Origin of the sequence: Paraburkholderia denitrificans, assembly GCF_042655705.1 — a bacterium.
Taxonomy (GTDB): Bacteria; Pseudomonadota; Gammaproteobacteria; order Burkholderiales; family Burkholderiaceae; genus Paraburkholderia; species Paraburkholderia denitrificans.
Window position 1 is genome coordinate 1 of sequence record NZ_JBHSMP010000024.1, and the last position, 44,690, is coordinate 44,690.

Sequence of the window (44,690 nt, forward strand, 5' to 3'; positions counted from 1 at the left end):
CGACCGGCCCCTCCCTGACCTCCTGCGTCGGACCGGAGCCCCCTACCGCGCGAGCGGTTTCGTTCTTCGGCCATGAAGCGACATTCCCCAGCACGGTCATTCCGACGCCGGAGCGTCCGCTTCGCCTATCCAAACAGTCCTTCGTGCATTCACTCGTGCCATAAATGCGAGCGCGCAGGTGTTGCCTCCCGACACGTCAAAGGATCATGTTCAGTGGTTCGCGATGCTGGATTAACGGATGACATGGCAAGGCGTGCTGTCCTTTCTATCGGCACGCAAAGTTCCCATGACAGACCACGTCAAGCAAGCCGTATGAAATTCCGAGCCATCCGACACCGCAAACCTGCCCCAGCAGCCAGAGGCCAAGCGCCCGCTTCTCCGCAGTCTTGACAGCGTTGATCGCTTTGGGAAGTCCTCGGACATATATGATCGGATAACAAAAGAGCGCTATCGCCATGTTCCATGTCAGCACATTGCGGCTCGCGTTGGGGGCATCAAACATTAACCATGAAAAGAGCGCCAGCACACCTGCCCCCGCTGCAATGATTCCGAATACCGTGATTCCTCCCACGAAGATCGTGCGAGTGATGGCGCGGTACGTGTGTATTTGAGTCATTTTTTCAAGGTCCCGTCAGGAGGTTCCCGAGAGTGCGCATAGCCGCACCACTGCTTCATACGATACGCTGAGAGTCATTGGACTCACCTCCAATGCGGTCGTGGGCCAGCTGCGATGACTCAGGGCAATCAGCGTGTTTCGATGCCCGAAGCGGTCTGTGATCACACTGTTCCAATGGCAGACGGCGACCCGTGCCGCGAAGTTCGCTCGAGTTTTGGATTGGTCTTCGCGCGTCGTTATTGCGCCGGTGTACCTACCTTGTCCTTCGGCAGCGAGCTGTAGAGATCCCGCCACCTCTTCAAGTTTCCGTTCAATTCCGGGCTCAATTCCATGGCGAATTTCCCTGCGGCCGTACCTGCCGTGGCCGTTGCCTCATAAAGCGCACGCAGTTCGTCAGTTTCCGCGGGTGATTCGACGAAGGCAGCGAAATCGTGCAAGTTGGGAGAATATTCGCGCCGAATTTGATCGAGCATCTCCCCCTGGTTTGCGGCCGTGACGCTCATCAACATGCCAATTGCAGGTCCACCCGTCGCGTCGCCCCCTGCGCGGCGTGCGTCCTGAGTCGCCACGATCAGCATGGCAAATGTGGTGGATAGTCGAAGCATTTGCATCCTCGCCTTCATGGCGTCGGACGATGCGGCTTGAGCGTCTGCACCCGCCTTCCCACTGAAGAGTCGCGCCGCGCCCTTTCCACCCGCTAGCGCTAGCCGCTCCTGAAATACGACGTATCTGTGGCCCGTATCTGATTCGTAAAATTGGATCAGGTTATCTGCCTCTGTGCTGCTCAGGTGGGCTTCATAACTTCGGCGAAGCGCATCGAGGTAAGCTTTCGTAAGCACCGGCGCAACCTTGGCCTTGATGAGATCGGATTGCGCTGCACAGTCCTGGGTGATAACCGATCGCATTGTGTCCCATCGTGGGTCGTTCGGGTTCCAGGCGCGATTGCCAGGGTCTACCTCACGCAAGCTTCGTTCGACACATACGTCGATGTCGTCGCGCGCACCGATGCCTGGAACTTTGGTTGTTTGCGATCGATGGATGGCGAACAGCCGCTCGATCTGTGAAGCAGTCGCTCGCGGACCGGCAGGTCGCGGGCTTCCGGGCTTCAACGATGGCGCGCTAGCCGCATTGTCTGCGCCCCTTTCCGCTTTGAGAATCTGAATGTCGGTGTCGGCTGAGCCGACTTCAGTTACCCGAACTGCTTTTTCCCGAGCCACGCTTTCAGCACGCATGGAAGGTTGGCCATTGACGCGCACGCTGTGCTTTGCGTTCGGGAGCAATTCTTTCTCGATCAACACCTCGTGGACAAGACGAGGTGTATCGGCGTAGCTCGACTGGGAAGCAGCTTGCTGGGCCACCGACAGGCCTGCAATGAAGATCAAGATTGATCGTTCGATCATAGGGTCCCCGACTTCAGAAGGCCCGCGGCGTGCGAATTCATTCCAAGAAATATTTCGATGCGGGCGAAGAGTTGCTGCGGAAATATCACATGAGGATGTGAAACTGGTCAACGATACATGTGCGAAATCGCACATTTCCTCGAACGTCAAAGACAGACTGGGCGGACAAATGCGATTGCCGACCAGGCTGATCGTAGGTCAGCTGTACTTCCATATAACTGACGTTCAGTTTCGGGCGCCTGTATGGCCGAGAAGGGTCGATCTATGTCATTTGCAAAAGACGCGAGCCCGAAATGATCGACGTGCTCAGTCGAGGGACGCTGTGCGGCCGAGGCTGTGTCAAAACGCGCGACTTCGACACCGAGCAAGAAAGTCGACATGCCAGAACACTCTGTATCGGCTTCGCGACGCTTCGGGAAGGGTAAAGCGACACCCGAAAACCGGGTAACTTCGAGTTTTGACACAGCCTCGGCCATGAAGGGACATTCGACGATCTGGCCTACATCGTCGACATTTGTTCACGGGTAACACCATAAATACGCCTGACAAAAAACAGGCTTACCAGTAGGGTGTTCAGAGGTGTTGAATCAACGATGTGAAAATGAGTCATCCATTAGGGGCAAACATGACGCTAGGGGACGCTATTTTCAGGGCTGGGGCATTGGCGGTAGTGCTGTACGCCATGAATCACCTTAGAGAGAGACGGGACTTAATGGACAACACACCCAAGCCGAAGAATGTCACGATGCAACGAGTTGCTGGCGTATTGACGGGCTTAGTTATATTAGGCGTGAGCGTCTATTTCCTAAGGCACCAAATCGCCGCGACTTTTCATATTCCCTGATTCGCCGCTGGGAATTTCGACGGAAATGCGTCGCCTACAGCCCCTGCGGCCTGAACGTCTCTTCTCGGACGCATAAAAGGGCTGTTCAGGGTCGGCCACGAGCCGCCAGTCGAGGTCGATATCCATTTTGAATAGCCAGGGGCTCGTCCGCCCCCGCTCAATGGCCGGTTTCCGGCGAGCAAATTTCCGGTGACACTGCCCCAACCCGGCCAGCAAGAGTCATTAGCCTCCACCGGAGGTCGACGGACTAAACGTCAGTTCCGCATCCAGAATACGGCCGTTCCGAATACAAGCACGCGGCGCACACCCTACCAAGATTTCATGACGAGAATCAAGTAATTTGCGTGGAAAGGACTATTACTGACGTTGCATAAATGCTAGGGATTTTTGGCCGTTAATGATGCTGCGACCTGCACATGCCCTACCCAATTGGCCTGGTGGGCATGCACCGCGTCATCAGCTTCCTGCTCACAGCATCCCTCACCATGGTCAAGAACATAAGCATTCGTGTACGCCTCGCGCTGGCGATGGGTTTTCTCGGAGCACTGCTGGTCATCGGCGGCCTCATGGGTATCGTCGGCCTGTCATTGAGCAACAACGATACGAAGGATATGTATTCCAGCCGGCTAGCCTCTTCAGAGGCTCTTGCGCAGGCAAACGTAGCACTATCGAGGGCCCGTCTTTGGCTGTATCGCATCGCGCTCGATCCGGCTAGCCCAGACGTGCCCCAGGAAGCCCGGACGTCCCGCGATCTACTCACCGCATCAATGAGGGCGTGGGACGCGTATCGCGCGCTGCCGGTCTCAAGCCTCGACGAAGCGCAGCGCGCGGCCGACGCGAATACGAAGTTCGATGCACTCGTCAAGAGCGGCCTTGAACCGATGTTCAGCGCGATTGCCGCTGGTGATACTGCGAAGATTCCTGAAGTTTGGCGGCACACGCCACCGTCGCTGTTCATCGATGTGTCCGACAGCATGGATTCACTTGATCAGATCCAGGTCAATGCTGCCCGAGCGACGTTCGATGCTGCGCAGGTCCGCTTCCACTGGTTCGTTGAAGTAGCCCTCGCCGGTGTTCTGGGCGCGCTCGGTGCGGCGGCGCTCGCATGGTGGTCGCTGCAGCGTGCGATCAGTACGCCGCTTACCCAGGCACTTGGCCATTTCAGGGCGATTGCCGACGGCGACCTGACTACGCGGATTGAGGTCCATTCAGGTGACGAGATGGGGCAGTTGATGACCGGCCTGCAGGCGATGCAAGGCAATCTGGTTCAGACGATTGGTGTGGTGCGCGAGGGCGTGCATTCGATCAACACCGCCACGCATGAAATTTCGGACGGCAACGTGGACTTGTCGCAACGGACCGAAGAACAAGCCGCATCGCTGGAGGAAACCGCTGCCTCAATGGAGGAACTGACTTCGACGGTTCGCCAGAATGCTGACTATGCGAAGCAGGTCAATCAGGTGGTTAGTAGTACGGCTCTTCTGACTGAGCAGGGCAATCAGGCGACGCGGGACGCCGTACAGACGATGCGGAACCTGTCCGAGTCGTCCGGCAAGATGTCCGAAATTATTGGCGTGATCGAAGGAATCGCGTTCCAGACCAATATTCTGTCGCTGAATGCGTCCGTCGAAGCAGCGCGGGCGGGCGAGCAAGGGCGCGGGTTTGCGGTGGTCGCTGGCGAAGTGCGCTCCCTGGCCCAACGCAGCGCTACGGCATCGAGGGAGATCAAGGAACTGATCACGGATTCGCTTAAGCGCGTCGAAACCGGTGCGAGGCAGATCGATCGAGCGACGGAGACGATGACAGAAATTCTGGCTTCGGTGCGAAGCGTCAGCGATCTGATGGGCGAGATCACTGCAGCGTCCCAGGAGCAGTCGAAGGGTATCGAGCAGGTCAATCAGGCGGTGGCACAAATGGATCAGGTGACCCAGCAGAATGCGGCGCTGGTCGAGGAGGCGTCAGCGGCAGCACTATCGCTGAAAGAGCAGGCAGAGCAACTGGAGACGGCTATCTCGGTATTTCGCGTCGGCGCTGCGTAGAATCCCCGGGCTAGATTCGACCCTTGAGTAACACGATGCTGGCAAAGCCGAGCACCGGCCAGGTAGAGTGACGCACTGAATGGCCGTTGTACCCCGGAAGCGAACGTAGCGACTGCACGAGGCCGAGCGACGGCAATGGGTCGGGAGCACGCACTGCCGACTGGCCGCTTCCGGGAAGCAGAATTCCACTGGCCGCTTTCCGGTGATGAATTTGAGGAGTGGACTGACGCAACCCGATCCTGAACTGCCGTTCAAGCACGCCCCCAGCCAATGGCGGCTCCTGAAGACGCAACGGTCATTCGACTGACCGAGCGAAGCCACCCGCTGAATGTCTGGGCGAAGCATCCGGTGAACGTCTCTGCATAGCCATGCTGCGTCTCCCTAAGCGCGCAGCTGAATCAATCGTTTCGTTGCGTCCTGACCCGCCCTGTGGAGAATGCGTCATTGGCGAGACCATCATCGTCAATGAGAGATCTGTTCAGAGGAGGGACCAAATTGGACTGGGTGACCGTGGGTATCGAACGGAATAAACATCCCGACAGAACCAGTCTTGATCAATTCCACCATCCTGTTCAACGGCGCTTCGGCATCCTCAGTTCGCGGCACACACCCGTTTTTACCCGAGAGTGCCGCGACGAAGACGATTGCCCATTCCTGGAGCACCTGCCGTGATTCCGCGAGCAGATCGCTAAACGTACCAAGTTCCTCAGGTGTTTTGTCCACGCACATCAGTGGTGTCAACGCGCCACCCTGACCCGCTTCGAAGCGGGTCAGCTGGTCTGGCGTGCAATCATCGGGCAACTCAACTGAGGTAAATACGAATAGCAGACGCTGTGGCTCCGGTTGTTGCCGTGCGAGGCGAAGAAGTTCATCAAAACTCGAAATACTTATCATCAATCGTCCGTGTGGTGTCGTGAAGGCAAGGCAGTACGTCGGCTGTGGAATCCGACACATAATCCGCTCGTCCTGCCTGGGGGAATTTAGCCGCCCACAAGTGGAGGAGTTTGAACTGCCCATCGGAGAACATGGAGGGAAACTGGCCGGTCTCGTCAATGTGATGGGATTTTCTCTGGCGGCTTATATGTCCACTATACCCTGAGAACTCTAACACCTCCCCGGAGTCGATCCATTCTCCATGACTGCTCCCTTCTACGAAGCCGGCGCGCCTCACCTCCATGGAGGCGTCGGCACCTCATCGCGCCACGACCAGTGGTGAACGGCCGCAAGGGAGGGAGCCGACTGTCCGCGTCGGGTTGCGGATTCAACCGGCGGATGCAAAAGGTTTCTCGAATCGTTCGGCCGCTTCTTGGGGTGGAGCCGACGTCTCAATGTCCGGGCGTCGCCTCGGGCGAATGATACTTCCTGGCCGATTGGGTAAGGTCGCCAACGGCCGCTTAGTGGCACTCCAGTTTGCAAAATCTGGATTTGGCTGACTGACCGGTTTGGAGAACGTTGTCTGACCGGAGTGGGTCGTAGAACGAAACCGTTCGTGCGTTTAGGCGACCCACCGCGTATGCGCTATCCATGAACTTCCGAGTGCGTCCAACTCCCGCCATTACCTCTGCTTTCCCACGAGACGTTCAAACGTCAAATCCGCACCGGATAGCGGACCTTGGTGCGTGAATCCGCGTGGACGGCTTTTGCAGCGGCAAAATCCATCTCATACAAGTGCTGGTTGAGGCCTGTCCTGCTGTCACCAAAGCCATGCTGTTTCGGGCCGCGCGGCGTGCCGAAGTGAAGCCTGTGTCACCAGGACGCAGCCCACAAATATAGAAACAGCGTGTCGTTGGATCTTGCGTTGCGCCCGTTGCCATCGTAGTTGGTGCTCGCCCCAAGGTATTTGGCGAAATGCGTGTACTGCAAGCCAACGCGCAGGTATTGCATCGGGATCCAGAAAATCTCCGGCGTCCAGCCTTGCGTGTTAGGGGAAAAGTTCGCGCTGCTGGCGTAAGCGACGCTGTCGGAACTGCCCGTTGTATTGAAGAAGGAAAGACTGATACCGTATTTGGACTGGTAGACGTACGATGCCTTAATCCGCAGGCTGTTCAGATTCCCCGATGTGCTGTCGCCCAGGACAAAATTGTTCGGGTCGTGGATGTTCTCTTTTACATAGAGTGCCTGTGCGGTGATCGTATGCGGTTCGAGAAGGTACTCATACTGCGCATCCACGCCAATATCCCGATAGCGGGTTACGCCTTGCATGAATATCGGAAAAGCGTTTGCGTCGTTGGGATAGACGTTCACGTTTAAACCGAACGTGCCTACCATGACACTATGTGGACCCCAGTCGTGGGTAAGGGCGATTCGCGCGTACGGGTTGTACCCGCGCAGATAGATCTGCGGGTGGGCCGGGTCGCCCGCGCTGTTGCCATGGCTCAGGAATGACCACATCCCATCGGCCGTGCTGTACGCCGTCAATTCCGCGTAAATCGTCTTGTTCCAGTACAGGTAGGCGCCTGTGCCTACGACCTGTTGGGCCAATGCCCCATCGATGACCGGCAGGTTCGGAATTTTGGCGACCGGGCTAATCGTTGAGGAGATATAGGGATAGCTCCACGCCGGCGCGCTATTCCAGACGTCCTGTACGGTCGGATTGTTGTGCAGGGTCAGGCCGAGTACAAGGTCGCTGGTGTCCCCGATGATACTGTCCACAAAACGGAAGTCGGTGTTGTCCGACCCCCAGCGACCCTGCCACTTGCCGTCACCGTTCTGGTGATCGTAATTCGAGTACGTGAACTGGGCGAATCCACCGATATGATCGGTGATTTTCCCGGCGAGGAAAATGCTGGCCGAATCGAACATCGGAAGACCGTCTTTGGGATTGATGGGCATCGCGTTGGAGTCCAGGTTGTCCCTGGTCTTGCTCATATCGACCGTGGCCATTGCGGCTATAGGAATCGTGCGCTTGCCGAGGGTGTAGCCATTCAACTTGAACCAGCGCCCATAGGGAGTCAGTTCCGGAAATTGCCCGCCGGCGTGGCACGCCACGCAATTTTGCCCCGTCTGTCGTGCGAATATCGGCAAGGCATGGGCTGCAGAGGCGTCGAACAGACAAAGCGCCGCCAATACAGCAATCGAGGCGCGGCGAAGCAGGTCGCAGGATGTCCGGACGCGGGCAAGAGCGGATGTTGTGATCATTTCTTCCTCTGCAGTGTCGCGCCGCGTCGCACTCTTCCGTAAGGGAATAGACAGCGAAGGCGGGTCATCTAACCATGGGTGCATCTCGCTGTGCCGCGGCGGCGGCACATTAGTCAATAATGTATTGATGTACTAAATAGATTATTAAGAGTGCACCGACTTGCCATGCGGGGAATATCTTATTTGGATTGAAGATAGGCCGCCACGGCCCTGGCCTGTTCGTCATTCAAGGTATGCGCCACTGCGCTCATCACAGGCGCATTGCCACGGGTGCCGTTTTTGAAAACCTCGATCTGATGCAACAGATACTCTTTATGTTGCCCGGCTAGTCGCGGAAATGTGCCGGCTCCCTGAGCCTCCGCGCCGTGACATGATGCGCAAGCCGGCACGCCCTTATCCGGTACGCCGCGTTCGAAGATTTCCTGCCCCTTTGCCATCAAGGCGGTATCTCCAGCCGCGCCTCGCGTTGCCGGCTGGTGCGAGAAATAGTCGGCCAGCGATTTGGCGGCGTTGTCGTCCAGTAGTGCGGCCATGCCCCACATGTAATCACGGGCAGTGTTTTCGCCGCGCGCGTGCTCGCGGAATCCTTTCAACTGGGCTTCGATGTACTCGGATGTCTGCGCGTTGAGTTTCGGAAACATCGGTGATTCGCTACGTCCGCCTACACCGTGGCAGCCGGAACAAATCTGCATGGCTATGCGGGCGCCATCCTGGCTTTGTGCAAAAGCTGGCGCCAACGTGAGGCCAGCGGCGGCAAGCAACGCGATCATGGACGTTCGTGGAACGAGTATCATTTTTCTCAGCGTTGTCGTCAGGTCGAGCGAATGGAAGATATCAGCTCACGCGGAAAGTATATGGTTTTTTTGAACTCAACTCTTAAGGAACGCTGAAGACCGACTTGTCGTACCGCAAATGCGACCGGTGCGGGTTTGTTGCCACAAGCAGCGGCGCTTGAGTGGTGAATTTCGAGTGTTTCGACCACGATCGGACGCTTCTGCAAAATCAATCTGCCGCTTCATGAGCGTGGGGCCGTTCCGTGAGCTTCTTTGTACAATGTCCCCCGCTTCGTCTGCGATGACCTCTAAGCGGAATTGATCAGTGTTTCCCTGATGTGAAGGAGCACCTGGCCGTTATTCCTTTGGAACCGGCCGGTGGAACTTCTCCCTCGCGAGGGGCAGTTCAGGGTCGTTTTATGTATTGACATAGTTCGCTATCTGCAGGGTCAAGTAAAGCAGCGACGGACCCAGTTCGGCCGATTCTGTTGAAAAACTTGGCCGCAGCCATCACATCCCCCCCAACCGCCGCAACCCGAAGCAGACCTTCAGATTTTCCAAAATCTGCCGTTCACGTGAAACGAGAGCACTTCCGTTTCGCACGCGGCACTGCAGCCGCGGTGTGGGTGAACAGTCTAGTCAGAATTAGGTTTTCAATGAAAATAGTTGCGAAACACTTGATCGCGGCATTTCTTTCGTGCCTTTCCTGCCTGATTGCGCCTGCTGCGTTGGCCGCCGCGAGCGAAGGGCAGTCCTTCCAGTCCGATCCAGCAATCGAAAAGATGGCGGAAGCCTATGCGCAAGATACTGTCGACATCGCCGCAAAACATTTTGCTATCCAGCTAGATTGGTCGGATGCGAGCATAGCGAATATCGAAAAGGCTTTGGCGCAAATGAACCTTTCGTATACCAACACCAATCCCAAGCCGACTGACGAACAGGTCATGTCGTTTGCGAAGGGTTTTGGAAGTTACGTGGGCGAGGTCTACCGCCGGAATCATGGAGGCGAACGGGGTATTGCCACGCTCGGAGAAAGTCGCTTTCCGGCGCTGCGAAGCGACTCGGGTACGATCTTCTGGCCGTGGGCGCGAGCATTCAAACGCATCACCGAGGGAGCCCAGGATAATGTTTCCGACTACTACAGCGCGCTGCTGAAGAACTAGAACGGCTTGCTGATGGCTTAATGGAGAAGCCCCGTGCCGTTCACCCATTGTGTCCTCGAAATTGTTGAAAATCGGCCCGGGCAGCTGCGGTATACCCATGAAATGTGATTGCCACGATCAGCCTGCGATACGCCGGATTGACGGAACTTTGCCGTCCCTGTTTCCCGCCTTCCAGCATGTGGATGCTGGCTCCTGGAGAGCGCTTCTTCGATGCCCAGTGTGCGGACAGCTATGGGCTGCTGATGAGTGGGAAAAATACCAGATTCAGCTTGCGGTAAAGGTCGCAGATGCTGAGAGCTGGAACGCCTCAGATGAGGCCCAGCGTAAGGAATATCTTGCTCAGTCGCGCGGGGAAAATGCCGCTGCAAAATGCATGTGGAACGGCTGCGACAAAAGGCAGCTGAAAGGCAGCGCATACTGCGTCGACCATCTCTATGCCACTGGGGCAAGAGCCTGACCAACGGCAATCTGGACATGCAGTTCGACTGGCCGCTCCCGGCCGCCCCCAACCGGTATCGCCCATCCTCCACCGAAATCCGCAAATAACCAAAAAAAAGCCCGACTCACGTCGGGCTCCCAAGTGTAACCGCATCCGTTGCCGGATGCGGTACCTGCAAGCTTCTCGCTTACGCTGCCAGCAGCGAGCGCAGCACGAACGGCAGAATGCCGCCGTGCTTGTAGTAGTCGACTTCGATCGGCGTGTCGATGCGCAGCAGCACCTGGATGCGTTGGTCCTTGCCATCCTTGTGGTGGATCACGAGCGTCAGATCCTGTTGCGGCTTGAAGTCGTCGGTCAGACCTTCGACATCGAACGTTTCTTCGCCGGTCAGGCCGAGCGACTGCACGCTGTCCGAACCCTTGAACTGCAGCGGCAGAACGCCCATGCCGACGAGGTTCGAGCGGTGGATACGCTCGAAGCTGCGTGCGACCACGGCCTTCACGCCCAGCAACTGCGTGCCCTTCGCCGCCCAGTCGCGCGACGAACCCGTGCCGTACTCTTCGCCCGCGAACACCATGGTCGGCGTGTCGGCGTCGATGTACTTCATCGCGGCGTCGTAAATCGACATCTGTTCGCCGCTCGGCTGATGGATCGTCAGGCCGCCTTCAACGCGCGTGCCGTCCGCGTTCGCCGGAATCATCAGGTTCTTGATCCGCACGTTCGCGAAGGTGCCGCGCATCATCACGTCGTGGTTGCCGCGGCGCGAGCCGTAGCTGTTGAAGTCGGACTTCTGCACGCCGTTGGCCTTGAGCCACTTGCCTGCGGGCGAGTCTTCCTTGATCGAGCCAGCCGGGCTGATGTGGTCGGTCGTGACCGAGTCGCCGAAGATGCCGAGCGCGCGCGCGCCCTTGACTTCAGCCACCGCCGACGACGGCGTCATCGAGAATTCCTTGCCGAAGAACGGCGGCTCGGCGATGTAGGTTGACTTCGGCCAGTCGTAGACCTGGCCTTCTTCGCCCTCGATCTTGCTCCACAGGTCGCCCTTCTTCGTGAGCTGGCTGTAGTTCTTCTGGAAGGCGTCGGCGTCGAGCGCGAACTTGAGCAGCGCGTTGATTTCGTCGCTGGTCGGCCAGATGTCCCCGAGGTAGATGTCGCGGCCGTTCTTGCCCTTGCCGACCGGCTCGGTCATCAGATCGCGCGTGATATTGCCCGCGATCGCGTAAGCGACGACCAGCGGCGGCGAGGCGAGGAAGTTCGCGCGGATGTTCGGGTGGATGCGCGCTTCGAAGTTACGGTTGCCCGAGAGCACCGCTGCCGCGACGACATCGTGCTTCGTGATGGCGTCGTTCAGTCCCGGCGTCAGGTCGCCCGCGTTGCCGATACAGGTCGTGCAGCCGTAAGCCGCGAGTTCGAAGCCGAGCTTCGAGAGGTACGGCAAGAGGCCCGTCTTCGTCAGGTATTCGGTGACGATGCGCGACCCCGGGGCAAGCGAGGTCTTGATGTGCGGCGCGACCGTGAGGCCCGCTTCCACCGCCTTCTTCGCGAGCAGGCCGGCAGCCAGCAGGACGCTCGGGTTCGACGTGTTCGTGCACGACGTGATCGCGGCGATCAGCACGTCGCCGTTGTGCAGCTTGACGTCGTCGGAGGTCGTGTATTCGGCCTTGAGGTCGGCGGCCTTCTTGGCAAAGCCGTTTTCCGCGACCGGCTTCGAGAACAGGTCGGTGAAGGTCGACTTCACGTTGCCGATTTCGATGCGGTCCTGCGGGCGCTTCGGACCGGCCAGCGACGGCGTGACCGTCGCAAGGTCGAGCGTGAGCGTCTTCGTGTAGTCGATGTCGCCGGCCTTCGGAATGCCGAAAAGCTCCTGCGCCTTGAAGTAGTTTTCGAAGGCCGAGATTTCCGCCTGCGTGCGGCCCGTGCCGCGGAAGTACTCGATCGTCTTTTCGTCGACCGGGAAGAAGCCCATCGTCGCGCCGTATTCCGGCGCCATGTTGCCGATCGTCGCGCGGTCCGGCAGCGACAGCGAAGTCGTGCCTTCGCCGAAGTATTCGACGAACTTGCCGACAACCTTCTCCTTGCGCAGCATTTCGGTGAGGGTCAGCACGAGGTCGGTTGCCGTGCAGCCTTCGCGCAGCTTGCCCTTCAGCTCGACGCCGACGACGTCCGGCGTGAGGAAGTACACCGGCTGGCCGAGCATGCCCGCTTCCGCTTCGATGCCGCCCACGCCCCAGCCCACGACGCCGATACCGTTGATCATCGTCGTGTGGCTGTCGGTGCCGACGAGCGTATCCGGGTAGTAGACGGTGTCAGCGCCTTCCGTCTTCTTGTGCACGCCGCGTGCGAGGTATTCCAGGTTGACCTGGTGCACGATGCCAATGCCCGGCGGCACGACCTTGAACGTGTCGAACGCCTGCATGCCCCACTTCATGAACTGGTAGCGCTCGTTGTTGCGCTCGAATTCCAGCTTCATGTTGAGGTCGAGCGCATCCTTCTGGCGGAAGTAGTCGATCTGGACCGAGTGGTCGACGACGAGATCGACCGGCACGAGCGGCTCGATGACCTTCGGGTTCTTGCCGACCTGCCTCGCGACGCCGCGCATCGCGGCGATGTCGGCGAGCAGCGGCACGCCCGTGAAGTCCTGCAGCACGACGCGCGACACGACAAACGGGATTTCATCGACGCGGGCGCCCGTGGGCTTCCAGTTGGCCAGCTGCTCGATGTGCTCTTCCGCGATCTTCTTGCCGTCGTAGTTACGCAGCACGGATTCGAGCACGACGCGAATCGAGACCGGCAGGCGATCGATCTTCACGCCCAGCTGCTTGCCAAGTTGCGGCAGCGAGTAGAACTTGCCTTTGCCGGAACCGCTGTCGAATTCCTTCAGCGTTTTGTGGAGGTTGTGAGCCATGGTGTTTTCCTTCGTTTAATCGCGGAAATAACGCTTGATTACACGTTTGCTGCTGTAGCCTGAGGTTTTACCTGATAGTTGCTTGACTGCTCAGATCACATACAAGTCGACGTATTCGTTCACCGGCATGGCATCGAGCCGCGCCGGATCAAGCGAGACATCGAGAATCGCCTGCTGCTGCTTCGCGGGGAAGCGGCGCGCGAGGTTGGTCCGGAACTTCTCGATCAGGAGCGGGATGCCTTCGTCGCGGCGCCGCCGGTGACCGATCGGGTACTCCACCACGACTTCGTCGAGCGTCGTGCCGTCGTTCAGTTCGACGGTCAGCGCGTTGGCGATCGAGCGCTTGCCGGGGTCGTGGTAATCCTTCGTGAACTGCGGGTCTTCGACACAGACTGTCATTGCGCGCAACGCGTCGATGCGCGGGTCGCACGCGATGTCGTCCTCGTAGTCGGCCGCCGTGAGGCGCCCGAACAGAAGCGGAACGGCGACCATGTACTGAATGCAGTGGTCGCGATCGGCGGGGTTCGCGAGCGGGCCGGTCTTGTCAATGATGCGGATCGCCGCTTCGTGGGTGCGAATCGTGATCCGCTTGATGTCCGCGGTTGTCCTGCCTTGTTGCGCGAGCACGCCGTGCAGCTTCATCGCGGCTTCGGCGGCGGTCTGCGCGTGGAATTCGGCGGGAAACGAAATCTTGAACAGCACGTTTTCCATTACGTATGTGGAATACGGACGCTGAAATCTGAACGGCTGGCCCTTGAACGAGACGTCGTAGAAGCCCCAGGTCTTCGCCGTGAGCGCCGACGGATAGCCCATCTCGCCGGTCTTCGCGATCAGCGCGAGACGCACGGCGCGCGAGGTCGCGTCGCCCGCGGCCCACGATTTGCGTGAGCCCGTGTTGGGCGCGTGCCGGTAGGTGCGCAGCGACTGGCCGTCCACCATCGCGAGCGAGACTGCATTGATCAGCTCGTCGCGCGTGAGGCCGACAAGCTGGCCGACCACCGCGGTCGAGGCGAGCTTCACGAGCAGCACGTGGTCGAGTCCGACCTTGTTGAACGAGTTCTCCAGCGCGAGGCAGCCCTGGATCTCGTGCGCCTTCACCATGCCGACGAGCACGTCCTTCATGGCGAGCGGCGCTTTGCACGCGGCGACGGCGGTGCGCGAGAGCCAGTCGGCGGTCGCGAGAATGCCGCCCAGGTTGTCGGACGGGTGGCCCCATTCGGCGGCGAGCCAGGTGTCGTTGAAGTCGAGCCAGCGGATCATCGCGCCGATGTTGAACGCGGCCTGAACCGGATCGAGCTGGAATGAGGTGCCCGGCACTTTTGCGCCGTGCGGGACGATCGTGCCGGGCACGACCGGTCCCAGCAGCTTGGTGCAGGCCGGGTAGGCGAGCGCCTCGAGTCCGCAGCCGAGCGTGTCGATCAGGCAATGACGCGCCGTGGCCAGCGCGAGGGCGCTGTCGACCGAATAGCTCAGGACGTAGTCGACGATATCGACGAGGACCTGATCCGGCTCGGGCCGGATATTGGCGATCGATGCGGACATCGAGACGCTCCGTGAGACGCTGATGCTGCGCTTACTGACCGCTTACGGCGCTGGCGCCCGCCGGAGCGCGGTTCGCCGGGTTCAGCGCGGCGGCCTGGGTCGGCGCCATGGCGCCTTGCTGCATTGCAACGGTCTTGCACTCGTCGGCGAGACGCGAGCTGTCGTGGTCCGAGAACAGCATGGCCTTCGTCGGGATCACGACGAGGTCGAGACCCGTGGCGGAGTCGTGGAAGCGGTCAGCACCGGTCGTGGTGACCTGGCGCGGCAGGGCGTAGTTCTTGTTCGCCCAGTGGACGGTGACAACCTGGTCACGCGCCATGTCGCCCTTCATGTCGAATTCCATGCCTTCGGCGCAGGACCAGTGTTCCGAGCCGGCCAGGATCGGGTCGACCTTGGCTTCCTTGGCCGCGCTCTTCTTGCGCTTGATGATGCGGTGCTTCGGGGCCGGCTTCCTGGCGGCGGTCGACGCGGGTTGGGCGGCGACGTCGGTCGCGGCCAGCATCATCGTCGAGGACAGTGCGCCAACAACGGCGGCGATAAGCAGTTTCTTCATGGAGTCAAACCTTTATATCTAAGTCGGTTGATCAGTGCGCGGCCGTGTTTGCGGCCGCTATCTAGCACTACGCGCGCCCCGAAAGCGCGCAGCGGACACTATTTTCACCTATTTACGGATTCTGGCTTGTAATTATCGGTGACACGCGTTCGTTGCTCGTTGCGCCGTGCCGGATCTCCTCGTTGTCCATGCATTATCCGATCTGCCACGCGCGCTTCCACGCGCAATTCTGCGCGCATCGCCGAAGCGCTCATGCAATTCACGTCGCGGCTCCCTGCTGCCACTCGCCCGGTGCGAAGAGCGGTGAGCACTCGGCGGGCACGCTGCGGCCCGTTGCGCGCGCGCGGCGCAGCACGGACCAGTAGTAGCGGTAGCTCGCGCGATCGTGCAGCGTGTCGCCGTGGCGCGTCGGGCCCCACTGCGCGGCCTGGGCGGCCAGCAGGATTTCGGCTGCGAGCGTCACTTCCTCGTCGCGGGGCGCGAAAGCGGCCACGATAGTGGTCACCTGCGCCGGGTGAATGCTCCACACGCGCGTGTAGCCAAATTCATTGCGTGCGCGGGCCGCGTCGGTGGCGACCACGCTCATGTCGCGCACTTCGGTGCTTACGTTGTGCGAGGGTACCTTGCCGAAGGCGTGGCAGGCCGCGGCGATCTCGAGCTTCGCGCGGCGCACGAGCGGGTGGTCGAACTGGCCGGGCGAGCGCATCGCCGAATCGGGAATCGCGCCGTCGTGAGCCGAAACGAAGTCCATGAGGCCGAAGCTGAGCGCCTCGACGCCGCGCAGCGCCGCGAGATCGAATACGCGCGCGAGCGCGCCGTGCGTTTCAACGAGCAGCTGCGCCGGGATCGGCCTGGCGATGCCCAGCTCCACGCGCGTCGCCTCGATGAAGGCGATCATTTCGGCGGCGTCGCCTGCGGCGCGGATTTTCGGCAGCGTGATATAGGCCGGCGCGCGCCTGGCGGCACGCAGGATCAGGCGCACGTCGTCGCGCCAGTGCGGATGATGGAAGTCGTGGATGCGGACCCCGACGCGCCCGAAGCGGTCGTGCTCGCTGCCGATGAGCGAGGCGACGAGTTCGGCATGTTCGGCCTCGCGGCCCACCTGGGCGCCGTCCTCGCAGTCGAGCGTGATGTCGAAGACCGGCCCGAGCTGCTGCTGGAGCGCGAGCGATTTGAGCATCAGCTTTTCGCTGCCGGCGTAGTGATCGCAGGCTGGCAGGAGAGTGGGCGGCGCTTCGCCGTCAAAGAGCACTTCGGCGGGAGTCAGGGCGCGCATCGTCGGCGTCAGGTGTCGAGTGGGGAGTGAAGCCTGATTCGGATGCGCCCTGAGTTTGAGCACTGCGCGAGAGCACTGCGCGAGCGGCAAGGCGCGTCCGGATCAGGTGCGGCGCGAGGCGGGATGTCACGCCTTGCGCCGCACGCAAAAAAACCGGAACCCGTTGGAACAACCGGATCCCGGTTTGCCTGCATAGGGTTTAGCCGAGCAGGTGCGAGACGCCGTCGCGCTCTTCGAGCAGCTCGTTGAGCGTGCCGTCCATCTTTTCGCGCGAGAACGCGTCGATTTCGAGGCCTTCGATGCGCTTGTATTCGCCGTTTTCGCAGGTCACCGGCACGCCGTAGACGATGTCTTCGGGGATGCCGTACGTGCCGTCCGACGGAATGCCCATCGTGACCCACTTGCCGTTCGTGCCGAGGACCCAGTCGCGGACGTGGTCGATGGCGGCGTTAGCAGCCGACGCCGCCGACGACAGGCCGCGCGCTTCGATGATCGCTGCGCCGCGCTTGCCGACGGTCGGGATGAACGTGTTGCGGTTCCATTCGTCGTCGTTGATCAGCTTGGTCAGCGACTGGCCTTCGACGGTGGCGAAACGGAAATCGGGGTACATCGTCGGCGAGTGGTTGCCCCACACGGCGAGCTTCTCGATCGATGCGACCGGCTTGCCCGACTTGGCGGCCAGTTGCGACAGTGCGCGGTTGTGGTCGAGGCGCAGCATGGCCGTGAAGTTCTTCTTCGGCAGATCCGGAGCCGACTTCATGGCGATGTAAGCATTCGTGTTGGCCGGGTTGCCGACGACCAGCACCTTCACGTCGCGGCTGGCGACGTCGTTCAGCGCCTTGCCCTGAACCGTGAAGATTTCGGCGTTGGCCGAGAGCAGGTCCTTACGCTCCATGCCCTTCGAGCGCGGACGGGCGCCCACGAGCAGGGCGACGTCGGCGTCCTTGAATGCAACCTTGGGGTCGTCGGAGACCACGACGCCCGCGAGCAGCGGGAATGCGCAGTCTTCCAGTTCCATCACGACGCCCTTGACGGCGGCTTGCGCCTGGGGCAGGTCGAGCAGTTGCAGGATGACGGGCTGATCCTTGCCGAGCAGGTCGCCGTTCGCGATGCGGAACAGCAGGGAGTAACCGATCTGACCTGCGGCGCCGGTGACGGCAACGCGCTTTGCGGGCTTAGCCATTGAAAATCTCCAGGAAGAAGCGTTATACGCCAACGTAAAGCGCCATTCTATATGCGCGTCACGCGAAGCGTTCGTGAAACAGGCTGACGGACTGCCGGGCTGGCGTCTCGCGGCGTGTGCGGCCGGGCGGCGCGCCGCGGCAGGGCCGTCGTGCCGGTAACCTGTGCGACAAAGCGAGGATGGACGGGCACGCCCGGAACCCGGCGCTGGCCTCATCAAGTGTGCCGACTCCTGCAACAGCTCGCTTTGGCTGGTCCACGAAGGCGCGGCGCGAGAGACGCTGGCGGGGCGGATCGAAACCTCGACTGCGGTGAGGGAACAGCATGATGCGAAGGCGGCCTGCAGCGCTTGGCGCGACCAGGTAAACGATGCCGGCAGATTCCGTGAATCGCCCGCAAACCCTTGCTCGATCGGGAGTTTAGGAGTGGCATAGGGCAAAGTCAACTGCATCTTATGTCTTATATAAGATATATCTATTTTGCAGGGAAATCGCTGGACGCCGGGGACCGCTTTATGTTGAAATGCGCGCCATGAGTGCGAACCCGGACAGCAACGCGACAACCCCCGCTCCCGAGAGCGGCGTGGGCGCGTCCGCGTCCGCTACACCCGTTGCATCGCCGTCGCCCACGTTCAGTCCCCTCTATCAGCAGATCAAAGGGCTCATCACGCAGAGCCTCGAAGCCGGCGAATGGAAGCCCGGCGAGATCATCCCCAGCGAAATCGAACTGGCCGGCCGCTATAAGGTAAGCCAGGGAACGGTGCGCAAGGCGATCGACGAACTCGCGGCCGACAATCTGCTGGTGCGCCGCCAGGGCAAGGGCACGTTCGTCGCCACCCACAACGAGGACCGCGCCCAGTTTCGCTTCCTCCGGTTGCTGGCCGAAGACGGCGCGGAACATCCTCACGTCAGCAAGCTGCTCGACTGCCGGCGCCTGCGCGCGACGGCCGAGATCGCTCGCCAGCTCGATCTGAAGCCCGCCGATCCGGTCGTCCTGATCCGCCGCCTTCTGCAGTTCGACGGCGAGAGCACCGTGCTCGACGAAATCTGGCTGCCGGGCCTGGTGTTCCGGGGTCTCACGACGGAGCGTCTTGCAGAATACAAAGGCCCGCTTTACGCCATGTTCGAGGCGGAGTTCGGCACGCGCATGATACGCGCGACCGAAAAGATCCGCGCCGTGGCCGCCGAGCCTGCGGTAGCCGACCTGCTCAACGTTCCGTCCGGCTTCCCATTGCTTTCTGTCGAGCGCGTGTCCTATACCTATGGAGATCGACCGGTTGAGGTGCGTCGCGGGTGGTATGTCACAACCGGGTACTACTATCAGAACGATTTGAGTTGAAACGGGCGGCTCCCGCCCGGCGCATTTATTGCGCGCGCAAGCAATACACCGTTAACACCGTTTTCGCTGCAGCGCGAAATGAAAAAGCGTTAAAATTTGCAAGTTGCATATTGGTGTTTTTACATAGTTGGGGGTCTAACATGGCAGAAGCCGCAAAAAAACCGAGGCCGGTGATCCGGAACATCGGGCTTGGGCAGATATTGTTCGCGTACCGCCTGCCGCTCGCGGGTCGCGTATCCATCGGCCACCGTGTCAGTGGCGCGTTGATGTTTATCTTCCTGCCCTTCCTCTTGTATCTGTTTGACCAAAGTCTCACCTCGGAACTCAGCTTCGAGGTATTCAAGGGTTTCCTCTCCAGCATCATCATCAAGCTCATCGTGCTCGTGCTCGGCTGGGCCTTCCTGTTTCACTTCAGCGCGGGCGTGCGCCATCTGTGCATGGACTTCAACCATGAACTGACTGGCAAGCAGCAGGGCAAGTCGACTTCTCTCGTCGTCGTGATCGTCTCCACGATTCTCACGATCGCCTTCGCGGCGAAACTCTTCGGAGCGTTCTAAAACATGTCTGCCAAAAACGGAATTGGTCCGAAGCGCCTTGTCGTCGGCGCTCACTACGGCCTGCGCGACTGGATGGTGCAACGCGGCACCGCGGTAGTCATGGCCGTGTACACGGTCATTCTGCTTGCCTGGTTCTTCGGTGCGCAGGATTTTTCGTATGACGGCTGGGCGTCGATTTTCGCCACGCAGTGGATGAAGCTCGCGACGTTCGTCACGCTGCTCGCGCTGTTCTATCACGCGTGGGTCGGCATCCGTGACATCTGGATGGACTACGTCCACCACGTCGGCGTGCGCGTCGCGCTGTACGTGCTGTCGATCGTCTGGCTGGTCGCGAGCCTCGGCTACGCCGCGCAGATTCTCTGGAGAGTGTAAAGAATGGTTGCAATCAAGAATTCTCTGCCGCGTCGCAAGTTCGACGTGGTCATCGTCGGCGCCGGCGGCTCGGGGATGCGCGCGTCGTTGCAACTCGCCCGCGCGGGCCTGTCGGTCTGCGTGCTCTCGAAGGTGTTCCCGACGCGTTCGCACACCGTTGCCGCACAAGGCGGCATCGGCGCTTCGCTCGGCAACATGAGCGAAGACAACTGGCACTTCCACTTCTACGACACGATCAAGGGTTCCGACTGGCTCGGCGACCAGGACGCGATCGAGTTCATGTGCCGCGAAGCGGGCAACGCCGTGTACGAACTGGAACACTTCGGCATGCCGTTCGACCGCAACGCCGACGGCACGATCTACCAGCGCCCGTTCGGCGGCCACACGGCCAACTACGGCGAGAAGCCGGTCCAGCGCGCGTGCGCCGCGGCTGACCGTACCGGCCACGCGCTGCTGCACACGCTGTACCAGCAGAACGTCGCGGCGAAGACGCAGTTCTTCGTCGAATGGATGGCGCTCGACCTGATCCGCGACGCGGAAGGCGACGTGCTCGGCGTGACCGCGCTGGAAATGGAAACCGGCGACGTCTACATCCTCGAAGGCAAGACCACGCTGTTCGCCACGGGCGGCGCGGGCCGGATCTTCGCGGCATCGACGAACGCGTTCATCAACACCGGCGACGGCCTCGGCATGGCGGCCCGTTCGGGCATCCCGCTGCAGGACATGGAGTTCTGGCAGTTCCACCCGACCGGCGTGGCCGGCGCGGGCGTGCTGATTACCGAAGGCGTGCGCGGCGAAGGCGGCATTCTGCGCAACTCGAACGGCGAGCGCTTCATGGAGCGCTACGCACCGACGCTGAAGGATCTGGCGCCGCGCGACTTCGTTTCGCGTTCGATGGACCAGGAAATCAAGGAAGGCCGCGGCGTGGGCGCGCACAAGGATCACGTGCTGCTCGACCTGTCGCACATCGGCGCCGAGACGATCATGAAGCGTCTGCCGTCGATCCGCGAAATCGCGCTGAAGTTCGCGAACGTGGACTGCATCAAGGAACCGATCCCGGTCGTTCCGACCATCCACTACCAGATGGGCGGCATTCCGACCAACATCCACGGCCAGGTCGTGGGCACGAAGAAGGGCCACGAAGATCCGGTCAACGGCTTCTACGCGGTCGGCGAATGCTCGTGCGTCTCGGTGCACGGCGCGAACCGCCTCGGCACGAACTCGCTGCTCGACCTCGTCGTGTTCGGCCGCGCGGCCGGCAACCACATCGTCAAGCACGTGAAGGAAATCCGCGAGCACAAGCCGCTGCCGGCTGATGCAGCCGATTTCTCGCTCTCGCGTCTTGCGGCGCTCGACAGCTCGACTTCGGGCGAATACGCGCAAAGCGTGGCGAACGAAATCCGCGGCACGATGCAAAAGCATGCAGGCGTGTTCCGCACGTCGAAGATGCTGGCGGAAGGCGTGCAGGAAATCAGGAAGGTGTCCGAGCGCGTCAAGCACATCCATCTGAAGGACAAGTCGAAGGTGTTCAACACCGCGCGCGTCGAAGCGCTCGAAGTGGCCAACATGATGGAAGTGGCCAACGCGACGATGGTGTCGGCGGATGCACGCAAGGAAAGCCGCGGCGCGCACGCACTCAGCGACCACGAACACCGCGACGACGAAAACTGGCTGCGTCACACGCTCTGGTTCAGCGGCGACAACCGGCTCGAATACAAGCCGGTTCATATGCAACCGCTGACCGTCGAGTCCGTGCCGCCGAAGGCGCGTACGTTCTAAGCGAAAGCCAGTCAAGAGGAATCGGAAATGGCCAAACGAATTTTTGAAGTCTACCGCTACGATCCGGACAAGGACGCGGCGCCGCGCATGCAGACGTACGAGCTGGAAATCACGCACGAGCGCATGCTGCTGGACGCCCTTGTCAAGCTGAAGGAAGTCGACGAGACGTTGTCGTATCGCCGTTCGTGCCGTGAAGGCGTGTGCGGCTCGGACGCGATGAACATCAACGGCAAGAACGGCCTCGCGTGCCTGACGAACCTGAACGACCTGCCGCAGAAGATCGTGCTGCGCCCGTTGCCGGGCCTGCCCGTGGTCCGCGACCTGTTCGTGGACATGACGCACTTCTTCAACCAGTACCACTCGATCAAGCCGTACCTGATCAACGACACGCCGCCGCCCGAGAAGGAGCGTCTGCAGTCGCCCGAACAGCGCGACGAACTCGACGGTCTGTACGAGTGTATTCTGTGTGCAAGCTGCTCGACGTCGTGCCCGAGTTTCTGGTGGAACCCGGACAAGTTCGTGGGCCCCGCAGGTCTTCTGCAGGCTTACCGCTTCATCGCCGACAGCCGCGACGAGGCGACCGGCGAGCGTCTGGACAATCTTGAAGATCCGTACCGTCTGTTCCGTTGCCATACGATCATGAACTGCGTCGATGTTTGCCCGAAGGGGCTGAACCCGTCGAAGGCGATCGGCAAGATCAAGGAACTGATGGCCCGCCGGGCGGTTTGACGCGGCATTCTGGAAATGGAAACGCATCAATCCGATCCCCTTCGCCGCGCGCGCCTTCGCTGGCGCTCGCGGCGCGGTTTGCTCGAAAACGATTTGATTTTCGAGCGCTTTTTTGAACGCTACGAACAAGACCTCAGCGATGCAGATGTGGGTGCGCTCACTCGCCTGCTCGAGCTGAGCGATAACGACCTGATGGACTTGCTTCTCGCACGCAAGGAACCTGAGGGCAATCTTGCCGACGCGGACGTGAAGCGCGTGCTGGATCTGCTTCGCAACGTCTGATTCGCAGTGGTTTCGCACTGGCGTCCGTAGTGGCGCCAGAATGCACCGCCCCCACGTGCAAATTATCGAATCCCGAATTTATCTTCGATTGAGGATGTGCTATGACTCCGTCTGATGTAAAAGCCACGCTGTCGTTCAGCGACAATTCGCCGAGCGTTGAAATGCCGATCTACAAGGGCACGATGGGCCCGGATGTGATCGATATCCGCAAACTGTACGGTCAGACCGGCAAATTCACGTATGACCCGGGCTTTATGTCGACGGCAGCGTGCAATTCGGCGATCACGTACATCGATGGGGACAAGGGCGAACTGCTGTATCGCGGCTACCCGATCGACAACCTCGCGCAAAACGCGGACTTCCTCGAGTCCTGCTACCTGCTCCTTAAGGGCGAACTGCCGAACCAGGCGCAGAAGGCCGAGTTCGTGAAGACCGTCACGAACCACACGATGGTTCACGAGCAGATGCAGTTCTTCTTCCGTGGCTTCCGCCGCGACGCGCACCCGATGGCGATCCTGGTCGCCGCAGTCGGCGCGCTGTCCGCGTTCTACCACGACTCGCTCGACATCACCAACCCGCGTCACCGCGAAGTCTCGGCAATCCGCATGATCGCGAAGCTGCCGACGCTCGTCGCGATGGCGTACAAGTACAGCATCGGCCAGCCGTTCGTCTATCCGCGTAACGACCTGTCGTACAGCGCGAACTTCATGCGCATGATGTTCTCGAACCCGTGCTCGGAGTACAAGGTCAATGACGTGCTCGTGCGCGCGCTCGACCGCATCCTGATCCTGCACGCCGACCACGAGCAGAACGCGTCGACCTCGACGGTGCGTCTGGCCGGTTCGTCGGGCGCGAACCCGTTCGCGTGTATCGCCGCCGGTATCGCATGTCTGTGGGGCCCGGCGCACGGTGGTGCGAACGAAGCCGCGCTGACGATGCTCGAAGAGATCGGCTCGGTCGACAACATCCCCGAGTTCATCAAGAAGGTCAAGGACAAGAACTCGGGCGTGAAGCTGATGGGCTTCGGTCACCGCGTGTACAAGAACTACGATCCGCGCGCGAAGCTGATGCGCGAAACGTGCCACGAAGTGCTCGAAGAACTGGGCCTGCACGACGATCCGCTGTTCAAGCTCGCGATGGCGCTCGAAAAGATCGCCCTCGAAGACGAATACTTCGTGTCGCGCAAGCTGTACCCGAACGTCGACTTCTACTCGGGCATCGTTCAGCGCGCGCTGGGCATCCCGACCTCGATGTTCACCTGCATCTTCGCGATGGCACGTACGGTGGGCTGGATTGCGCAGTGGAACGAAATGATCGCCGACCCCGAGCAAAAGATCGGCCGTCCGCGTCAGCTGTTCATCGGCAACGCACCGCGCGAAGCCAAGCCGATCGCACAGCGCTAAGCGCATGCCTCGAACGGCGTGCCCGCTGCGGCGCGCCGTGCATGAAATATCGCTCGAACACCCCGACGGGTTCGCCCGCCGGGGTGTTTTTGTTTGCGCGGGCCAGGTGTTTTCGTTCCATCGGCACACGACAAAGCCCAGGACTCGTCCTAATGAGTTGACGATGTAGCCAGGACAAGAACTAAAAACAGGCTTTGAGGCGCTTTTTCCAGTAGCGATTGGATACCATCGCTGAGTCTCCCGATCCCGATCCAGCCCGATCCAGGATTATTCGGACCGGCTCCCGCATCCGCCGGGGTATCGTCCGGTCCGCCGCATATTGCATCCCGATTCATTGTTCTAGCCGCGATTCCCGTTCGGGATCGTTCGGCTCCTATTGCGCATTCGCCGGACATCATCCGGCCCGCTGCACGCTGCACCCCGATGCATTGTTCTTGCCGTGTTTCCCGTCCGGAGCAGGCCATGCCGTCATCACGACGATCAAGCGGTGCAGTTGTGCGGATCAGCTGTGCGGATCGATTGCATCGAATGCGGATGTCCGAATAAGACAGAGGAAAAACGTACATGCGTAGAGGATTCGCGCGCGTGCTCGATCAGATCGTCGGCGCGGGCTTTTCCAGTTGGGGCGTCGCGATAGGTCTGCTCGCCGCTGCCGCCTATGGCTATACGCCGGCTGGCGAAGTGCTGTTCGCGCCGCTCGACCGGCTTCATTGGGGGCTCGTCGCGCCGCGGGCGCGGCCGGTCAGCCGTAGCCGGGTCGCGACCGTCGTGATCGATGCGCGCACGGTCGCGGCGCTCGGGCCGGTCGCCGCCTATTCGCGGGCGACGGATGTGCGGCTGCTCGAACGCCTGCATGGCGCGGCGGCCGTGTGTCTCGATTTCGCGATGGTGACGCCGCAACCGGAGGACGCACTGCTCGCGCCCGCAATCGCCCGGCACGGCCGCGTCGTGCTGAGCGCGCAGTCGAGCGCGCAGATCGGCCACGCGGAGGTGGTGCTGCCGCCGTCGCCAGCGCTGGCCGCGGCGGCTGCCGCGATCGGCCAGCGCAATCTGCTCGTCGGGGCGGGCCATACGGTGCAAGGCATCGTGCCGTATCTCAAGGTGCGTGCGACGGGCGACGAGGAACCGCACGTGGTGCTGCAGGCGCTGCGCGTCGCGGGCGACGTCGAGCCGCTCCGCAATATTCGCCGCTTCATCCAGGCGCAGGTGTCGTCGATGGGGCAGATCGTGCCCGGCGCATTGGCGCTCGCCCTGCCGACGCATTTCAATCTCGATCAGTATTCCTATATCGACGTGCTCGAAGGGCGCGTGCCGGAGAGTGCGCTGGCGGGGCGGATCGTTTTTGTCGGCGACACGGCGACCGATCTCGCGGGCGGTCCATACCGGCTGTCCGCAGCGAGCGCGCCGCTGGCCCGCGTGCAGATCGATGCAATCGCCACCAATGCGCTGCTTCACGGCCGCATCGACCTGCGCGTGCCGCCGCTCGCGCAGATGGCGATCGGCGTGGGCATCGCGCTCGGCCTGATCGCGATCTGCGTGCTCACGCCGCGCCGCCGCCTGAACCTGTTCGCATTCGGATGGGCGGCCTTCGTCATCGCGGCGCTGTCCGTGCTGCCGCAGGTGAGCCAACGCTGGATGCCGGTCGGACCGGCGCTGGCGATCTGCATACTCGTCTATGCGGTGTATGGCTGGCGGCGCGCGAACAATGCGCACAGCGCGCTCCAGCGCGAGCTGGACGTGCTGCGTGCCGGGCCTGCGGGCGGCGTGCTGCCGCCGGTTCCGGACGATACGCGGTCCATCGACGAGATCGGTGACCTGATGCGCCGCATTCGCGAATCGCGCACCGCGTATGTCGAACTGATTCAGTCGCTGCCGTATCCGGTGTTCGTCGAGCAGGGCACGAAGCTCGTGCTGAGCAACGAGCAGGGGCGCGAACTGCTCGACCTGCTCGCGGGCGACGACAAGGACGAGGCGCATCGCGCGATCCTGTCGCTCACACGCAAGGAAAGCGCCGCTGCGAAGGCGTCGCGCGAAATCCGCACGGCCGAGCTGACGCTGAACGGGCGCACGCAGATGATGATGGTGACGCCGTTCGGCGACGGCACCGATCTCGCGGACGCGGGCAGCATGATCTGCTTTGTCGACGTGCACGAGATCAAGGCCGCGGCGGAGCGGGACCGGATGACGCTGCGGCACATGGCGCACGACCTGCGCAATCCGCTCGCGACGATGCTGCTGCTGCTCAACGAACACGGGGCGAGCGGGCGCCACACGGACGCGGATTTTCTCGCGAACCTGCAGCGGCTCGTCGATTACAGCCTGCGCGTCGCGCAGGAGTTCACGCAACTGTCGCGCGCCGAGCATCTCGACGCCCGTACCTACGTGCCGCTGGCCGCCGCGGATCTCGTGGCCGAGGCCGTCGATCAGGTCTGGCATGGCGCGGCGGCGAAGAAGATCGACGTCGAGGGGCCGCACGTGCACGGCGACGAAGCGTTCGTGCTCGGCAACCGCGACATGCTGTTGCGTTCGCTCATCAACCTGCTCGACAACGCGGTCAAGTACTCGCCGCCCGGAACGACGGTCGATGTCCACGTCGAGACGCAGGATGCTGAGGTCGTGATTCGTGTCGAGGATTGCGGCATCGGCATTGCCGCAGACGCGCTGCCGCATTTGTTCGAGCCGTTTTTCCAGGCAGCGGGTGCGAGCGACGATCCCACGCTCGGCGTCGGCCTCGGGTTGCCGCTCGTGCAGGCGGTCGTCACGCGGCACGGCGGCCGGATCGACGTCGCGTCGACGCTGGGCCGAGGCAGCAGCTTCACGATTCGTCTGCCGAGGGTCGAGGCGGACGCGCTGGCCGAATAGCGCGACCAGCGAGAAAACCCCGCGAGCTTGCGTTCGCGGGGCGGGATGAAAAACGGCATGCGCATCCTTCGATGCACGCTGTGTGCGCCGCGGCCGGTATTCCGGCACGCGGCGCACGTCATTTTTCAGCCGGGGTTATCGACCTTGGTAGACCTCCCACGCCTGATCCCACGCGGTACCCTTGCCGGGTTCGTAGGCCCACGCAGCCAGCGAGCACCAGCCGCTGAACGGCGCGGGCTTGCAGCGGTAGAGCTTGCCGTGGTTGGAGACGATGTCGCCCGGGGCGTACTTCGTGCCGTCCTTGTACGACGGGTGCGAGCTGCCGCTTTCGCTGCTGCCGGAACCGCCGCTTTCGCTGCCGCCCGAGCCGTTGCCGGAGCCGTTGCCCGAGCCATTGCCCGAACCGTTACCGGAGCCGTTACCCGAGCCGTTACCCGAGCCGCTGCTTTCGCCGATGAGCGTCCACGCGTCGGACCACGCGAAGCCCTTGCCCGGTTCATACGCGACCGGTGCAGCGGAGCACCAGCCGCTGAACGGGAACGGCTTGCACTGATACAGCTTGCCGCCGTTCGTCACGACGTCGCCAGCTTTGTACTGCGTGCCCGGCTTGTACTGCGGATGTGCACCGTTACCGCCGCTTTCACCGCCGCCGTTGCCACCGTTACCGCCGCTTTCACCGCCGCCGTCACCACCACTTTCCCCGCCGCCGGTCTGCGCGGCCTTCACGACCACCGAATGCTTCGCCGTCGCCGACAGCTTTCCGTCGCTGACCTTCACCTCGAACGTGAACGTCTTGTCGGCGCTGAGCGTCGGCGCGGTGAACGTCAGCGTCGCGCCGTTCTTTTGCGCTTCGATACCGCTCGGCACCGTCCAGGCGAACGTGAGCTTGTCGCCGTCCGGGTCGCTCGACTTCGCGGCGGACAGCGTGACCGTCTGGCCCGCATCGGCCGTTGCCGGGCCGCTCAGATGCGCGACGGGCGGCTGGTTCTCGACCGGCGGTGCGATCGTCGCTTCGGCCTTCGCCGTCACCGTGACGCGCGCGCTCGACGAAAGTCCGGCCGGGTCGGTCACCGTGACCTGGAACACGAAGTTCGTATCCTGCCCGACTGCGGGAATCGCGACGCTCGCCTTCACACTGGTTGCGTCGGCAATCGTGAGCGGCGCGCCTTGCACCTGCTCCCACTCGTAGGTCAGCTTGTCGCCGTCCGGATCGCGCGACTTCGATGCGTCGAGCGTGACGGTCTGCGCGCCGTTCACCGTCATGTTCTGACCGGCGTTGGCGACCGGCGGATGGTTGACCGGACCGCTGCCGCCTTCATCGTGGCCGAGACCCACGTGCATCGCGTTCAGGATGTCGCCGTCGTCGGCGTCGATTTCCCACGAGAACAGGCCGCCGAGTTGTTGCGCGCGCACATAGTCGCCCTTCGCGTGCACCGAGCGCGGATCGTCGAACGTGATCAGGTCGCCCGTGCTCTTGTTGAACACATAGGGGCCTTCCGCGGCCTGGTCGTAGTGGTACTCGTAGCCGTTGATGCCGACGCCGTTTGCGCCGATCATCTTCGCCTTCAGTTCCTTGTAGTCGATGACGCCCTTTTCCCACTGACCGGCGTGCGGCCCCTTCGCCGTGCCGGTGAATGGATTGCCGTCGGTGTAGCCCGACACGCCGGTCCAGCCGCGGCCATAGGCCGCCGCGCCGACGACGAGCTTCTTCGGATCGACGCCCTGCGCGATCAGCGCCTTGATCGAGTTGTCGGTCGTGTACACGGTGTCCGGCTTCCATGCCGGTGCGTACATCGCCGCCTGGTGACCCAGCTTCGTCAGACTGAACGCACCGTAATAGTCGTACGTCATGTCGAAGATGTAGTCCATGTACTTCGTGGCGTCCTTGTAGTTCACCACGTCGATCTTGTCCTTGCCCGAGCCGATTGCGGACGTCAGCTGGTAGGTCTTGCCGGTTTCCTGCGACAGGCCGTCGAGCATCTGCCGCAGTTCCTTCATCAGCGTGACGTAGAGCGGACCGTCCTTGACCGGATCGCCGATTTTCGGATTCGCGCCATTGCCGCCGGGGAATTCCCAGTCGATGTCGACGCCGTCGAAGAACTTCCACGTGCGCAGCAATTGCTCGACGGAATCGACGAACACCTTGCGCTTGGCCGCATCGTGCATCTGGAAGAACGGGTCCGAAAGCGTCCAGCCGCCGATCGACGGCAGGATTTTCAGGTCCGGGTTGCGCTTCTTCGCGGCCATCATCTGGCCGAGCACGCCCTTGAGCTTCGAGTTCGTGCCCTGACCCGGCAGCGACTTCGCCATTTCGCCGTAGATGTCGTGGATCGCGACGCTGAAATCGGGCAGACCGGAGCAGCTCGACTGCAGCGTCTTGAACGAGTTCGGCATGTCCTGCGCGAGCGACGCATTCACGTTCGCGCCGCCGCAGATCGGCACGAAGCCGTAGAGCAGGTGCGTGAGGTTATCGACCGGTACGTTGTCCACATTGAACTTGCGCTCATAGATCGACCACGTCGCGAAGTAAGTGCCGACCACTAAGCCCGACTTGTTCGCATACGACTTGTGATGCGAGCTCGCGTTGTTCGGCAGATCGTCCGCGAGTTCGGAGACGGTGTCGAACACGGTCACCGAGAGCGGCGTGCTGTCGCTGGAGGCGCCGTTCGCGTCGATTGCGCGCACCTGCATCTTCTTCACGCCGGGCGTCGCCACGTTCGCGAAGACCGTGCCGCTTTGCGCCGTGCCCGGCGTCAACTGGATCTCGGACGACGGGTCGACCACGCCGTCGACCACTGCGACGGCCTTCACCGCCGTGCCGCCGCTCCAGATGTTGAACGGCAGCGGCACGTTGACCTGCTTGTTCAGCTTGACGACGTCCTTGTAGGCGGGCGCGCCGCTATTGGCTTTTTCCAGATTGATCTCGACGAAGCCGTGCGGCTGCGACGTGATTTCGTACGCCTTGAGGTTGGGTGTGCCGGGCGCGGCGAGCGCCGCGTTCGCGAAACAGAGCGCGCTGGCCGCTGCAATCGTCGCGGTGACGAGTACAGGGATTCTGCCGGCCGCGATGGCGGGCATCGGGTGGCGGGAAGGTTTATTCAAGCTCAATTTAATCGTCGTCCTTGATGAATGAAATGGGGGCTGGGAAACCCTGCGCATTGTTTTCATCCCGGACGGGACCGCCAATCAACCTCAACGTTGTCTCAACGCAGGCTCAGCGTTTCCGGCCCGCAACCCTGATGCCCGCCGCCGCCGCGATTCTTTGAGGAATTGCTAATGATGATTCACGGTGCTGCGGCCTTCATCGAAACTCCGTTCCGCGCTGCACGGATTGCCAATGGGTCACGCATTCGGCAACGCATCCGGCAGCGCATTCGCGCCGGAGGATTTGCCGGCAACGATCCACTTCGCTATCGAAAGCGATATCGACAGACCGATCATTCGACACCAGACTATGAGTAATCGCCGTACCCTCTTCAAACTGTCGCCGCTCGTCGCGTGCGCATCCATGTTCTTCGCCCAGCACGCGGCCGCGCATGGCTATCTGTCCGAGCCGCCGTCGCGCAACCTGCTGTGCAGCTCGCACGCGGGCAAGGCCCAGAACTTCAACTGCGGCCAGGTCACGTGGGAGCCGCAAAGCGTCGAAGGCAAGCAGGGCTTCCCGCAAGCCGGTGCACCGGACGGCCAGATCGCGAGCGGCGGCATTTCGCAATTCAGCGAACTGAACGCGCAGTCGGTCGACCGCTGGAAGATCAACGACATCAAGCAGGGCGCGCACAACTTCAAGTGGGTGTTCACCGCACCGCACAAGACGAAGGATTTCAAGTACTACCTGACGAAGCAGGGCTGGAACCCGAACGCGAAGCTCACGCGCGATCAGTTCGACCTCACGCCGTTCTGCACGATCGACGCCCACGGCAAGAAAGCCGATGCTATCGGCGCGCATAACTGCACGATTCCAACGGATCGCACCGGCCATCACGTGATGCTGGCGACGTGGCACGTCGCGGATACGTCCAACATGTGGTACAACGTCGCCGACCTGAACATCAAGTCGGACGGCGGCACGGTCGATCCGGTCGAGCCGGTCAAGCCGGAGTGGTCGACGGTCGGCAGCATCGCGCCGACGATGGACCTGAACGTCGGCGATACGGTCACGAACCGCGTGTTCAAGTCGAGCGGCGAAGTGCCGTCGATGAAGACGACGGTGACGATCGGCACGGCGGAGCAGGGCGAGCGCAACATGTGGTCGATGCTGCTCGCGAAGGAAATCAACCGCGCGCAAAGCGCGAGCCTGCTCGCGGGCATCGAGCGTGACGGCGTCATCGAACCGGCGCTCGGCAAGAACGACGTGTATGCGAAGAGCGGCAGCGGCGTCGTGCGCACCGAAACGACGATCGAGCAAAAGCCCGAAGTCGGCATCGACGAAGGCTTCAGCATCACGAGCAACTCCGAGTTCAAGATCCAGAACGGCAAGGCGACCGCGAAATTCTTCGTGAAGCTCAACCACCAGAAGGACACGAACGTCGCAGTGAAGGTGTACGACGCAACGAATTCGCTGGTCGGCTCGAAGTCGCTGAAGATGCAGACGCAGGGCGACGTGAGCGTCGACATCGCGAACGCGAAGGCGGGTGCGCATACGGCGGTTGCGACGTCGCAGATCGACGGCGGCACGCTGAAGCAGGAAACCGTCACGTTCAAGCTCGTCGGCGAACCCACCGGCGGCGAATCGGGCGGCGACGGCGCGAAGTGCCACGCTGACTGGAAGAAGGGCACCGCCTACAAGACCGACGGCAAGGTGCAGCACAAGGGCCGTATTTATCAGGCCCGCTGGTGGACCCGCGGCGAGATGCCGGGCGATCCGGCGACCACGGGCCCGGACTATTCCGGCAAGGTCTGGCGGGACCTGGGCGCCTGCAGCAAGTAAGTCGTTGCTTTGACTTCGAAGACCGCGCATCGGCCCGATGCGCGGTTTTTTTCGTTTCCCCGGCGACTTTTGAGACTTCGTTGAGCTTGATTGAGGCGATGTCGATCAACCGGGAAAATGCCTTCATCGACAGTCTTCACGCATCTCTTCTGACGCCGCGCCATACAAGCGTTGCAACCCGGCGCGCCGCACCGGACCTCGATCAAAACCGATCGTCATCCCAACGAGGATTGAAATCTTGAAACTCAATCGTGCATTTCGCGCGGGCAGACCGCTGCGCGCGCAACAAGGCTTCACGCTGCTCGAACTGCTGGTCGTGCTGCTCATCATCGCGCTGCTCGCGGGCTATGTCGGCCCGAAGCTCTTTTCGCAGGTCGACAAGGCGAAGGTCAAGACGACCGAGGCGCAGATGAAGACGCTCGGCGACGCGCTCACGCAGTTCCGTCTCGACACGGGCCGCTATCCGGGCGCGGAGGAAGGGCTCGACGCGCTGGTCGTCGAGCCTCAGGGCGCGGAAGGCTGGAACGGGCCGTATCTCGCGAAGGCGGTGCCCAGGGACGCGTGGGGGCGTGCGTATCAATGGAACGTGCCGGGCCGCGACGGCGAGGCGGAAATCGTGTCGCTGGGGCGTGATGGCCGACAGGGCGGGAGTGGGGTCGATGCGGATCTCGTCTACGGCATGTAAGCGCAGCTTGCGCGCGCAAGCGTGCAAGCTGCTCGCGACGGCAGGCATGGCGGTGTGCGCGACCTGCGCCGCCGCGAAGGATTGCTGGACCCGCGCGGGCGAACGGTACGGCATCGATCCGCTGCTGCTCGCGGCGATTGCGAAGGTCGAATCCTCGATGGACCCGCGCGCCTTCAATCGCAACAGCAACGGCACCTACGACATCGGACTCATGCAGATCAACAGCACGCACCTGCCGCGCCTCGTCAAAGTGGGCGTGACGCGCAAGCGGCTGATCGACGAGCCGTGCACGTCGATCGACACGGGCGCGTCGATCCTGGCGGGTTTCATCGACCGCCACGGCTATACGTGGAATGCGGTCGGCGCGTATAACGCCGGGTCGTCGCCGAAGCGCGCGCCCGCTCGCAAGGCGTATGCGACGAAGGTGTGGGAAACGTACACCGAACTCACGCGAGATCGCGCGACGAGCATGGCCGAACTCGCGCAGTGGGCGCAATGAGCGTGCAGGCATTCGACGTCCGTCTGCTCATCGACGGCAAGCTGGTCGAGCGCGTCGTTCACGGCCGCGACGAAGCGGATGTGCGCGCGCAGCTCGGCGCGTCGTCCGGGATCGTGCTGAAGGTTGGCCGCCGCGCGCGCTTTGGCGCGCGCCGCAAGGCGCCGGCTTTCGCGCTCACGCTGTTTTTGCAGGAGCTTTCAACGCTGCTCGATGCGGGCCTCGTGCTGATCGAGGCACTCGAAGCGCTGCGCGACAAGGCGGGCGCGGATCGCGGCTCGAAGCCCGTACTCGACCGCGTGGTCGCGGTGATGGTCGAGGGCCAGCCGTTCTCGAAGGCGCTCGCGAAGCAGCCAGATGTGTTTCCGGCGCTGCTCGTCGCCACCATCGAATCGGCTGAAGGCAGCGGCCAGTTGCCGGTCGTGCTGAAGCGCTACCTGCAGTACGAAACGCGCATCGCGCAGATCCGCAAGCGGGTGACGGGCGCGCTCGTCTACCCGGCGCTCGTGATCGGCATCGGCTGCGCGATTCTGATGTTCATGGCGTTTTTCGTGATTCCGCGCTTCGCGACGGTGTTCGAAACCATGAACACGCTGCCCGCGACCGCGCGCGCGATGCTCGCGTGGTCGACCCTGCTGGCGGAGCACGGCGGCGCGATTGGCTTCGCGCTTGTGGCGGCGGCCGTGCTCGCAGTGGGCGCGATCCGTGGCGGCGCGGCAAAGCGGCTGGGCGCGCGGCTGATGTGGCGCGTGCCGAAAGTGCGCGATATCGCCGGGCTATTCGCGCTGACGCGTTTCTACCGCACGACGGGCCTTTTGATCGAGGGCGGCACGCCCGCGCTCGGCGCGCTCGAACTTGCGGGCAAGACGCTGCCCGCGCAGCATCGCGCACGGCTCGACGCCGCGCTCGTCGAGCTGCGTGCGGGCCGGACCGTATCGGCCGTGCTCGCGCAGCACGCGCTGACGACGCCGGTTGCCGAACGGCTGCTGCGGGTTGGCGAACAGAGCGGCGATCTCGGCGGGATGTGTGAGCACATCGCGCAGTTCCACGATTCGGCGCTCGACCGCGCAATCGAGATGGCCAGCAAGGTGTTCGAACCGGTGCTGATGCTCGTGGTCGGCGGCATCGTCGGCGCGGTGGTCGTGCTGCTCTATATGCCGATTTTCGAACTCGCGGGCAGCATTGGCTGACCGCTCCGCAGCGCGATGCGCGGCCATAACCGCGCAGGATAACTGAACATGCCTACCAATTTTCTCGCTGGAATCTGGCAGACCGAAGCGGCCGACGCCGGGCTCGGCATCGCCGACTACGTCTCGCGCATGATCGCCAGCGACCCGCGCCTGCTCGACGAAGCGGCCGTCGCGCTCGGCGTGCACGCGTTTCAGCCGGATGTGCTGCAAGCGGCCGGGATGCGTTTTGACCTGCTGCCGCTGCATGATGCGTTGACGCTGCGCGTGCTGCCGGTCGAACTCGACGGCGCGCCGTATTTCGTGCTCGCCGATCCGTTTTCGCGCGCGGCGCGCGACGCATTGCTCGCGCGCTTTCCGAATGCGTCGGCGGTGACCGCGATGAGCATGCCGGGCGAGGTCGAGCGGCTGCTGAAGGATGCCGAAGCGAACGAGCGCCTGATGGACGGCGACGTGACGCTCGGCCCGCACGGCGATTCGCTCGCGCAGGCCATCGAGTCGATCACGCCCGCGAGCATCGCGAAGGACGAGAGCCCGATCATCCGGCTCGTCAACATGACGCTGTACGACGCGCTGCAAAGCCGTGCGAGCGACATTCACCTGGAAGCGGCGCCGGACGGGTTGGCGATCCGCTACCGGATCGACGGCGTGCTGCAGGCGATCCGGCGCATTCCGGGCGTCGATGTCGCGACGCAGACGATGTCGCGCCTCAAGGTGCTCGCGTCGCTCGATATCGCCGAGAAGCGCGTGCCGCAGGACGGCCGCTTCAAGGTCGTTCTGCAGGGGCGCGAGATCGATTACCGCGTGTCGGTGATTCCGGGCACGCACGGCGAGAATGCCGTGCTGCGCGTGCTCGACAAGTCGCAGCGCGGCGAGCGGATCAGCCTCGACGTGCTCGGCTTCGACGCGCACACCGCGCGGCGCGTGCGTGCGCTCGCCAACCGGCCGTATGGGCTGATGCTCGCGACCGGCCCGACCGGCAGCGGCAAGTCGACGACGCTCTATGCGGTGCTCTCGGAGCTCAACCACGGCGAAGACAAGATCGTCACGATCGAGGACCCGGTCGAATACGAATTGCCCGGCGTGCTGCAGATTCCCGTCAACGAGCGCAAGGGGCTGACCTTCGCGCGCGGGCTGCGCGCGATCCTGCGGCACGACCCGGACACCGTGATGGTCGGCGAGATCCGCGACGAAGAAACGGCGTCGATTGCGGTGCAATCCGCGCTGACCGGCCACCGCGTGCTGTCGACCGTGCATGCGAACGACGGCTTCAGCGTGATCGACCGCTTCATCTACATGGGCGTCGAACCGTCGACGTTTCTTGAGGCGCTGAACGGCGTCGTGTCGCAGCGGCTCGTGCGGCGCATCTGCGCCACGTGCGGTAACGCGCACGGCGGCGCGGACGGCGACGGCAGCGCACTCGAGGGTGCGTCGCTCGACGATCTGCGCCACCTCGTGACGCCGGGCGCGGGCTGCGACGCGTGCCGCGGCACCGGCTATCACGGCCGGATCGGTCTTGCCGAGATCCTGACGCTCGATGCGCCGATGAAATCCGCGCTGCTTGCGCGCTCGCTCGACAGGCGCGAGCAGGCGCTTGCAGACAACGCCGACTACCAGTCCATGCGCGACGCCGCGCTGGCGGCGATTCGCCAGCGCTTGACCACGTTCCAGGAGGTGCAGCGTGCAATCGATCTTCAATGATGTTTATGCCGTCGCGGATGCGCAGCGCTTGCGCGTCTGGAACGGCGCCGGGGCGCGCGATTACGTCGGCGAGTCGGCGTTCGCGGTGGAGCACGGCGGCGATCCGGCGGTTGCGCTCGCAACGGTGCTCGGTGCGCTGCCGAAGGTGCGCGGCGCGTTTCGCAACCGGCTCTATCTGCGCATTGGGCATCCGTGGACGCACGCGGCGGTGTTGCCGTGGCAGTCGGGGCTGTGGTCCGAGTCCGCGTGGCAAGCCTATGCACGCGCGCTGTTCGAGGCGCGCGCGCTGCGCGTGCCGCTTGCGGTGCGCGTCGCGTATGCACGCTTCGGCGGTGCGCGGCTCGCCGTTGCGCTGCACGACGACGTGCTGCGCACCTGCGCCGAGGTGAGCCGTGCGGCGGGCTGGCAACTCGCGGGCTGCCGCGATGCGCTTTCGGCTGCGTTATCCGCTGCGCTCCAGAAACAACGGGCAAGCCTCGGTGCGGGCGATTACCGCTTCGTACTGTTGCAGCCCGGCGTCGTGACGTGCCTCTTCTGTTGCGGTGGCGAATGGCGCGATGTCGTTACGCTGCCGCGTCACGCGGGGCAGCATCTCGGCGATCTGATCGGCGCTGCGGCGCTGATGTGCGGTCAGCCGACGGAGGGCCGGACCTTCGTGAGCACGCTCGATGCGCACGAGCGCATCGACGAGTGCATCGACATGCGCGATGGCAAGGACGACGCCCATGTTCACGATGGCGGCGCGACGCTGCCCGACCGGCTGCGGGCCGAGGTGGCGGCATGAGGTCGCTGGATTTCGCGCCCGTGCGGCGCCGGATTACGCCATGGGCCGCCGCCATGATCGGCGCGGCGGCGCTCACCGCCGCATTCGCCGCCGAGGAGGCGGTGCGCGTCGAAGCGCTGAATGACGAGGTCGAACAGATCCAGGCGCAGCTCGACCAGCGACAGCGCGCGCACGAACGCGAACAGCGCCGCCGGAAAAGCATGACGCCGGAGCAGAAACGGATCGAGCGCGTGATCGCCGCGCAGCAGACGCACACGGAAGGCTCGGCGCTGCCGGTCGTCGACCGGATCGAGCGCGCGTGGTCGCCCGACCTCGCGCTGACTTCGCTGAGCGTCGACAAGGCAGGCACCGTCGCGCGGATCGAAGGCGGCGCGGCAAGCCTGTCGCATATCTATCAGTTCGTCGAACGTTTGAACGACGGGCGCGCCGAACGGCGCACCGGCCTGCTGCAGCACCGCGCGAAGGCGGTCGATGGCCGGACGATCCATCTCTTCAGCGTGAGCGTCGAATGAACATGAACATCAGGACCCGCATCGATTTCGGCCAGTTGCGCGAGCGCGCCCGCTGGTGCGCTTACGCGGCTGGACGCCGGCTCGGCGTATCAGGGATCGTGGCCGTGGCCGTGGTCGCCGCCGTGCCGGTCGCTTACGCCTGCTACTTGAATCCCGAGACGGAACGGCTCGATGCAGAGCGTGCTGCCGCGCGCAAGGCGCTCGCCGCGATGCAGAAGCCGGGCGCGGCGCAGAACGCGCATGGCATGACGCTGCGCGACGTGCAGAAGCTGCGCGTGCGCGAACAGGCGTATTCGGTGTTCGAACTGCTTGAGCAGAACGGCATCGTGCGCAAACACGCGACCTACCGGCACGAGATCGAGGCGAAGGGCAAGCTGCGTCGGCTGACGATCGACATCGCCGCGTCGGGACCGTATGCCGGGCTGCGCGAGGCATTGCGTGCGATCGCGGATCAACCGATGGCGCGGGTCGAGAGCGTCGCGCTCGAACGCGACAGGATCGACACCGCGCAGCTTGAGATCAACCTGCGCGTGAGCCTGCTGGGGCCGGACGCATGACGGCCTCGCTTCGCACCCGGCAACGCGTCGCGCGCGCGGCATCGCTTGCATGTGCCGTGGCGGCGTTAGCTGCCGTGGCGCCCCTCACGTCCGTTGCATTCGCTGACGAACCCGTTGGCAACACAACCGATGTGTCCGTATCGGTCGATCTGTTTCCTGCGCAACGTTGGGACGCGCTCGGCGAGCTTGCTGCACCCGAGATTCCCGAGATGCCTGCGCAGATCGATCCCGACGAGTTCGGCGGCGCCGACGTCGCCGCGCCCGAGCCCGAACCCGAACCGGCTGCGCCGCCGTTCGCGGTGACAGGCGAATGGCGCGAGGGCGGGCGGCGCGTGGTCGTGGTCGAAACCGTGCTCCAGGCCGCGCTCGAGACCGGGCCCGAAGCCGGGCCCGAAGCCGGGCCCGAACTGCGGCTCCTGTGCGAGCGCCGCTGCGACGTGCGCGGCGCGGTCGGGCCGGGTGACGAGATCGCCCCCGGCTACCGGCTGAAACATCTGACCGATCGCGAGGCGTTGATCGTCGACGCCAACGGCGCCGAAATCGCGCTGCCCACGCCGGGACTCACGCCCTGAATCCGGCTTCTTTCAACCTGCATCGAACCTCATCATGAAACGTGTCGCCAGTCTGCTCGTCCTGCTCGCAGCGTTCTCGCTGACGGGCTGCGCGGGCACCGCATTCCACTCCGTTGCGACGGATACCGCGTCCGCGGCCAACGAACTCGCCGCGCTGAAGACGCGGCAGCAGGCCGCCCCGGACGATCTCGATCTCGCCGCCGCCGTGCCGACGCGCCAGCAGGACTACGTGCGCATCGAGCTGAAAGAGGCCGAAGCCGATGCGTCGCAAGGCGAATACGGGGCCGCGATCGAGCATCTCGCCAACGTGCTGCGCGAGGAGCCGGGCAACCTGAAGGCGCAACAGGATCTGCGCCGGATCGAGCGCCGCCAGCAGATACAGATCGACTATGCGCGCGCGGCGCGCCTGCGCGACAGCCGCCCGCAGGAAGCGCTCGAAATCGTGCGCGGCATCCTCGCGGAGCAGCCGAACCACCCGGAGTCGAAGCGCCTGAACGACGCGCTGCTGCGCGCGTCGAAGGCGAGCCGCACCACGCGGCCGCAGCTCGCCGACGCGCTGCGCAAGCCGGTGTCGCTGAATTTCCGCTCGCAGCCGCTGTCGGGCATCTTCGACGTGATCTCGCGCATGTCCGGCGTGAACTTCGTGTTCGATCGCGACGTGCAGGTCGATCGGCCCGCGACGCTGCTCGCCGGGCGCACGACCGCCGAGGACGCGATCAACCTGCTGCTGCGCACCAACCAGCTCGACAAAAAGGTGCTCGACAGGCACACGCTGCTGATCTACCCGGCGCAACCGGACAAGGCGCGCAACTACCAGGAGTTCGCGCTGCGCACGTTCTTCCTCTCGCATGCGGACGCGAAGTCCGTGATGGCCGCGCTGCGCCAGATGATCAAGCCGAAGGACGTGTACGTCGACGAGCGCATCAACGCGGTCGTCGTGCGCGATACGCCGGAAACGATCCAGGTCGCCGAGCGCATCGTGATGGGACTCGACATTGCGCAGTCGGAAGTCACGCTCGACGTGCAGGTGCTCGAACTGAACATGAACGACAGGATCGACCTAGGCGTCCAGTATCCGGGAAGGATCCAGTTCAACGCGCACGGCGGCGACGGTTCGCTGCCGACGACGCTTGGCGACCTGCTCCGGATCAACCGCGACCGGATCGGCGTGTCTGGCGACACCGGCGTGCTGTCGGCGGCGATCAATATGCTGCAGAAGCAGGGCAAGACGAAGACGCTCGCGAATCCGAAGATCCGCGTGCGCAACATGGAGAAGGCCAACATCAAGATCGGCGAGCGCGTGCCGATCGTTACGACGACCAACGCGAACGGCGTCGTCAGCGAATCGGTCAGCTACCAGGACGTGGGCCTGATCCTGAAGGTCGAGCCGCGCATCAGCCTGAACGACGAAGTGAGCGTGAGGGTGAACCTCGAAGTCAGCAGCATTCTGTCGAAGGAAACGACGAAGACGGGCCTCGTTGCGTATGCACTCGGCACGCGCAACGCCGAGACGCTGATGACCGCGAAGAACGGCGAGACGCAGATTCTCGCGGGCCTCGTCAAGCGCAGCGAAAGCGACGACATCATAGGGCTGCCGGGGCTGTCCGGGCTGCCCGTGATTGGCCGCCTGTTCGGTACGAACGCGACGGCCAGCGAGAAGTCCGAGATCGTGCTGCTGGTCACGCCGCACATCGAGCGCAACCTCGACCTGCCGGAAGCCGCTGTGACGACGTTCTTGTCCGGCACGGAAACCCGCATCACAACCGAGGCGCTGACGCTCGATGCCGCGTTCGCGCCGGGCGATGCGGCGCGCACGACGCCGCCCGAACTCGACGAGCCGATCCTGCCCGGCGATGCCGATGACGAAGTGGCCGGTGAAGCGGCCGATGAAGCGGCCAATGAAGCGGCCAATGAAGCGGCCAATGAAGCGGCCAATGAAGCGGCGGGTGAAGTAACCGGCCCAGCCGGTGCGGCGCAATCGAACGCACTGCAGGCGGCCTTGAGCCCGGACGATGCGCAGGCGGAGGATGCCGACGCGCACTCGCCGCACGGCACGGGGATGATCCGGACGCGCGGCGCCGAAGCCACGGCGCCGCATCCGCAAACGAATGCGGATCGATTCGTGCGCGCGCTGGATGCGGCCTTACGGCTTCCGGCCGCGCCCGGCACGTCGGCGCGCATAGCCGTGCGCTCCGGAGCATTGACGTGACGGCACGGCCCCGCCGCCGCGCGCGCGGCTTCACGCTGATCGAACTGCTCGTGGCGTTGACGCTGCTCGCGTTGCTCGCGACCGTCGCGCTGCCGCTGTCCGATCTCGTCAAGCGGCGTGCGAACGAGGCGGAACTGCGGCGCGCGCTGGTGACGATCCGCACCGCGCTCGACGCATACAAGCGCGCGGCTGACGCGGGCCGCATCGAACGCAGTGTCGACGAGAGCGGCTATCCGGAGGATCTGCGCGCGCTTGTCGACGGCGTCGAGGACAAGAAGAGCGCGAACGGCGAGCGTCTCTATTTCCTGAGGCGGATTCCGGCCGATCCGATGTGCGACTGCGAAGGCACTGCGCCGGAAGCGATGTGGGAAACCCGCAGCTACGCCAGCGATCCGGACGCGTTCTCGCCGGGCGCAGACGTGTTCGATGTGCGCTCACGCAACCGAATGGAAGGGCTGAATGGCGTCCCGTACCACCAGTGGTAGGCACACGCGCGGCTTCACGCTGATCGAGCTGCTCGTCGTGATGGCGATCATCGCGGCGCTGACGGCGCTCGTCGCGCCCGGCTATCTGAAGCAGGGCGACCGCGCGAAGGAAACCGTGCTGCGCCACAATCTGAACACGCTGCGCGAGTCGATCGACGACTACCGCGCGGATCACGGGCGCGATCCGGACTCGCTGCAGGCGCTCGTCGACGCCCGCTATCTGCGCGACGTGCCGATCGATCCGCTGACCGGCAGGCGCACCACCTGGGTGCTCGTGCCGGGCGAAACCGGTGGTGTGTACGACGTGAGGAGCGGCGCGAAGGGCCGTGCGCTGAACGGGGGCGAGTATGCGGCGTGGTGAGCGCGGACCGCATATCCGGCGCCATTCGGCGCGCGGCATCGCGTATCTCGGGGTGCTGTTGCTGACCGGCGCGCTGGCGCTCGGTGCGACCCAGGCCGCGCGGATCTGGAAGACGGTCCAGCAGCGCGACCGCGAAGCGCAACTGCTGTTTGTCGGCGACCAGATTCGCCAGGCGATTGCGCATTATTACAATTCGGCGGAGGGCAGCCGGTTCCCGCCGTCGCTCGATGCGCTCGTCGAAGACCGTCGCGGTCCGCAGCCGTTGCGCCATCTGCGGCGCGTGTATCCGGACCCGCTGACGCGCAGCCGCGAATGGGGCCTCATCGAGGCGCCGGAAGGCGGCGTGATGGGCGTCTACAGCAAAGCGGAGGGCAGGCCACTGAAGCAACAGGGTTTTCCGGACGACTATGCGGGCTTCGACGGCAAGGACGCGTATGCTGACTGGGCGTTCGTGTATCTGCCGTCACCGATAGCCGCCTCACCGCAGGCATCGCCGACGTCCTCGGCATCGCCTGGCAGTCCGTAAAGCCCATCGAACAGGGAGTGGAAATGATTGTCGGTATTCTGGAAGACATGGTGACCCAGGCGAATACCGTGGCTGCCTGGCTGGAGAAGGCGGGGTATGAAGTGATCGTGCGCCACGACGGCGACAGCTTCATCGCGCTCGTGCAGAACCAGCGCGTGGACGTGCTGCTGCTCGACTGGGACGTGCCGGGCAAGTCGGGCGTCGAGGTCATGAGCTGGGTGCGCGGCCAGTTCGGCGGGCAGATGCCGATCGTGATCATGACGCATCACGACGGCGAGGAGGACATCGTCTACGGCCTGAACAACGGCGCCGACGACTACCTGATCAAGCCGTTGCGCGAGCGCGAGCTGATCGCCCGCGTTGGCGCGCAGGCGCGCAAGTATTACCCCGAGCAGCGCCAGGGCAAGCGCATCGAAATCGGCCACTTCGCGCTGGATCCCGAGGCACACGCGGCGCTCGTCGCGGACGTGCCGGTCGAGTTGTCGCAGCGCGAGTTCGATCTCGCGCTGATGTTGTTCGAGAACGTCGGGCGGATCGTGCCGAAGGATGCGCTGATCAAGCGGATCTGGGGCGGCATCGACCGTAAATACGACGCGACGCTCGCGACCTATGTCAGCAAGCTGCGCTCGCGTCTCGGGCTGCGTTCGAAAAACGGGCTCGTGATTTCGACGATCTACAACCACGGCTATCGGCTCGAACGGGTGTAATTCTCCGGGCGCATCGGCGCGCGGCCGGATCGGCGGTCCGCGTCAGCAGTTCGTCAGCAACGCGTCGCGCCAAGCGACGCCGCTCGCACACCACGAGGCGCATCGCTCGATGCGCGGAATCGACGCCAATATTCGGTAACGGATGAGCCGTCTGTGGGGCCGCCACGGTGGAATAGCGCCCCGGCGCCGGTCGTTTTGGAGTTGACACGTACGTGCAGTCCGGCGTTGCCGATCGGCCCACGGCAGAATGCGCGCCGCGTGCCAGGCGTATCGATGGGGTCTTCACGGCACCGGCGCGCATCGCGCGCGCCGCGTGACCGGTCCATCGCCAGGGGCGACATCATGCGCAAACTTCCCGGCTTCGCCATTGTGTGCTGCGCGCTGGCGGTCGGTTCGACATCGGCCGTGTCGCAGCAAGTCATGGACACGCCGTCTGCTGGTCCCGTCTGCCGGACGGTCACGGGAACCGCCGACATTGACGGCACGCCGCAGCAGTTCAGCGGCCTTGCGTGTCTGCAGCCGGACGGCACATGGACCATCGTGCAGGCCGACTACGGCACGCTCTCCTATCCCGCGGAGGCGTGGCCGGCCTACGGCTGGTGGCCGCCCGTGGCGGTTGGGGCGTCGTTCATCTTCATCGACCGCTTTCATCGTTTCCACCCGATAAGAACCGTCCGGTTCGTCCACCCCGGCATGCATGGCGGCTTTCGAGGCGATGGCTTTCGAGGCGGCAGCTTTCGAGGCGACGGTTTTCGACGCGACGGCTTTCGAGGCGGCTTTCGAGGCGGCTTTCACGGCGGCTTTCACGGCGGCCACATGATTCGGGGCGGTATGGGCGGCGGGCATCATCGCTAACGCCATGGCGATGGCGGGCGGTTGCGCGGGCGCCCGCTTTTTGTTCCGCGGCGTGGAGCCGGTCTTTCTTTGTAGCCTTGATACCAAGGCCTCCGCATCAAATTGCGTGCGCAATCAAAACGAGAATCATATGAGCACCATGCGGCGCGCTTGCGTGCGTATGCAACGCGTTGCGCTTCCTTGAGCTTCATGTGGACTTCGAGACGCTGCGTTGCGCCACCCGATCGGGGCGCTGCACCGTGGCGCGCGTTGCGTGAAGAATGGACCTATGCGGGGTGCGTGGGCTGCGGCGGGCGAACAGACACGTTGCTGCATCTGCGCGAGTTATTTTGAGCGGATCGCGCGGAATTTGAGGGAGTGACTGTGCACATAAAGCAAGCACAGGGCGCGATCCTGTGCAATGATCGTGCGCAACTGCACGCGGCGCACACGGGTAAAACCCGAGGCCGCTATGACATCCGCCTGCCGGACACCAGGGTAAATGCAAGGGTGGCGCGTAAGTTTGTGGTAAGTGAGTGCGGTTATCGTCGTTCGAGGCTATATAAAACACAAAACGCAGTCTGCAATTGCAATGAAATAAATATATGGCCTTCTGTTGCTTGCTCGGCAGCTGAATTCATGAAGGAGACAAAAGTATGCTGGAATCAGTCCTGCGGGAAGAGCGCGTGTTCGCGCCGTCCGCGCAAATGGTGGCGAACGCGACGGTGTCGGGCATGGACGCCTACAACGCACTGTGCGCGGAAGCCGAGCGCGATTACGAGGGCTTCTGGGCGCGTCTCGCACGCGAAACCCTGAGCTGGCACAAGCCGTTCTCGAAGGTGCTCGACGAATCGAACGCGCCGTTCTACACGTGGTTCGAGGATGGCGAACTCAACGCTTCGTACAACAGCCTCGACCGTCACGTCGAAGCGGGCCTTGGCGAGCGCGTCGCGAT

38 protein-coding genes and 1 pseudogene are annotated in these 44,690 nt (G+C 63.0%); 28 read left to right on the forward strand and 11 right to left on the reverse strand.

What is annotated here, in order from left to right:
* Nucleotides 1-265: 265 nt before the first annotated feature.
* Entirely contained in the window at nucleotides 266-616 is a 351-nt protein-coding gene (locus tag ACFPTO_RS18550) for a hypothetical protein (protein WP_377713526.1), read from the reverse strand.
* A gap of 236 nt (nucleotides 617-852) precedes the next feature.
* Nucleotides 853-2,016, reverse strand: coding sequence for a hypothetical protein (locus tag ACFPTO_RS18555; protein ID WP_377713528.1), 1,164 nt, complete (start codon nucleotides 2,014-2,016; stop codon nucleotides 853-855).
* Between the two features lie 1,260 nt (nucleotides 2,017-3,276).
* Between ACFPTO_RS18555 and ACFPTO_RS18560 the strand changes: the two genes are divergently transcribed.
* Complete coding sequence (locus ACFPTO_RS18560) at nucleotides 3,277-4,899, forward strand: methyl-accepting chemotaxis protein (protein ID WP_465262958.1); 1,623 nt, start codon at nucleotides 3,277-3,279, stop codon at nucleotides 4,897-4,899.
* A gap of 462 nt (nucleotides 4,900-5,361) precedes the next feature.
* Here the strand turns inward: ACFPTO_RS18560 and ACFPTO_RS18565 are convergent, their stop codons facing one another.
* The gene (locus ACFPTO_RS18565; protein WP_377713599.1) at nucleotides 5,362-5,790 is read right to left on the reverse strand and encodes a ribonucleotide reductase subunit alpha; all 429 of its coding nucleotides are present in this window, start codon (nucleotides 5,788-5,790) and stop codon (nucleotides 5,362-5,364) included.
* 771 nt (nucleotides 5,791-6,561) lie between these two features.
* Here ACFPTO_RS18565 and ACFPTO_RS25180 point away from each other — a divergent pair.
* A pseudogene (locus tag ACFPTO_RS25180) lies at nucleotides 6,562-6,636 on the forward strand (YaiI/YqxD family protein); the annotation flags it as partial.
* Nucleotides 6,637-6,645: 9 nt separating this feature from the next.
* On the opposite strand, the gene ACFPTO_RS18570 reads toward ACFPTO_RS25180, so the two are convergent.
* Together ACFPTO_RS18570 and ACFPTO_RS18575 are read right to left on the reverse strand one after the other, a co-directional pair.
* On the reverse strand, nucleotides 6,646-8,037 hold the full coding sequence (locus ACFPTO_RS18570) for a cytochrome C (protein WP_377713530.1): 1,392 nt from the start codon (nucleotides 8,035-8,037) through the stop codon (nucleotides 6,646-6,648).
* Nucleotides 8,038-8,216: 179 nt separating this feature from the next.
* Complete coding sequence (locus ACFPTO_RS18575) at nucleotides 8,217-8,807, reverse strand: c-type cytochrome (RefSeq protein ID WP_377713532.1); 591 nt, start codon at nucleotides 8,805-8,807, stop codon at nucleotides 8,217-8,219.
* A 659-nt stretch (nucleotides 8,808-9,466) separates the two neighbouring features.
* Between ACFPTO_RS18575 and ACFPTO_RS18580 the strand changes: the two genes are divergently transcribed.
* Nucleotides 9,467-9,973, forward strand: a complete 507-nt coding sequence (locus tag ACFPTO_RS18580; protein WP_377713534.1) for a hypothetical protein — start codon at nucleotides 9,467-9,469, stop codon at nucleotides 9,971-9,973.
* Between the two features lie 626 nt (nucleotides 9,974-10,599).
* Here ACFPTO_RS18580 and acnA read toward each other — a convergent pair.
* The 5 genes from acnA to ACFPTO_RS18605 all read right to left on the reverse strand — a co-directional run bounded on the left by acnA (nucleotide 10,600) and on the right by ACFPTO_RS18605 (nucleotide 17,871).
* The gene (gene acnA / locus ACFPTO_RS18585) at nucleotides 10,600-13,317 is read right to left on the reverse strand and encodes an aconitate hydratase AcnA (protein ID WP_377713536.1); all 2,718 of its coding nucleotides are present in this window, start codon (nucleotides 13,315-13,317) and stop codon (nucleotides 10,600-10,602) included.
* A 90-nt stretch (nucleotides 13,318-13,407) separates the two neighbouring features.
* Nucleotides 13,408-14,859: a bifunctional 2-methylcitrate dehydratase/aconitate hydratase gene (locus ACFPTO_RS18590; RefSeq protein ID WP_377713538.1), complete on the reverse strand. Its 1,452-nt coding sequence runs from the start codon at nucleotides 14,857-14,859 to the stop codon at nucleotides 13,408-13,410.
* Nucleotides 14,860-14,890: 31 nt separating this feature from the next.
* Nucleotides 14,891-15,412: a hypothetical protein gene (locus ACFPTO_RS18595; RefSeq protein WP_377713540.1), complete on the reverse strand. Its 522-nt coding sequence runs from the start codon at nucleotides 15,410-15,412 to the stop codon at nucleotides 14,891-14,893.
* Nucleotides 15,413-15,671: 259 nt separating this feature from the next.
* A complete protein-coding gene (locus ACFPTO_RS18600; RefSeq protein ID WP_377713542.1) occupies nucleotides 15,672-16,688 on the reverse strand; it encodes an HpcH/HpaI aldolase/citrate lyase family protein in 1,017 nt (338 codons plus the stop codon).
* Between the two features lie 199 nt (nucleotides 16,689-16,887).
* The gene (locus tag ACFPTO_RS18605; protein ID WP_377713544.1) at nucleotides 16,888-17,871 is read right to left on the reverse strand and encodes a malate dehydrogenase; all 984 of its coding nucleotides are present in this window, start codon (nucleotides 17,869-17,871) and stop codon (nucleotides 16,888-16,890) included.
* 530 nt (nucleotides 17,872-18,401) lie between these two features.
* On the opposite strand from ACFPTO_RS18605, the gene ACFPTO_RS18610 reads away from it, so the two are divergent.
* The 8 genes from ACFPTO_RS18610 (at nucleotide 18,402) to ACFPTO_RS18645 (ending at nucleotide 27,192) form a co-directional block, all read left to right on the forward strand.
* The gene (locus ACFPTO_RS18610) at nucleotides 18,402-19,208 is read left to right on the forward strand and encodes a GntR family transcriptional regulator (protein WP_377713546.1); all 807 of its coding nucleotides are present in this window, start codon (nucleotides 18,402-18,404) and stop codon (nucleotides 19,206-19,208) included.
* Nucleotides 19,209-19,348: 140 nt separating this feature from the next.
* Nucleotides 19,349-19,765, forward strand: a complete 417-nt coding sequence (gene sdhC / locus ACFPTO_RS18615; protein ID WP_377713548.1) for a succinate dehydrogenase, cytochrome b556 subunit — start codon at nucleotides 19,349-19,351, stop codon at nucleotides 19,763-19,765.
* Between the two features lie 3 nt (nucleotides 19,766-19,768).
* On the forward strand, nucleotides 19,769-20,137 hold the full coding sequence (gene sdhD / locus ACFPTO_RS18620) for a succinate dehydrogenase, hydrophobic membrane anchor protein (protein WP_377713550.1): 369 nt from the start codon (nucleotides 19,769-19,771) through the stop codon (nucleotides 20,135-20,137).
* Nucleotides 20,138-20,140: 3 nt separating this feature from the next.
* On the forward strand, nucleotides 20,141-21,916 hold the full coding sequence (gene sdhA, locus ACFPTO_RS18625; protein ID WP_377713552.1) for a succinate dehydrogenase flavoprotein subunit: 1,776 nt from the start codon (nucleotides 20,141-20,143) through the stop codon (nucleotides 21,914-21,916).
* A gap of 27 nt (nucleotides 21,917-21,943) precedes the next feature.
* Complete coding sequence (locus ACFPTO_RS18630; RefSeq protein WP_377713554.1) at nucleotides 21,944-22,645, forward strand: succinate dehydrogenase iron-sulfur subunit; 702 nt, start codon at nucleotides 21,944-21,946, stop codon at nucleotides 22,643-22,645.
* Between the two features lie 15 nt (nucleotides 22,646-22,660).
* A complete protein-coding gene (locus ACFPTO_RS18635) occupies nucleotides 22,661-22,927 on the forward strand; it encodes an FAD assembly factor SdhE (protein ID WP_377713556.1) in 267 nt (88 codons plus the stop codon).
* A 101-nt stretch (nucleotides 22,928-23,028) separates the two neighbouring features.
* On the forward strand, nucleotides 23,029-24,330 hold the full coding sequence (gene gltA / locus ACFPTO_RS18640) for a citrate synthase (protein WP_377713558.1): 1,302 nt from the start codon (nucleotides 23,029-23,031) through the stop codon (nucleotides 24,328-24,330).
* Nucleotides 24,331-24,894: 564 nt separating this feature from the next.
* On the forward strand, nucleotides 24,895-27,192 hold the full coding sequence (locus tag ACFPTO_RS18645) for a sensor histidine kinase (protein WP_377713560.1): 2,298 nt from the start codon (nucleotides 24,895-24,897) through the stop codon (nucleotides 27,190-27,192).
* Nucleotides 27,193-27,327: 135 nt separating this feature from the next.
* On the opposite strand, the gene ACFPTO_RS18650 is transcribed toward ACFPTO_RS18645, so the two are convergent.
* Nucleotides 27,328-30,294 (reverse strand): glycosyl hydrolase family 18 protein, encoded by a 2,967-nt coding sequence (locus ACFPTO_RS18650; RefSeq protein ID WP_377713562.1) that lies wholly within the window; start codon nucleotides 30,292-30,294, stop codon nucleotides 27,328-27,330.
* A 174-nt stretch (nucleotides 30,295-30,468) separates the two neighbouring features.
* On the opposite strand from ACFPTO_RS18650, the gene ACFPTO_RS18655 reads away from it, so the two are divergent.
* From ACFPTO_RS18655 to ACFPTO_RS18735, 17 genes are all read left to right on the forward strand, one after another.
* The gene (locus ACFPTO_RS18655) at nucleotides 30,469-30,654 is read left to right on the forward strand and encodes a hypothetical protein (RefSeq protein ID WP_377713564.1); all 186 of its coding nucleotides are present in this window, start codon (nucleotides 30,469-30,471) and stop codon (nucleotides 30,652-30,654) included.
* On the forward strand, nucleotides 30,647-32,119 hold the full coding sequence (gene gbpA, locus ACFPTO_RS18660) for an N-acetylglucosamine-binding protein GbpA (protein WP_377713566.1): 1,473 nt from the start codon (nucleotides 30,647-30,649) through the stop codon (nucleotides 32,117-32,119). Before ACFPTO_RS18655 ends, gbpA begins: the two co-directional genes overlap by 8 nt.
* 238 nt (nucleotides 32,120-32,357) lie before the next feature.
* Nucleotides 32,358-32,804, forward strand: a complete 447-nt coding sequence (gene gspG / locus ACFPTO_RS18665; RefSeq protein ID WP_377713568.1) for a type II secretion system major pseudopilin GspG — start codon at nucleotides 32,358-32,360, stop codon at nucleotides 32,802-32,804.
* Nucleotides 32,779-33,303, forward strand: coding sequence for a lytic transglycosylase domain-containing protein (locus tag ACFPTO_RS18670; protein ID WP_377713570.1), 525 nt, complete (start codon nucleotides 32,779-32,781; stop codon nucleotides 33,301-33,303). Before gspG ends, ACFPTO_RS18670 begins: the two co-directional genes overlap by 26 nt.
* The gene (locus ACFPTO_RS18675) at nucleotides 33,300-34,490 is read left to right on the forward strand and encodes a type II secretion system F family protein (protein WP_377713572.1); all 1,191 of its coding nucleotides are present in this window, start codon (nucleotides 33,300-33,302) and stop codon (nucleotides 34,488-34,490) included. The genes ACFPTO_RS18670 and ACFPTO_RS18675 overlap by 4 nt, the downstream gene beginning before the upstream one ends.
* 48 nt (nucleotides 34,491-34,538) lie before the next feature.
* The gene (locus tag ACFPTO_RS18680) at nucleotides 34,539-36,188 is read left to right on the forward strand and encodes a GspE/PulE family protein (RefSeq protein ID WP_377713574.1); all 1,650 of its coding nucleotides are present in this window, start codon (nucleotides 34,539-34,541) and stop codon (nucleotides 36,186-36,188) included.
* The gene (locus tag ACFPTO_RS18685; protein WP_377713576.1) at nucleotides 36,169-36,972 is read left to right on the forward strand and encodes a hypothetical protein; all 804 of its coding nucleotides are present in this window, start codon (nucleotides 36,169-36,171) and stop codon (nucleotides 36,970-36,972) included. Before ACFPTO_RS18680 ends, ACFPTO_RS18685 begins: the two co-directional genes overlap by 20 nt.
* Nucleotides 36,969-37,484, forward strand: coding sequence for a hypothetical protein (locus ACFPTO_RS18690; protein WP_377713578.1), 516 nt, complete (start codon nucleotides 36,969-36,971; stop codon nucleotides 37,482-37,484). The genes ACFPTO_RS18685 and ACFPTO_RS18690 overlap by 4 nt, the downstream gene beginning before the upstream one ends.
* Before the next feature lie 2 nt (nucleotides 37,485-37,486).
* On the forward strand, nucleotides 37,487-38,041 hold the full coding sequence (locus ACFPTO_RS18695; RefSeq protein ID WP_377713580.1) for a hypothetical protein: 555 nt from the start codon (nucleotides 37,487-37,489) through the stop codon (nucleotides 38,039-38,041).
* Entirely contained in the window at nucleotides 38,038-38,613 is a 576-nt protein-coding gene (locus ACFPTO_RS18700) for a hypothetical protein (RefSeq protein WP_377713582.1), read from the forward strand. The genes ACFPTO_RS18695 and ACFPTO_RS18700 overlap by 4 nt, the downstream gene beginning before the upstream one ends.
* 34 nt (nucleotides 38,614-38,647) lie before the next feature.
* Entirely contained in the window at nucleotides 38,648-40,822 is a 2,175-nt protein-coding gene (locus ACFPTO_RS18705; protein ID WP_377713584.1) for a secretin N-terminal domain-containing protein, read from the forward strand.
* Nucleotides 40,819-41,307: a type II secretion system protein gene (locus ACFPTO_RS18710; RefSeq protein ID WP_377713586.1), complete on the forward strand. Its 489-nt coding sequence runs from the start codon at nucleotides 40,819-40,821 to the stop codon at nucleotides 41,305-41,307. Before ACFPTO_RS18705 ends, ACFPTO_RS18710 begins: the two co-directional genes overlap by 4 nt.
* Nucleotides 41,282-41,668 carry a type II secretion system protein gene (locus ACFPTO_RS18715; protein ID WP_377713588.1) on the forward strand — a complete coding sequence of 129 codons (387 nt, stop codon included), beginning with the start codon at nucleotides 41,282-41,284 and terminating at the stop codon, nucleotides 41,666-41,668. Before ACFPTO_RS18710 ends, ACFPTO_RS18715 begins: the two co-directional genes overlap by 26 nt.
* Nucleotides 41,655-42,194 carry a type II secretion system protein gene (locus ACFPTO_RS18720; RefSeq protein ID WP_377713590.1) on the forward strand — a complete coding sequence of 180 codons (540 nt, stop codon included), beginning with the start codon at nucleotides 41,655-41,657 and terminating at the stop codon, nucleotides 42,192-42,194. The genes ACFPTO_RS18715 and ACFPTO_RS18720 overlap by 14 nt, the downstream gene beginning before the upstream one ends.
* A gap of 23 nt (nucleotides 42,195-42,217) precedes the next feature.
* Entirely contained in the window at nucleotides 42,218-42,901 is a 684-nt protein-coding gene (locus ACFPTO_RS18725) for a response regulator transcription factor (protein WP_377713592.1), read from the forward strand.
* A 342-nt stretch (nucleotides 42,902-43,243) separates the two neighbouring features.
* Nucleotides 43,244-43,756, forward strand: coding sequence for a hypothetical protein (locus tag ACFPTO_RS18730; protein ID WP_377713594.1), 513 nt, complete (start codon nucleotides 43,244-43,246; stop codon nucleotides 43,754-43,756).
* A 635-nt stretch (nucleotides 43,757-44,391) separates the two neighbouring features.
* A partial coding sequence (locus ACFPTO_RS18735; RefSeq protein ID WP_377713596.1) for an acetyl-coenzyme A synthetase N-terminal domain-containing protein occupies nucleotides 44,392-44,690 on the forward strand: 299 nt, incomplete at its 3' end.

Bases quoted from the DNA above. Each gene is read 5' to 3' on its own strand.
- sdhC (WP_377713548.1), top strand. From the start codon at position 19,349: ATGGCAGAAGCCGCAAAAAAACCGAGGCCGGTGATCCGGAACATCGGG.
- ACFPTO_RS18635 (WP_377713556.1), top strand. From the start codon at position 22,661: ATGGAAACGCATCAATCCGATCCCCTTCGCCGCGCGCGCCTTCGCTGG.
- ACFPTO_RS18720 (WP_377713590.1), top strand. From the start codon at position 41,655: ATGCGGCGTGGTGAGCGCGGACCGCATATCCGGCGCCATTCGGCGCGC.
- ACFPTO_RS18550 (WP_377713526.1), bottom strand. From the start codon at position 616: ATGACTCAAATACACACGTACCGCGCCATCACTCGCACGATCTTCGTG.
- ACFPTO_RS18630 (WP_377713554.1), top strand. From the start codon at position 21,944: ATGGCCAAACGAATTTTTGAAGTCTACCGCTACGATCCGGACAAGGAC.
- ACFPTO_RS18680 (WP_377713574.1), top strand. From the start codon at position 34,539: ATGCCTACCAATTTTCTCGCTGGAATCTGGCAGACCGAAGCGGCCGAC.
- ACFPTO_RS18700 (WP_377713582.1), top strand. From the start codon at position 38,038: ATGACGGCCTCGCTTCGCACCCGGCAACGCGTCGCGCGCGCGGCATCG.
- ACFPTO_RS18730 (WP_377713594.1), top strand. From the start codon at position 43,244: ATGCGCAAACTTCCCGGCTTCGCCATTGTGTGCTGCGCGCTGGCGGTC.
- ACFPTO_RS18705 (WP_377713584.1), top strand. From the start codon at position 38,648: ATGAAACGTGTCGCCAGTCTGCTCGTCCTGCTCGCAGCGTTCTCGCTG.
- ACFPTO_RS18695 (WP_377713580.1), top strand. From the start codon at position 37,487: ATGAACATCAGGACCCGCATCGATTTCGGCCAGTTGCGCGAGCGCGCC.
- ACFPTO_RS18590 (WP_377713538.1), bottom strand. From the start codon at position 14,859: ATGTCCGCATCGATCGCCAATATCCGGCCCGAGCCGGATCAGGTCCTC.
- ACFPTO_RS18670 (WP_377713570.1), top strand. From the start codon at position 32,779: ATGCGGATCTCGTCTACGGCATGTAAGCGCAGCTTGCGCGCGCAAGCG.
- ACFPTO_RS18560 (WP_465262958.1), top strand. From the start codon at position 3,277: ATGCCCTACCCAATTGGCCTGGTGGGCATGCACCGCGTCATCAGCTTC.
- ACFPTO_RS18580 (WP_377713534.1), top strand. From the start codon at position 9,467: ATGAAAATAGTTGCGAAACACTTGATCGCGGCATTTCTTTCGTGCCTT.
- ACFPTO_RS18725 (WP_377713592.1), top strand. From the start codon at position 42,218: ATGATTGTCGGTATTCTGGAAGACATGGTGACCCAGGCGAATACCGTG.
- ACFPTO_RS18610 (WP_377713546.1), top strand. From the start codon at position 18,402: ATGAGTGCGAACCCGGACAGCAACGCGACAACCCCCGCTCCCGAGAGC.
- ACFPTO_RS18595 (WP_377713540.1), bottom strand. From the start codon at position 15,412: ATGAAGAAACTGCTTATCGCCGCCGTTGTTGGCGCACTGTCCTCGACG.
- ACFPTO_RS18715 (WP_377713588.1), top strand. From the start codon at position 41,282: ATGGCGTCCCGTACCACCAGTGGTAGGCACACGCGCGGCTTCACGCTG.
- sdhD (WP_377713550.1), top strand. From the start codon at position 19,769: ATGTCTGCCAAAAACGGAATTGGTCCGAAGCGCCTTGTCGTCGGCGCT.
- ACFPTO_RS18600 (WP_377713542.1), bottom strand. From the start codon at position 16,688: ATGCGCGCCCTGACTCCCGCCGAAGTGCTCTTTGACGGCGAAGCGCCG.
- gltA (WP_377713558.1), top strand. From the start codon at position 23,029: ATGACTCCGTCTGATGTAAAAGCCACGCTGTCGTTCAGCGACAATTCG.
- gbpA (WP_377713566.1), top strand. From the start codon at position 30,647: ATGAGTAATCGCCGTACCCTCTTCAAACTGTCGCCGCTCGTCGCGTGC.
- ACFPTO_RS18605 (WP_377713544.1), bottom strand. From the start codon at position 17,871: ATGGCTAAGCCCGCAAAGCGCGTTGCCGTCACCGGCGCCGCAGGTCAG.
- ACFPTO_RS18690 (WP_377713578.1), top strand. From the start codon at position 36,969: ATGAGGTCGCTGGATTTCGCGCCCGTGCGGCGCCGGATTACGCCATGG.
- ACFPTO_RS18570 (WP_377713530.1), bottom strand. From the start codon at position 8,037: ATGATCACAACATCCGCTCTTGCCCGCGTCCGGACATCCTGCGACCTG.
- ACFPTO_RS18575 (WP_377713532.1), bottom strand. From the start codon at position 8,807: ATGATCGCGTTGCTTGCCGCCGCTGGCCTCACGTTGGCGCCAGCTTTT.
- sdhA (WP_377713552.1), top strand. From the start codon at position 20,141: ATGGTTGCAATCAAGAATTCTCTGCCGCGTCGCAAGTTCGACGTGGTC.
- ACFPTO_RS18645 (WP_377713560.1), top strand. From the start codon at position 24,895: ATGCGTAGAGGATTCGCGCGCGTGCTCGATCAGATCGTCGGCGCGGGC.
- ACFPTO_RS18555 (WP_377713528.1), bottom strand. From the start codon at position 2,016: ATGATCGAACGATCAATCTTGATCTTCATTGCAGGCCTGTCGGTGGCC.
- ACFPTO_RS18655 (WP_377713564.1), top strand. From the start codon at position 30,469: ATGATGATTCACGGTGCTGCGGCCTTCATCGAAACTCCGTTCCGCGCT.
- ACFPTO_RS18675 (WP_377713572.1), top strand. From the start codon at position 33,300: ATGAGCGTGCAGGCATTCGACGTCCGTCTGCTCATCGACGGCAAGCTG.
- acnA (WP_377713536.1), bottom strand. From the start codon at position 13,317: ATGGCTCACAACCTCCACAAAACGCTGAAGGAATTCGACAGCGGTTCC.